The organism is Paraglaciecola sp. QJM3NY_14 (genome assembly GCF_056173245.1).
Genome location: NZ_CM149664.1, coordinates 2,076,173 through 2,133,843 on the forward strand (window position 1 = coordinate 2,076,173; position 57,671 = coordinate 2,133,843).

The following is a 57,671-nucleotide window of genomic DNA, read 5'->3' on the forward strand; positions in this document are numbered from 1 at the left end:
TGTGTCAGTGATTGGGGCAGAGAAAAAGCCGATTGCTGTAAAAGTGTTTATAGCCGGCATGTTTGAAATCGGTGCAAATCAAGGGGATAAAGCGGGAGAATTTCAACATTGGTATGAGCGTTATTTTGCCGAGGCCCAACCAATCACGATCCCGGGGGCGTTGACGCCGGTATTTTGTAATAAAAATGGCGTGTGTGGGTCGGTGTTAGGCATGGGCAAAGTGGCGTCTTCATCCTCAATGCTCGCGATAGTTTTAAATAGCCAGTTTGATTTCTCTCATAGTTATTTCATGATCAGTGGCGTGGGCGGAATTCCTCCCTCGCAGGGCACCATCGCGGATGTTAATTGGGGCAGTTGGTTAATCGATTACGATTTGGGTCACCGCTGGATGCCAGAAGAAGGCGAGGCAGGAGCGCCTGTATTTATGCCCAGGAAAGGCTATGAAGATATTCGTCGCTATCAGCTTAACCCTGCGTTAGTCAATTTCGCGGTTTCTTTATCAAAAAATGCTCAGCTAAAAGACTCACCTTCGGCTCAGGCGTATCGTATGCGTTACCCAGAACCGCAAGCGCGACGTAAACCAGCAGTGACTGTGGGCACGCATATCGCCGGTGATACTTTCTTTCATGGCCCAGGTCTGTCAGCTGAAGCACAATACATGAGTGAGCTATATGGCGCAGATGACTACATGATCGCAGAAATGGAAGGAGTGGCGATTGCCCAAGTACTCGCGCGGACAGTGGGTACTGACAGAATGCTCAGTTTACGAGGTGCGGTGAATTTTGACCAAGGAAATCCTAATGAATCTACGTTAGCGCACCTTGACCCTGCACCGGGTGAAACCGCCGGAGGATTTGCCGAAACCGTGGAAAATATTGTCATAGTCGGTGGTAGTGTGGTTGATCACATCGTCACGCATTGGTCTGACTTTAAAGACGGTTACTCAGCAAAATAGTCTTATTTTTTTCACTTCAGCCCAAGTGTTATGTGAGTGTTGATAGTTGTCGGCACTCACCTAACCTTAATCCATAGGATCTGTCAGTGTAAAATCTCGGGGAGCCTGTTGGTCACACTTTTTGCATTCAAGGTCCATGTTCAGATGCTGCTCACGGCCTTGTTTTGTTATCACCCAAGGCCTGTTTGTCCACGGAGGATCGTGCCGTACATGTTGATGGTGACCACAGCCGAGTTTCGCTATCCAATGGTCTTCGTCATCTTTTACGTAACCAATAATTGGCTGCTTCATGATTGATTCTTCCTCTATATGCTACTGATGGCGCCCATGTAGCTTACCTCTTACGTTTACTTAAAATGAATAGTTGATCGTGTTTGTGGCAATAACAGTCAGTTTTGGTTGTAATGAAGAAAAACAATCATTTTTGGTTGTTATTTAACTTAACAATCTAATTTGGTTGTTTTAATTGCATGAACCGTCAGATTTATCGTAAACTGATTGCCTAATCGATAAAGGCTACGACCTGAGGTACACGTATGATCGCTGTTTTAACCGGAGACTTAGTAGACTCGACGGCCATGCCTGCGAAAGATTACCAGTGTGCGGTCAGTATCATGGATGATTATCTCGCCAAATGCCAAACACGATTTGCTGCAAAAGGCGAAATCTATCGTGGTGATAGTTTGCAGCTTATTTTCAAGCAGCCACAACATGCTATGCGCGCAGCAATTGAGCTTAAAAGCCTACTCTTTAGTACTGATGCAACTCAACGACCTTTGGGAATTACGCTGTCTGTAGGCTTGGGGGAGCAGCTTATTGACGGTAACAAACCCAGTGTTTCACAAGGTAGCGCATTTACTTTATCAGGTAGAGGGCTGGACAGTACACCTAGTGGGCACATTAGCTTACATCATGAGGGGGGCGCATTTTTTGATGCACTTGTGCTAGCAACGCAGTTTTTAGATAACGTGTTGTATTCGCACACGCAAAAACAAGCGAGAGTGCTTTTTCATTATTTAAGTATGGATTTTCCCACTCACACCCAGTTAGCTAATGCATTGTCAACCAGTCAACAGAACGTGACTAAGCATCTAGCGCGTATTAGCGCGGACTTGATTAAAGCCTATGTTGTTTTTTTTGAGGAAAAATTAAGCAAGGAAAGTGACTAATGGTATTATTTTTATTGATGATTGCAGCGCACATACTGGGTGATTTTTATATTCAGAAAGATAGCTGGGTAACCTGTCGAAATAATCATCATTTTGCCTCATGGGGGCTAGGTAAACATGTGCTGTCTCATGTTGTTCTGCTCACTACTGCCATATGGTTGGCCGGCTTCTTAACTGCACAAGGCTGGATAGCCAGTGTCGTGATAGGCTTTTCACATCTGCTTATCGATGTATGGAAGTCTTATCAACCAAACAAACTAAGCTACTTCTTATTAGACCAATTCTTTCATATCGTGATCATCGCTTTGGCTGCACTAGCGCTTAGTGGTATTGGCTTGGCCGAGATAAAAACACAGCTATATTTGCTCCTAAAAGTGAAATATGTAGCCATAACGTGTGCCTATGTGATTGCGTGTCGGCCGGTATCGATAGCCATAACAATCGCTTTGGATAATTACACCGTACAATTAGCGAATAAACAAACAGGTCTTGCATCTGCAGGGCGCTGGATCGGCTATATAGAAAGGTGCTTAATTATCTCGTTTGTGTTGATTGGCCAATTTTCGGGTGTAGGCTTTTTGCTAGCAGCCAAAACGATTTTTCGATTTGGCGACTTAACAAAAGAAAAAGACATGAAGCTAACTGAGTACATGATGCTGGGCACCTTATTAAGCTTCTCATGTGCGTTATTACTGGGTTGGTGGGTCAATAGACTCTGATACTTAAGTGGCTACACGGTCAGCGTGTTGTTACAACCATGATTAAATCGTCACAGCGAAGCTGAGAAGTTTACGCTCACCTTGTTCAATACGAGTAACGCTGTGTTCGTATTTATCCGGTCTGAAAAGATAAACCCGGCCGAACAAATTGATAATGCACTTTTGACAATGAAACACACCACCCACTTTGGGCTGTCTTAACACGATATTGAATTTGTAGTATTTACCCTTGGCAATTGGGTCAATATGAGCCATGACCTTATGTTGATTAGGGTAGGTGACTAAATAGGCTGAAAGGCGTTTAGAGCTAAACAATACCTTGTTGCGAACACGAGCGAGCACAATATCTCCGAGCTGACTTAATTAAAAATTGATTATAACACGGGGTAGTAATCGTTTTTTAATATCATTAATGCTTAGCTAGACCTATTCTGACTAATTCATTTTATGAACACGTACGCAATTTTTACCAGCGTGCTTAGCCTCATATAATGCGTCATCTGCGACTTTTACCATTCTCTCTAATGAACGTGCTTTCACGGCATAGGTAACGCCAAAGCTGGCTGAAATCGCTAAATCAGCTTCATCCTGAAGTGCAATCGGTTGAGCAGCAATTAGCGTGCAGGTGCGCTGGGCAATCGCTTTGGCTGTCTCAAGTTTCGTTGCGGGTAATAAAATAACAAACTCTTCGCCGCCCCAGCGGGCTATCGCATCGTGCTCACGTAATTCACTTTGCAGTAACACCGCAAATTCTACCAACACTTTATCGCCTACATTATGCCCGCGTGAATCATTAATACGTTTAAAATTGTCCACATCGACCATAATTAAACTGGCTTCTTGATTGGCTCTGACTATTTTGTCAAAACGCCATTGCACATATTCACGATTATGTAATTGAGTAAGAGGATCAAGCTGATGTTTTTTAGCCGACTCGCGCTCAAAAAAACGAATAATGACGTGAGCTGTCACAAAAACCACAAAAATAATCAACAAAACAAACGAGGTATGACTGGTGTATGCATCGGTGCTGGCGGTTTTACGTGATGATAGCGGAGTAAGAAGGTAAAGCTTCCAGTGCAAAGCCTTAAGGTCTATCTGTGCGATGAGGTTGATATAATCAGGGGTCTTAACGATGATATTATTCAAGCTTGGTAATAATTTTTGTTCTGCGGTCAATGCTTGAAACCAAGATAGCTGCTCAACTGACAGAATACGTTTCCCATCAGCCAATAGGTCAGGATCTGATGCCAGTACAACATCTTGCTTATTATCCACAAACACGAAATCGTAACCGAAAGCATCTTTGTAGCTATCAAATGCGTCCAAGAACGTTTTTAAGCGTTTACCCACCCCAATAAACCCGAGAAATGCACCCTGATCATTGAATACTTTCACGTCAAAATAAATGTGAATATCTTGTCTGTTACCTAACGCTGCTGCCACATTGTGAGTTTGTTCCTTAACGCGAAAATACCATTCAACTTCGCCTTCTTTTAAGTCTAATGTGCTGCCATTGGCGTTATATTGTTTGCGACTGTTTTCACTGGCAACAAAAAAGTCCATATTGTAGTCCATGGACATACGCTTGACTAAATCGAGAATCGCCTTGTCATCGATGATTTGAGCATTCATCAATCGGCGCAAGGTTTGGGTATTGGCAAGTATTTGTGCAGTGTGCAGCGGCTTAACCAACTCCTGCGTGACTAAATCAAAAGCTGGAGACATGGATTGCTGCTGTAGTCGGCTTTGTTCTTCTACCGAGTCGGACAACGTTAAGTAACCGCTAATCGCTACCGCAATCGCCATAACAAGCAACATAATGGGCACTTTGAACCCGATACTGAGTAAGTTACTACGCTGGGAAGTGCTCAACACAAAATTCCGATATGTTTAAAAACGGGTAATATTACTTAGTTTAGTGAATGAAATATATACCATTTTAGTGTTAGTTTTTGTATGAAAAATAATCGATAGTGTCATGTGAGATTGCATTATTTATCGCCCTCTGAATTATCAATTGAACGATTTTTGGCTTCAATCCATTGGGCCATATATTGGGTACTTTTATGATGATGGTGTTGCAACATGCTACCAGTGAAGTTCTTCAACCTATGTGCTGATAACGTGCACTTGGTTTCAATAATATGCGAAATCAAAGCCGGCCCAATGGTGCGTTTATCGAACTGAAGTAGTGCCTGTTCAATGTGCTGTTGGCACCTTAGCCATAGCCCTTCGTCTTGATACAAAGTCACCGCTTTTTGTGCGAACTCTTCCGCGATATTAGCAATGGCACCTGGCCATAATGCTTCATCACACATACCTTCAGCCCCGATGGATGTGGTTACGCTAGGCGTATTACACAGCATCGCTTCTGCCAATTTGCCCTTGATGCCGGCGCCAAACCTTAAGGGGGCTAAGCACACCTTGGCATTAGCCATCACCGCTTTAGCATCTTGTGCCCAACCTTTAATATAAAACCCTTGTTTCGGGTTATGTAGTTGGGTTGCTTTAGGGGGCGGATAAGCCCCGTAAATATGCAGCTCAGCAGTGGGTAACGCTTGTCGTATCAAGGGCCAAATTTCGGATTTTAGCCACAGTACGGCGTTCCAATTTGGCTCGTGGCGAAAATTACCAATGCTGACAAAGTGCTGGCGCTGCGAAAAAGACAGGGTGGGATATCGTTGCGTTATGTCTTCAATATCAAGCATAAACGGGCAGTGATATAGCAGGTTTACTGGCACACCAAAGGTATTTTGCAGCAGGGTATATTCAAAACTCGATATAATTAAACTGAGATCGCAGCGGTATATAGATGCGATTTCACGTAACGCCAAATCGCTTTTAAGATCGCTTTCAGTGATGTCTCTGCCTTGCTTGAATGCACGGTGACGAGCATCACGTAAACTGTGCATATCTTCCGTATCAAGTACGCGAAGTGCATTTGGGCAGTGCTTAGCAACACGCCAACCGAACTGTTCTTCCAACATAAAACGGTCGAACACCACGACATCTGGTGCTTGATTCAAAATAAAGTCATCAAAACTGCTGCAGTTAAGGGCAATGCTGTGTTCGCTTATACCAAACTCAGTGAGATTAATTTTATGCTCACCTTGAACCGCCGGACTCGCAAAACTAACAGACCAACCTTGCTGCATGAAAAGTGTCAGCAAGCTCATCATATGTTGGCCTGCAGCTGAAGAGTTAGGCTCTGGCCAAACATAGCCTATAACTAAAATATGTTGAATTGACATAAGGCTACTCAGGTTGTTTTGCCAATTGAACGCAATTACGTCCTGCTTTTTTGGCGGCATAGAGGGCAATATCTGCTTGTTTCATGATATCGCTAAATTGGCTGAACTGACTGCTTCGCTTTGCAACACCAAAGCTAGCAGTGATTTTAACCGTTTTTCCTTGACTATTTTTTGACGTAGAGCCTTTCCCTGCAGCGGCTTTAGGGCGTTTCTTTGGCCGAGGCTTATCCCGTAAGGCGATAGGGTAATCTGCGATCATTTGGCGTATTTGTTCTACAAAGGGCAACGCTTGTTGTGGTGATTTACGAGGGAAAATCAAAATGAATTCTTCGCCGCCAAAGCGAAACGCTTTTCCGCCACCGCCCACTTTGTTTAAGCGACTGGCGACTAATCTAAGGACTTCGTCGCCGACGTCATGGCCGTAGGTATCGTTAAATTTTTTGAAGTGGTCGATATCCGCCATCACCACCACATATTTTCGTCCCAGCGTATTGACGTATTGCATTAAGGCTCGTCGTGAAGGGATAGACGTAAGCTCATCCTTGAAAGCCATATTAAAGCTGTCTTTTAGCATGGCGTACAAAAAGCTGGTGGCTAAGACCAACGCCAATACATTGTGTAATTCAAACGTTGCATAAGCGGGCATCATTGCGATAAGCACCACCGCGAGAAGTAAAGCGCCATGGTTATTATCTGAGATCAAAATAAAACGCCCAAAGCATAATGCGAGGATAAATATCACGACTAACCACTCAAATGGCGAATACAAGGCGTTTAAACGTGGGTCAATGTGATTGGCGAACGTATAAATTGGACTTAGGCTATTTTGGGTAACCGCAGGAATGTACTCCAGCACCAAATAGCTGACGATGGCGACGACAAAAATCTTCGCCAAGGTGATAACCAAGTTGTAAGCAGAAAACCCACTGTCTTTAGCGCAACTCAAATAACCGAGTATGACCAAGAATATTAGCGGTAGATAGCGGTTAAACGCCGATGAAAGGGCTATTTCTCCATGGGTAAAAAACAGTAATATAGCCAGTAAAACGCAGACCCAAAACAATCTGCTACGACCAAATTGAAGCGCGATCACCGCTGAAATTGAAAGAGATAAATAACCAATCCAAGGCAGGGGAGAAAACCAGTCCAGTAATAAGGCAGGTTGTGCCTCAACAAAATAAACAACGAGTATTAATAGCGCTGCGTATACGAATAGGCGTTTAAAAATGTTGTACAAATAGGTCAAAGTGTTCGGCTCGAACTTGGCATAAAGGAGTATTGTATGAAATTTTTGTTTGTTCTATAAGTGTATGTGTTAATTTGCTGCAAATTAAATGAATATTATCAATCTGTTAAAAGGAGCCGTATGTCGTCTCACGTAGTTTTTGGAGCCGGATTAATAGGCAGTTACCTAGGCGCAAGTATGCATCATTTAGGGCTAAATGTAGCACTTGTTTGCCGTGCAGCTGTGAAGCGCAATTTAGCTGAGGGCGTTGTGCTAACGGATTATCAAGAGCATTATGCACAAGTAGAAAATCTCAATTTTCTCGATAGTGAAATTCTCGCAAAGCTCAAGCCTGAGCAAATATCCTGTGATTTTTTATGGTTGACCGTTAAATGCCATGGCGTTGAACGCGCTTTGCTCGAAATTGCGCCGCTAGTCAATAAAAACACGGTCATTTTGTGCTGCCAAAATGGCCTAGGCTCAGACAAACCAGTCAAGAATGCTTATCCACACAATACTGTACTTCGAGTGATGGTGCCGTTTAACGTCGTTGAGCTTGAAAAAGGCCATTTGCATCGCGGCTCAGAGGGCTACTTAACAATAGAGCAAGCGAATAGACCTGTTATTAGTGAGGATTTGCACGCTACGTTGGACAGCGAACTTCTGCCGGTCAGCATCACCAAAGACATGCAGTCATTGCTATGGGCCAAGTTACAATTGAATTTAGGCAATAGCATCAATGCCTTGGCAGACATCCCAGTGAAAAGCATGTTAGAGCAACGAGGCTATCGGATTGTCATTGCTGCTATGATGCAAGAGTTGTTGGCTGTCTCAAAAGAACTAGGACTTGAGTTACCAAAAGTCACTGCGCTACCCGCTAACCTTGTACCCCATGTCCTTAAGTTGCCCAACGTTTTGTTTAAGTTAGTGGCGAATAAAATGCTTGCCGTCGACCCTAACGTGCGTACATCTATGTGGTGGGACATGTCTCAAAATAAGCCAACAGAAATCCAGTATTTAAACGGAGCGGTAGTAGACGAGGGGGCAAGAGTGGGAGTACCCACCCCAGCAAACACACGTATTGTGGCGTTAGTCGAAGCGTTATCTGCGCCTAACAGCAAACATGAGCAAGGGGCTAAGCGAGTAAAAACCGCACTTACCCGCCCAGTGAGCGCATCCCAGTTACAACGGCTAATTCGCCAGCACTAACTCGCTAGCACTGACGAATTAGTGCTGATGGTCGTTGAGTAATTTGGGTTTCAGGTTGTCTACCCACATGGCGGTTGCACCGCATATGGCTACGGGCATAACTAAAAAGTTGACGATGGGGATCATCGAAAAAACGCTGACCCCAATTCCAAAGCTAAAACAGTTTCCACGGCTTTGATTTAGGGTACGTCGCATATCTTTAAACGATACTTTGTGATTATCAAATGGGTAATCACAATATTGGATTGCCATCATCCAAGCGGTGAACAAAAACCACAGCACTTGGCCGAAGACCGGCAAGATAAAAAACAACAACAAGAAACCCAATGCGCGGGGTATATAATAAGCGAGTTTTGAAAATTCGCGGCCTAATGTGCGGGGAATGTCTTTCACAACATCTAATACGCCTGTGTCGCCTAAGTCTTGTCCTGTCAGATGTTTCTCAACCTTTTCGGCTAGTAAACCGTTGAAGGGGGCTGCAATCCAGTTGGCAAGCGTGCCAAAGATAAGGGCGAAAACCAGCAAGATAGTGACAACAGCAAGAGGCCAGATAATATAACTCAAAGCCGATTTGAGCCAGCCTAGCCAATCGGGTATTAAATCAACGAGCCAAATAATAGCCCCGTCTATTTGCCCAAAAAGAGCGTACAGAGCCACTGAAAATAGGATCAAGTTTACTGCCAGCGGAATAAAAACGAAACGTTTTAAGCCTTTCGTTTGAATAAGGGAAAAGCCCTGTAAGAAGTAATTCAATGTGTTGCCTCTTTTGTATACTGTTTATCGGTTTGTCTATAGCTTAATTGTGCGTTTATCGTTGGTTCGCCAAAAAATGTCTAATACCTTGAATTAATTAGCAAATATTGTTGCTATCTTAGGGTATTATACTGGCGAACATGGTCGCGACAAAACGTCAATTGTTACATGGGGTGAGTTTTGCTACATTTCCACTGTTTCCCATAATAACGATAAAACCGGAATCCTCTTTTTATTCATGCGTTTAAAGAAAATAAAGCTCGCGGGGTTTAAGTCTTTTGTAGACCCTACCAGCATCCCCTTTGTTAATGATATGACCGCCATAGTCGGGCCGAACGGCTGCGGAAAATCCAATGTGATTGATGCTGTGCGCTGGGTATTAGGTGAGAGCTCTGCGAAAAACTTACGTGGCGATGCCATGATCGACGTTATTTTCAATGGCTCCACGGCAAGAAAACCGGTATCTCAATGTACCGTTGAGCTCGTGTTTGATAACACCTCTGGGCGTATTCAAAGGGAATTTTCCAGTTACAATGAGATCTCCGTTAAGCGCTTAGTCACCAAAGATGGCCAGTCGAGTTATTTTTTAAACAACAGTAAGTGTCGTCGCAGAGATGTCACCGATTTGTTCCTCGGCACAGGGCTTGGCCCGCGTAGTTACGCGATCATTGAACAGGGCACTATTTCAAGGCTGATCGAATCAAAACCCCAAGAGCTGCGAGTCTTTATTGAAGAAGCGGCAGGTATTTCCAAGTACAAAGAGCGTCGCAGAGAAACTGAAAACCGAATTCGCCACACCAAAGAAAACTTAGAGCGCCTAGAAGACGTCCGCGGTGAGTTAGGTGCGCAATTACAAAAATTGGAAAAACAAGCATCAGCTGCAAAGAAATATAAAGAACTAAAACAGCAGGAGCGACAATATCGAAATGAATTGGCGGCCATGCGTTGGTCTAACTTTAACGCCAAAATAGTTAGCCTAGAGCAACAAACGCAGCAGCAAGAGGCAGACCTAGAAGCCTTTATTGCCCGCCAACGAGGAGATGAAAAAGAAATAACAGTTTATCGTACACGCCAGCAAGAACTCAAACAGCAACTGCAAGATACACAACAAGCGTATTTTCGTCTTGGCACCGACATCACTCGCCTAGAACAAAACCAACTGCATAGTAAACAACGCATTGGCCAAATTAAGCAAGAATTGAGCACTCTAAATGAGGCAGTAAAAGACAGTGAGGTTGAGCTGCAGGCTAGTGTCACTCGGTTGGCTGAGTTAACCGACGTGATTGAACAACATGGGCCAGAACATGAATTAGCACAACAAGCACTAGAAGATGCTATTTGGCAATTGCAAAATACAGAAGAGCGCACCTCAGCCGAGCAAAATCAATGGCGAGAGCAAGAACAAACCTTTCAAAAATATAAGCAACAAGCGCAACGTTATCATAGCCAAATCCAATCAATTTTAGCCATGCAAATGCGCAGTGAAGAGCGCATAAGTGAAATTACCAGTGAGATCAATAGTCTAAAAACGGACGAGTTTGCAACGCAAATAGATGAGGCCAAAACGGCGCAACAACTCATCCAAGAGCAATATGATGAGGCGCAGTTACAATACCAGCTTCGAAACGAGGCTTTGCATCAAGCTCAGTTAGATTGGCGAAAATTCAGCGACGCACAAACAAAAGTACAGGGTGAATTGCAAACCATAGAGGCGCAAATAAAAGCTTTGCAAGGCGTACAAAATTTAGCAAGAGGTCATGAAGATTATCAACAATATTTACTGGAAAAGGGCATTGATAGCCAACCATGGCAGGCTGCGTTAATCGTAAACTCAGGATGGGAAAAGGCTGTCGAAGCAGTTACAGAACAGTGGAAAAATGCACTTATTGTGAATAACGTTGACGATATCAGCGTGTTTGAAGAAGCGCAGTGCCAAGGCATTGCCTTAGTCGTCAATAATAACAACGACCAAAGCGGCGATTTAGCGCCTAAAGAAGGGACTTTGGCAACCGTGCTCGGTAACAGTGTCATTCCCCAGTGGATGGCGGATATTCGTATCGCTCGTACCCGGCAAGAGGCTTTGGCTGCGCGTAACGCATTAACCAGCGAGCAAAGTATTGTCAGCGCAGATGGCTTATGGCTTGGTAAGGATTGGGCGCTCGATGGTTGCAGTGAAGATGCCGGCGGCAGTATACAGCGCGCTAACGCTATCGCCGCTCTTGAATCTGCGCTGCCGGCTATACAACAACAGTGCGAAGAAGCACAGGGCACTAACGAGCAAGCGCAAGAAAACGTTGAGCATTTAAGTACACTTAAAGAGCAAGCACAGGGCAATTTATCTCGTTGCAGTGAAGCACTAAGCGAGCATAAAAATCACCACCAATGGTTGGTTCAGCAACAGCAAACGAACGCTCAGCGCGTAACAAAGCTGCAAGCGGAACTTAAGCGCCAACAAGACATATTGCTTAAAGAGCAAGCCGAACTGAGCGAAACTACTGCGCAGACCGAAGAGTTGGCTGAAACACTGTTAGGGCTAGAAGAGCAGCAAAGCGATATAGAGCGGCAGCGTGAAGCGTTTAACAATCAACTTCGAGAGCAGCGCCATCAAGTTGATAATCTAAAAAATCAACAACATCAACACGCCTTAACCTTAAAAGGTCAACAAGCGGAAGTACAAAATGTACAGACCATTCAAGCGCGCGAGCGTGCTCAATTGCAAAATATGTTGTATAAAAAAGAACAGTTGAACAACGAGTTATCGCTATTGTCTACTCCACTCGATGAGCAAGCTGGGGCTCTACAGGCGATGTTAATAGAGCATAAGCAACTAGATGATAAGCAGCAAACGCTAAACACAGCCTTGGGTGAAATTGAGCACCAACTCGCGGTGATTGAAAAAGGTCAGCAAAGCATTAATGCGCAGATTCAACAGATGCAGCAAGATGTACAAACTAGCCAATTAGCGTGTGAAGGTTACCGCGTTCGTGCCAAAAGCGTTATCGAACAGCTCAGCGAAGCTAAAGTGCAGTTACAGCCTTTACTTGAGGCAATAGGCGAAAATAGCAACGAAAAGCGCTGGCAAGAATATTTAGAGCGCACCGTTGCTGCAGTCGCTAGGCTTGGGGCTGTTAACTTAGCTGCCGTTGAAGAATACGATATTCAAGCTCAGCGCAAACAACATTTAGATGAACAAAATCAAGATCTTGAATCCGCTCTAGACACGTTAGAGCAAGCAATACGTAAAATTGACAAAGAGACCAGAAGTCGCTTTAAAACGACTTTTGATCAAGTCAATAATGGCTTACAAACTTTGTTTCCTAAGGTCTTTGGGGGCGGCTCTGCCTACTTAGCCTTGACCGATGACGATTTACTGGAAACAGGGGTGAGTATTATGGCGCGACCACCGGGCAAGAAAAATAGCACAATTCATCTGCTTTCTGGTGGAGAAAAAGCGCTGACCGCTTTATCATTGGTTTTCGCAATTTTTCAACTGAATCCAGCACCTTTTTGTTTGTTGGATGAAGTCGATGCACCGTTGGATGATGCCAATGTGGGGCGTTTTTGTAAGCTGGTAAGCGAAATGTCTACCAGTGTGCAATTTATTTATATCACCCATAACAAAATTGCGATGGAAATGGCTAGTCACTTAACGGGGGTCACCATGGCTGAGCCGGGTGTATCACGTATGGTCGCTGTTGATGTGGAACAAGCTTTAGCTATCGCGCAAGCATAATAAAAAAGGGTATGAGTTAATTCGATGGAAGATGTATTACGCTGGACGTTATTTATAGTAGGTACCGTGGCAATTGCTGGGGTATTGATTCATGGCTTATGGGTATCTCGCAAGTCCTCGGGCAAGGCAAAATCGAAGGCGAAATTTGCAGCCGGACATCACCGCAGTATCAAGGATGACGGGGGATCTGAACCTCAGTTTTCACTGGATGATGACATCACCGGTGCCGAGGGTGACGCCCAAGGAGCGGGTAAATTTCAAAGTGACTTTGACGATCTCGGTGTGGGCCCAGTGCGTGTGGTCAGTCGTAACGCTAAAGCCCCTGATGTGCAAAGCAACACTCATCACGCTAAAGATGATTTAGGCGAAATTGCTGACGATACGTTGGCGAGTTATGCCGATGATGATTTGGCGTTTGACAGTGAAACTCAGCAAGCGAAAGCAGACGAAAAGGGGGCAAAAAATGATGAAAACGGCGTTGAAAACCCAGACTTAGCCCCTAAAACCGAAGCACCCACGTCAGAGCCAAAGACACCGGTTACGCCTGGCAAAGTGTATGCTTCGGTAGTAACGCAACCAAAGCCTGAATATACCCCACAAAATAATCACTACACCAGTGCCAGCACTAAGCAAGCGAGCGATATCCCTGAACCACCTACTTTTTTGCTGAAGGCCAATGATGCTGCTCAAGCGCAAACTTCTGCCGATTCGCCCGCCGTGAGCAGACAAAACCAGGAGCCGCAGCTTGATTCACAAGTAACACAAAAAGTCATGCATACGCGAAAAAATGAAGGTGCGAGTCGTAAGCGCAAAGAGCCCAAGTTCGCTGAGGATCAATTGAACATTGATTTTGACGAGCAGCAACAAAGCAACGACCATCATGTTGGCGAGCCGCAGAAAAGTGACATTGAGAAGAAAGCGCAAGAGCAGCCGCAAGAAGTGTTGGTATTAAATGTAAAAACAGCAGAAGACGCGCCCATTCAAGGTGCTACGTTGTTGCCTATGTTACTAACATTAGGCTTTAAATTTGGTGATCAGGATATTTTTCATCGCCATGTTAATGCCAACGGTAAAGGCCCCGTATTGTTTAGCTTGGCTAATATGTTCAAGCCCGGGGTGTTTGACATCGACAATTTAGAGAACTTTACCACGCAGGGGATCACGTTGTTTATGATCTTGCCCATTGAGGGTGACCCTCATCAAGTTTTTAATATGATGCACAATGCCACGCGTAAAATTGCCGATGAATTTAATGGCCAAATACTGGATGGCCGCCGCAGTATGTTAACCAAACAAGGGTTACAACAATACGTCGAACGCATCCGTGAATTTGAACGTAAGAGAATGATACACCGTTAATTTTGGGGAGCGCCTGCTCCCTGTTTTCTTTGAATATCTTGGAACATTATATGTCTAATGCTTTGTCGCCTGCTCAAAGGCTGACGCAAATTATTAACACCATCAACGAGTACAATTACCAATACTACGTGCAGGACAACCCATCCGTGCCTGATGCCGAATATGATCGCTTAATGCGTGAATTGCTGGACATTGAAAATAACCACCCTGATCTACGCAGCCCGGATTCTCCCTCGCAAAAAGTGGGCGGAGCAGCTCTTAGCGCGTTCGAACAGGTTGAGCACGAAGTACCCATGTTGTCTCTTGATAATGCGTTCGATGAAGATGACATGCAGGCATTTGAAAAGCGCATCAAAGACCGTTTAAAGATAAGCAGTGAAATTAGTTTTAGCTGCGAGCCTAAACTTGATGGCCTAGCGGTGAGTATTTTGTACGAAAACGGGCAGTTAGTGCGCGCTGCCACACGGGGCGATGGTCGAGTAGGTGAAAACATCACGACTAACGTACGTACCATTGCTAACGTGCCTTTGCGCTTGCGAGGAGAGAACTTTCCGAGCCGATTAGAAGTGCGCGGTGAAGTCATCATGACCCGAGCAGGCTTCGTTACTTTAAATGAAGCACAGATTAAAAAGGGTAAAAAACCGTTTGTTAACCCGAGAAATGCCGCTGCCGGGAGTTTGCGTCAGCTTGACCCGAAGATCACCTCAGCACGACCTTTGCTCTTTTACAGTTACTCGCTGGGCTTGGTTGAAAACGAACAACAACCTTTGGGCGAAACGCATTCATCGCGCTTAGCTCAGTTAAGCGAATGGGGCCTACCTTTGAGCAAAGAGCTTGAGGTGGCGCAGGGCGCAACACAGTGCTTAACCTACTTTCATAAGATTGGAGAGCTGAGAAGCCAGTTAAGCTATGACATAGACGGCGTAGTATTCAAAGTCGATAATATTGCCATGCAGCAAGAGCTGGGTTTTGTAGCTCGAGCGCCGCGCTGGGCGATAGCCCATAAGTTTCCTGCGCAAGAAGAGATGAGCATCTTGCTCGACGTTGAGTTTCAAGTCGGCAGAACCGGTGCAATTACGCCAGTAGCAAGGCTCGAACCGACGTTTGTTGGAGGCGTGACGGTTTCTAACGCTACGCTGCATAATCAAGATGAAATCAATCGTTTGGGTATCAAGATTGGTGACAGCGTCATTATTCGCCGAGCAGGAGATGTTATTCCGCAGATAGTCGCGATAGTGGCAGATAAGCGCCCAGATGACGCTAAAGACATTGTATTCCCTGAAAGTTGCCCGGTCTGTGATTCAGCGATTGAAAAACTAGAAGGCGAAGCCGTGGCTCGCTGCACGGGAGGCTTGTACTGCAAGGCTCAGCGTAAAGAAGCCATGAAGCATTTTGCATCACGCAAAGCGCTTGACGTGGATGGCCTCGGGGATAAATTAATTGAGCAATTAGTCGACGCTGAAATGGTTAAAAGCCCGGCTGATTTTTTTGCTCTGGATATCGCTCCTTTATCAAGTATGGAGCGAATGGGCGAAAAATCGGCGGTAAATTTAGTTAACGCCTTAGAAAAAAGCAAAAAAACCACATTAGCCAAATTCTTATATTCTTTAGGCATTCGTGAAGTGGGCGAGGCGACAGCGCAGAATTTAGCACAACACTTTTTAACGTTGGAGGCTATTGAGCAAGCAGATCTGGACGCGCTACAAGCAGTATCGGATGTCGGTGTTATTGTGGCTCAGCACGTGTTTAACTTTTTCAAGGAAGAGCACAACCTCGAAGTGATTAGTGCACTGTTAGAGGCCGGCGTACATTGGCCAAAAATCGAAAAGGTAGCATTAGATGAGTTGCCGCTTGCAGGGCAGGTATACGTGCTCACCGGGACGTTAAATGTGATGGACCGAAACTCGGCTAAAGCGAAGTTGCAAAGCTTGGGAGCAAAAGTATCGGGCAGTGTATCGGCTAAAACCGATTGCTTAGTGGCCGGTGAAAAGGCCGGCTCTAAGTTAACTAAAGCTCAGGATTTGGGGGTAAAGGTCATGAACGAAGATGACATGTTAGCCATGTTCGCCGACCTTGAGGGTTAAGGCATGGATACATCATTTATCTTCGATGCGTTAGCGACCTTAACCCGTTGGACAAGTCCATATTATACTGAAATTTCGATGACGATCGTGGCGACAGTATTGGTAATCTATGGGGATATACTGAATAAAAAAGTTAAACATATATTGTCGCCATACCACTTTATTATTCGCACATCTGTATTCGTGCTTATTTGTGCGTTTGGCTATGGGGCGTTGGTGATTTTTACCACGCCACACGTAAAATTAATCTTGATGATGATACCCAGTATGTATCGCGGATTGTGTATTGTGAGCCTATTTTTACTTCTGGGTTATTTAGCTGAGCACAGACGTTACATATAGTGCTGCCTGTGCCAGTCTCTTGAATTAAAGCCAGCCTACTAAGGCTGGTTTTTTTGCTTTATTAAGGTTGCTTCAATTTAGCTTGCTTGGCAGCGTATTTTGCTTGGCGAACCTGCCATGCTTTCACCACAGACCAGCGCCAGATGTAATTTAAACCAAGGAAGCCCGCTAAACCAAAAACGATTGAGCACACGCCACAGCCAAGTAAGAATGCCGGCCCTATGGTCTCTAGGCTTTGTACTACCCAATCCCAACTTAATTGGAAGTGAAACGCTTGCGTGTCAGTGCCTAGGATCGTTGCGCCGACTAAGTACGCCCCATAAAAAATTGGCGGCATAGTGAAAGGGTTGGTGATCCATACTGTGGCGACCGAAAGTGGCAGGTTGACCCTAAGGGGAATGGCTGCCCCGGCGGATAGCCACATCTGAAATGGCACCGGCCAGAATGCGAAAAAAAGACCTAGACCAAACGCGCCAGATGCTGAACGACGATTAAGATGCCAAAGATTTGGGTCGTGCAACAAGGAGCCGAATATCTTCAATGCTTTTTGCTTTTTAATTTTATGATGGTCCGGTAAAAAGCGTTTAATGAACTTTTTCAGCATGATTCCCTATAATGTGTTGAGAAGTGATCTACAGGATGTGCTTAGCACTATGGACGGAAGACTTTTCAGTTTTATTGCAGCAAGCATATCTGCGCTTTTCTGGTTGTCTCTGCCTGCGCTCGCCATTCTACCAATAATTCTAACGCTTGCCATACTGCTTTGGCGTTTACCTACGGGTAATTCAACCCTTTTGAGTATTAAATCTTTAAGTTGCAGCTTTCTACTCGGCATTTTTTGGATGGCAAGTGTAGGGCATTGGCAGCAAACTTGGCAACTACCATCAAGCGATTTTACCCAAGGTGTGTGGGTTAAAGGGCAGGTGAAAAGTTTAATCGATGACGAAAATAGCGCACGATTTAACCTCAAGATATCCAGTATTGATGACAGGACGTTAGCCAAGGATGTGTTAATCCGCCTCAGTTGGACGCAGCCAACATGGCGTTTAAAGCAAGGGCAGTTGGCTCAATTGTGGGTTAAGTTAAAGCCTCCTCATGGGCTGGCGAATCAAGGTGGTTTTCATTATCAGCAGTGGCTGTTTAGTCAAAGTGTTGTGGCGACGGGTTACGTAAAAACTAATGAAAACAATAATCTAGTTGGATCTGATAGTTCTGTTCGCCAGCGTCTGCTCGACGATATTATGGCTTTAAAGCTGGATACAACGCCCTGGATTGCAGCGCTTTCTTTGGGGCACAGAGGGCTACTGACACCTGATGATTGGTCTTTGGTACAACGGACTGGTATCGCCCATTTGATAGCAATATCTGGCCTACATTTGGCCCTTGTAGGCAGTATTTGTTATTTGCTTATCGCCAGTGTCTTACTTTTTTGTTACCGAGTGTTAATCAAGGGGCAAAACGCTAACTTCTATTTTATCAGCGTCTTCATCACGCTTATTACCACGCTAGGGTATGCCTATTTAGCAGGCTTCGGTTTACCAGCGCTACGGGCATGGCTTATGTTGGCGCTAACGGGCTTGCTTGTTTTTAGTTGCACCCATTGGGGGTTTAAACGAATTTTTTTGGTAGGAGTGAGCGCATTTATTGTACTTTTTCCTTTGAGTCTATTTGGTCAAAGCTTCTGGCTGAGTTTTGGAGCGGTCTCAATTATCGGCTTTGTATTTTGGCGCTGGCCGGTGCGCCATCAAGGATTTTCGATTAAAACCTGGTTTGCCAGTATGTGCCGTTTACAGCTGGCCCTAAGCCTCTTAATGCTGCCTTTGGTGGCGTGGCAGTTCTCATTTGTATCAGTCGTGGCGCCTGTCATCAATTTAGTGGCGGTTCCTATTGTAACACTCGTCATTGTGCCCATGTGTTTGCTAGGAGTGATAATGATGTTGCTATCCATACCGTACTGGAAACATGTATTTACCTTGGTTGATGTAGGGTTACAGTTTTTACTGGATAAACTTAGTCTAATGGAGAGTTGGTCCGGAGCCGCTTTTAGCATTCAAGCCATACCTGGGATTGTGTGGGTTTGCTTTACTATTGCAGCGCTAACTTTTTTGTTGCCAAGGGGGCTAATACCGCGCTTGCTAGCGCTGGTGCTTTGTATACCATTACTTACGTTTGGACTCACCCCTGCTAAACGCGACTGGCAAATCAATGTGCTGGACGTGGGGCAGGGCTTATCGGTTGTGGTGCTCAAAGCTGACAAAGCTTTGGTTTACGATGTAGGAGCGGCGTATCCCAGTGGGTTTAATATGGCCGATAGCGTGTTGTTGCCTTTTCTGAGAAGCAAAGGCTTGCGTGAAGTGAGTGCGCTCGTTGTGAGTCATTTTGATAATGACCACAGCGGCAGTTTGCTGGCGCTACGTCAGAAAATGGCGATAGAGGCCCTGTTCACCACACAAGACCTGTGTAGGCAAAATTGGCAGCTCACGTGGCAAGGGCTAAGCGTCGAGGCCTTGTGGCCAGACGACCCGAATTTGTATAACGATAACAATAGTTCTTGCGTACTGCGAATTAGCGACGGTGATTTTAGTCTGTTGTTAACTGGGGATATAGACGCCTCTGTAGAGGCAAAGTTAATAGCCCGTTACGGCACAGCTTTACGATCGGATGTGCTAATTGCCCCTCATCATGGCAGTAATACCTCTTCCTCTATGGCATTTATTGATACGGTAGAGCCCGACTTTGTTGTGTTCAGTCAAGGGTTCATGAATCGGTGGGGGTTTCCAAAAACGGCCGTGGTAGAGCGGTATCAACAAACAGATGCACAGCTGTATCGCACATCAAAGCATGGGCAGGTTCAAATAAGTATTAACGACAGTGGCGCTCAAGTGAGTACATTTCGCCAGAATATCTACCCATACTGGTATGCAAAGCAGACAATTGATTGAAAACTGAGCATTAAATAATTGATAGTTGGGGATTTTCACCTCAACAGTTACAATATCCCTGTGTAACCTTAACTAAGTCGAATTCTAACGCCTTCATGACTCATACTTTACCCACGCAAAATGTGTTCAAACGCTTCGCCGTTTACCTAAGAGACTTCAAGCTTGCCTTTGGTGTAGCGATTATTGGCATGGTCGGGTACTCCCTGATCGATGCTTATGTTATCTCCTTGCTGCAACCTATTATTGATGGCAATGGGGGCAAGTGGGATTACGATTATCTGCGCATAGCTGCTTATTTTGTTATCCCCGTTTTTATCGCCCGTGGCATATTTAATTTTATGGGTACCTATACTTTGTCTTGGATATCAAGCCAGGTGGTGATGAAGATGCGCGAGCAATTGTTTCATCAGTACATGCATTTGCCCGTTGAGTTTCACGATCATCATCCCTCTGGGCAGCTTATCTCAAAAGTTATTTACGATACCGAGCAAGTCGCGGGCGCAGCAGGTAAAGCGTTCTTAACCTTGGTCAGAGAAGGCGCGTTGGTCTTTGGCTTATTATTTTGGATGTTCTATCATTCTTGGCAGTTGTCGTTAGTCTTTATTTTGATTGGCCCGCTTGTGGCCATGATTGTATCTGTTGTGAGCAAGCGATTTCGTCTGGTGAGTAAAAATATTCAGCAAGCCATGGGTAACTTAACATCCTCTGCAGAGCAAATTATTAAAGGCCACAAAGTGGTATTGATGTTTGGCGGGCAAGATTTAGAAGCCTCGCGTTTCGCTAAAAAGAACAACAATAATCGTCAGCAGAATATGAAGCTGGTAATTGCGCAAATTCTCAGTGTGTCATCGATTCAAGTGATTGCCTCTGTTGCACTGGCCGTCGTGTTATACATCTCTAGTAAACCAAATTTCATCACTGATTTAACTCCTGGAACATTTGTAACCGTCGTGGTGGCTATGACCATGCTACTTAAACCGTTGAAACAGCTCACCACGGTAAACAGTGAGTTTCAAAAGGGCATGGCTGCATGTGTGAGTATCTTCTCAGTGCTAGACAATGCCATAGAAAAAGATACCGGCAGCAAAGTGCTAGACAAAGCCAAGGGCAAATTAGAGTTCAGAGACGTGACCTTCCATTACCCTAATAAGGAAGAGGCCGCGTTATCGGATATGTCATTCACGGTAGAGCCAGGGAAAACCTTTGCTCTGGTAGGGCGTTCAGGCAGTGGTAAATCAACCATATCGAGCCTATTAACTCGCTTTTATGATGCGCAGCAAGGGACTATCTTACTCGACGATGTGCCATTGCAAGATTTCAAACTGAAGGATTTACGTCGCCAGTTTGCGCTAGTGTCTCAGCACGTCACACTTTTTAACGATACGATTGCTAATAACATTGCTTACGGCTCAGAAGGGCGCGTTACCCCCGAGCAAGTGTTGGCTGCGGCAAAAACTGCCCACGCTTTAGAATTTATAGAGCAGTTACCCAACGGCATGGAAACACTCATCGGCGAAAATGGCTTGATGCTGTCTGGCGGACAACGTCAACGTTTGGCCATTGCCCGAGCTGTGCTGCTTGATGCACCTGTGCTTATTCTTGATGAGGCAACATCGGCGCTTGATACGGAGTCAGAGCGATTGATCCAGGATGCGCTCGAAACGCTGCAGCAAGATCGTACCAGCATTGTTGTGGCTCATCGCTTATCTACCATTGAAAGTGCCGATCAGATATTGGTTATTGAGAGAGGGCGTATTTTAGAGCAGGGGGATCATGCTTCGTTATTATCCGAGGACGGCGCGTATGCTCAGCTACATAAATTACAATTCGGCGACGGGCAAACTGACGCGTGAGATGGATAGAGCGTGTTTGGTATCAGCAACCCTGGTACAAATGGCCGAGCATTCTGTTATTAATGCCATTGACTGTGCTCTTCTGGCTGATATCTAAGGCCAGAAGATGGGCGTTTTTGACTGGCTTGAAAAGCTCAGTCAAGGTGTCTGCGCCAGTGATTATCGTGGGTAATATTAGCGTGGGGGGCAACGGTAAAACACCTCTTGTTGTGCATTTAGCCCAGTTTCTACAGGCAAATGGGTATCGGCCTGGGGTCCTTAGCAGAGGGTACGGCGGTAATAGCAGTGATTATCCTTGCGCGGTGACACGCAATAGTCAACCAAGCGAAGTTGGCGACGAACCCGTATTGATGCGCCAGCGCATTCATTGTCCTATGGTGGTTGATCCCCATCGCGGACGCGGCGCCCGGTGTTTAGTTGAAGAGCACGATTGTGACGTCATAATTTGTGATGACGGCTTGCAGCATTATGCGCTGCAACGAGATATTGAAATCGTGGTGATGGACGCCAAACGGCGTACCGGAAACCATTTTTTGCTGCCATCTGGGCCGCTGAGAGAATCTACCGCTCGCTTAGGGCAAGTAGACTTTGTTGTGGTCAATGGCCAAGACACACAAAGTGGTGAATGGCTAATGTCATTAGCGCCGAGTGAGTTGGTCAACCTGAATAACCCAACTTTGCACTTAGCGCTAAGTGAGTTGGATGCTCCGGTTATTGCAGCGGCCGGTATTGGTCACCCTGAACGATTTTATAAATTATTAGAGCGGCACAAGGTAAAGCTTAAAAGCTGTATGAGCTTTGTGGATCACCACGCGTTTCAAGCAAGTGATTTGCCTAAAGAGCGGGTGCTAATGACAGAGAAAGATGCGGTTAAATGCCGAGCATTCGCCCACGATGATTGGTGGTATTTACCGGTGGATGCCAATCTTGATAGCGAGTTTGAACAACAATTATTAATGAAATTACGCAACGTAAAGTGAGATAAAAGATGGCGTTTGATAAAAAACTACTGGAAATCGTAGCCTGTCCTGTGTGCAAAGGTACGCTTATTTTAAACAAAGACAGCAATGGTAATGAACGCTTAGTATGTCGTTTCGATCGTTTAGCTTATCCAATCGAGCAAAATATCCCAGTCTTGCTTGAAACAGAAGCACTGGTGCTGTCAAGCGAAGAACTAGAAAAAATTAAATAGTAAGGTTGCCATATGAACTTCAACGTTATCATTCCTGCACGTTACGCCTCCACTCGATTTCCGGGCAAACCCCTAGTCGAAATCAATGGTAAGCCTATGGTGCAACATGTATATGATCGCGCTATTGAATCAGGTGCGTCAAATGTGATTGTAGCCACTGACGATGCCCGCATCGCCAAAGCGGTGAGTGATTTTGGGGGAAAATATTGCATGACTGGGGCTCATCATGAGTCTGGTACTGAGAGATTGGCTGAAGTGGTGGAAATGCAGGACATGCTGTCTCAGGAAATTGTGGTTAACGTTCAAGGTGATGAGCCGTTTATTCCTGCTGAGAACATTCAACAAGTGGCAGAAAACCTACATCATCATCAACAAGCCGAAATGGCCACTTTGGCGGTTAAAATAGTCGATGTAGAAGAAGCATTTAATCCTAATGCCGTCAAAGTCGTGTTAGACAAGCAAGGTTATGCCATGTATTTCACGCGGGCAACAATACCTTATGATCGGGCGCGCTTTTTGGATGAAGATATCATTGATGAAATCGGTGATTATTACCTGCGCCATGTGGGAATTTATGCCTATCGTGCGGGTTTTATAAAACAATATGTGAACATGTCACCGTCAGGATTAGAGCAAATCGAGTCATTAGAGCAATTGCGTGTGTTGTGGCACGGTGAGAAAATTCATGTTGATATCGCGCGTAAAACGCCGCCCGCAGGCATTGATACTCCTGAAGACTTGAAGCGTATTCTCGCCGACCCTTCCCTTAAATTTTAACGCACAAACACAGTATCGTGTGTTGGTGTATTTTATTCACAATGGTAGAGAGCCAAAATGCCCTTAAGCGCCCTTAAAAAAATAGAATTGGGCGTTTTCCCTACGCCCATTCATAAATTAGCCCGTTTATCAGCTCACCTTGGTGGCCCGCAGATTTATATCAAGCGAGATGACCTTACCGGTTTAGCGCTTGGGGGCAACAAAACCCGTAAACTCGAATACTTATTAGCTGATGGGCTAGCCAAAGGCTGTGATTGTATCGTTACTGCAGGTGCGGCTCAGTCAAATCATTGCAGGCAGACTGCCGCAGCAGCCGCTACCTTGGGGGTAGAATGCCATTTGGTCTTGGGCGGGCAGGCCCCAATTAGCGCGAACGGAAACCTACTTCTTGACCAGCTATTTGGAGCACGTATACATTGGGCTGGTCAGAAGCGCAAAGGTGAAGATATTCCTGATATTGTCAGCACTTTGCAAAAGCAAGGTAAGAGACCTTATGTTGTACCGTATGGGGGCTCTAATACCATAGGTTCAGCCGGGTTTATCGACGCCTTTAAAGAGCTACAACAGCAGTGTCACGCTAGTAGTCAAGTAATTGAATTTTCAGATATTGTCTTCGCGTCTAGCTCGGGAGCAACCCATTGCGGATTAGTGCTTGGAAAAGCGCTGTGTGATGCCGCCAGTAATATTATTGGAATTAATATTGATAAAGATGAGCAAGGCAAAGATACCTTTAAATCTCAGCTGCAAACGCTGATCGAGGATACCGCTCGAACATTCTCGATTGACTACGATGGTACCGTGGATGACGTGCAGTTAATCGATGATTATATCGGCCAAGGATATGGCGTGGTGGGCAATTTAGAGCGTGAAGCGATATCTTTGTGCGCCCAACTTGAAGGAATATTGTTAGACCCTGTATACACTGGGCGGGCGATGGGCGGTTTAATTGACATGATCCGTCAAGGTCGTTTTTCTTCAAACAGTAATGTGCTTTTTTGGCACACTGGTGGGGCGCCTGCTATCTTTGCATATGCCGATGCATTACAACCAAGTTGATTGATTTTTCAACGATTTTTTTGGTTAAACGTGACTTAAGGCAAGTTTATCCCCCAATTGCACGATTTCTGTGCAGTGGCGGGCATTTAATGCTGGATAAAATTTTTCTGAAACACTATGGTTTACCCCCTCCTTTAGTATAAGAGTATGGTGATGTTGTGAAAGCGTTGTTGGCGATAAACGTCTTGTTTTGGCTGTGTGCGTCTTACGCTTATGGGGATCATAGTGAAGAAGTAGAAAAATTCATTATTGCTGGGCAAGCAGCGACTTATGATTGTCCTAAAAGCAACATTACCCCAACCTTGAATAGTTACTTAGCCAACGATGATTTGGCCAAGGCGCAAAAAGATCGACTGAGTTTGATAAAGTCCCATTCATTGATTTGTGTCGGTCAATACAGTCAGGCACAAGATATTTTGGACGCCTTGCTTGAAGATGAAGCGGTTAATCAAAGCAGTGCTTTGTATGCCGGGGCAGTATATCAGGCCGGTTTCATTCTTGATGTACAGGAAAACCCCCAACGCTGTGACTATTATGCTGAAGCACAAGAGCTCGCTCGAGACCGATTCTCTGATATTTATTTGAGCGCACAATTAGGTTTAATTACTGTATGTAACCAACATAACACTGACATCTCGGTCAAGCTGGGTAAATTGTATGCGTTGCTAGAACAGTTTTTAGAAATTGGCGACGTGGCCGCTATCGCTCATATCCATAATAATATTGGGTTGCTTTACGGCAGCATAGGGCAGAACGAATTAGCCGCTGAACAATATTTAAAGTCTTACCACATGGGGCTTGAAGTTTATGAAACTAGCAACCAATTAGCGACGCTGATTAGCGCAATCAGTGCTAATATGGCCAGTGGAGATTTTGTCGCGGCGAAAGAAAACATCGAAACATTTAGAAAGGCAAATTTGGGCGTGAATACGCCGTTAACGAATACTTGGTTACACTACGCAGAGAGTCGCTATTACTTTCGAATAGAAGAGTATGAGAATTTGCGTAATAGCCTACTAAAGTTAAATTTCTACCTACCTAAAGTGAGTAGCAAAATCATTCATCGTAACGCGAAGTTATACGCGGTTGCCCTGTGTATCCACGATGACGATGCACAATGTGTGCAGAGCTTTTTAGCTGAACAAGAAGCATTAAGCAGCAGTGAGCATAAAAAATTCTTGGCAAAAAGAGACTACCTTTGGGTCATGACGCATGCGTATTTCTACACCGGTAATCTAATACAGGCGCAAAGAACCTTTAGGCACTACGCCGAGGTGAGTAATCAGCAAATATTGGATCAACAACACTCGGGACGCGTATTAGGTGTAGCGAACCTTCACGGACAAATCACCTCATTAGAAAGCGAACTGGAACAGCAAGAGGCGCAAAAATACCGCTCGATTGTGTTGTTGAGTTTAGCGTTTATTATGCTGTTAGCGGGTGTGTATTTCTTTGTGGTAAAACGCTACATAAAGCGAGTGAGTACTGATGCGTTGACCGGTTTGTTGAATGAAAGAGCGGTGATTGCACTCATGCGCCGTTTACCGACAGCACAAGATGGACGTACCAATGCGCTCGCGCTTATCGATATTAGTAATGCTCGAACGGTAAAACAAAAGTACGGCCATATTGCTGAAGAAAGAGCGCTGACTGCTGTTTCAGAATGCTTACATAAAGTGACAAGAGAAGAAGACATTGTCGGGCGGGTTGGCAGTGAGCAGTTTGTTGTTTGTTTACGCAGTATTAATGAGTCTTTGGCGCGGGAGTTCTTCGAGCGGGTACAAAACGGACTTGCGGACACCCAGTTTATTGCAACGGTAGGAGAAAAGGTGTCCATTGAGAGTCAAATGAGCGTGTACTTATCCGTCGAGGGACTGTCTGACATTGAAGATGTGCTGTCAGATATGCGTGATTCCTTTGTTGCCCCAAAGGAATAGCCCTATGGTAGACATGACACTTAGCCTTATGACTACGAAAACGCAGTTAAGCGAGTGTTTTTCGCTTATGCGTCAGCTTCGACCACATCTGAGTAAAGCGCAGTTTATTGAGCAAGTTAAGGTGCAAAAGGGCGAAGGATTCCAATTATTACAAGCCAAATGCAGCAATGGCGTCGCTGGTCTTGCTGGTTTTCGCATAAGCCAAAATCTTGCTTGGGGTAAGCATTTGTACATTGACGATTTAGTCACTGATGAAGATACGCGTTCCAAAGGTATTGGGTTTGCGATGCTTAACTGGTTAGAAGAGCACGCTAAAACAATGAACTGCGCGCAAATCCATCTTGACTCCGGTGTCCAGCGCTTTCAAGCCCACAAGTTTTACTTACGCTCAGGATTTGTTATCTCCAGCCATCACTTTGCTAAAACACTTTAACCTGTAAACGGTTCGATTTATGCGATTACTGTTACCCTTAAAATATTACGACGACGCTGGGCGTGTTAAGCCATCAAAATCTATTTTATGGTGTTTATTTTATATTTGTCGCCCTATGTGGGTGTTTGTCGCTTCATTGACATTTCGTCAAGATAGCGGGGCCTTATTAGCGCTGTTTTATCCGCACAATAGCTATTTCTATTCTAGTTTGTTGATTGCTTTGCCTGGATTTCTGGTTGTTTTGCTGATTAGTTTTCGCACAAAGTTATGGGACACCCGAGCACGTTTCTCCTTTCGTTTAATCAAGCCCTTTATTCTCTTTAGTTTGCTTGTTGATATCGGCTTTCACGTTTTTATCGCCGCTAAACAAAACTGGGGCTTTTCGTGGCTTATTGCGTTAACCCTATTGCTAGATTGTATTTATCTCTACTGGGTCAAAAAAAATCTGCATTTAACCTTGTTGACGCGTGACTGGATGAAGGCAGAAGAAGGAATGGGTCCTAAAGAGCAATCAAGATAATCGAGCTATTAGTATTCTCTCGCAGGTTGCGCTTCAATAAATACCTAGACAGAGAAAAGGTAAACCAACGAGAAACTTGATTTTATCACTTCTATTCCTTTTCTTCCTTTCATTTGAATGATTAAACTGCTTCGGCGGGGAGGGCGCCGAAGCAGTGTATTAACACATTACTGAACGTTATTGGCGACCGCTTGCTCGAAATAGTTTTTCACGCTGACCTGACTGTCATTGACTAGGCGTTGATAACAGATCCCTGCGAATGCGTAGGTGTTTCCAGCGTATTCCAGCACGACATAGGGTGCGCGTTTATCGGATTCATCGTACTTCCAAAATCCGCCGACTTTGTGGCGAAATAACTCGCCGACATAAGCCCCGTATATATTACAAATAGTGAATACGGCGTTATCTTCTAACGCTTGGGATTCATACTTGCCAAGCCAACTCAAAATAACATCATCTACTAAAGAAAGACTTTGTTCTGTTTCATCTAAGATGATGCCGAACTCTTGCTCGGTCGTTTCAATAGCATTTTGCGCGCTATCTATCATAAGTTGGGTGAGTTCTTCTTGGGTCATTTGCATCTTGGTCTCCAATATTGACGTTATTATTCTTTATACGAGTTAGTGTACGAGTCACTGAGCGAGCTATTGTAAAAGCTATTAAAGGTGCTTTGTTGAATCAGTGTTTGATAAAGCAAATGTGTGCCAGGCCCACAAGAGTCCGGTTTAGGTTTAACCACGTAACAAATCAGCGGGCGTAAGCTACTGCCTTTTATGGGCAAACGGTGAAGCGAATTCGAAGCAATTAAATCTTCGATGATAAAATCTGGTAGCCAGCAAAAGCCAATATTTTGCAACAATAAATCAATTGCCGTTTCAAAGGTGCTGACTGTCCAACGCTGTTCTGATTTTAACCAGCCTTGTTTTTCGCTTGGGGTGTTGGATGTATCTTTAATGACGAGTTGAAGGTGTTGCTGTAAGTCATTTAATTCGACGGGGCCATCTAGTGCTGCAAGTTGATGTTCGGGGTGACAAACGGGATGTAATGAACATTCCGCAATCGGCTCACCTAAAAAACCTCTGGGCATTAGTGGGGATATCACTATGTCAGCCCAGCCCTCGGTAATCGCTTCCTCTGTACCGGTTAATACTGTTTCGATAATGCGTAACCGGCTGCCTCGGCTTTCAGGATAAAATGTTTTCAATGCCGGATAAAGGAGCTTCTTTGGGTAGGCTAAGTCAACAGCAATGGTAATTTCGGGCTCCCAATCTTGGTTGATGTTCGCGGCTAATTCTTCTAAATCTTGCACGTTCTGCGTTAGATGGCGAGAGCGACGCAGCATGACTTCACCGGCTTCGGTGAGGAATGCTTTTCGCCCTTTAACCTCAAGCAGCTTTACATCAAGTTGGTCTTGAAGCTTAGCAACCGCATGATTCAAGGACGACTGGCTTTTATTTAAATGAGCCGCCGCGTGAGCATAACCACCGTGATCGACAACGGCTTGCAGTATTCGCCATTGCTCTAGAGTCGTTTTTGCACGATACATTAGGTTTCTATTTTATCGAAAGGATAGGGCTATGCTAGGGGCTGTTGCTTTCAAAAACAACTTAAGTTGATCTCAAATCTCTGATTTAGCGTAAATTACTCATTATTTACTCAACTGCAATCTTATGCGCTATCACTCTTTGTTACCGCTTTCTGCTTTACTTTCGATCGGTGTTTTTTCGTTACTCATCCATCTAGACATTGTTCCCTCTGGCATAACGATACTTGAAGAGCTCAAAGTCGCTTTTGCTGGATACTTATACGCGTTGATTCTGATTATTATTTTGGCTGAGTCGATAGTGTATGTGGGGTTCTATTTTCCTGGCCAGTTTTTCGCGGTGCTGCTCGTGGTGTTAGCCAAGCCGCAGTGGCAGGATATAGTGTATTTGACTTTGTGTATGGTCGTCGCGGCAACACTGGGGTCATGCATTAATTACTGTCTTGGACATCGACTCGCGAAACCCAATACTGAAAAAAAGAGCCCAGAAACAGACGGCGTATATCATGGCACTATTCAAGTACCTGATCACAGTAAGTCTGAAGCCACGTCGGGCGTCCAACATGAAGATGACAAAGCAACCGAAGGGCTTTCCATCAAATACTTATTGATTGCTATGATCCATATTAATTCGTTAGCTTTTTACATGTTCAAACAAGGTGAGCAAAATAGATCGTTCAACGTGGTTTGGTTTGCAGGCTTACTGAATTTACCTTATTACTTGCTATTGATTTTTGCCACATCTGTTCTCAGTGAGGAGGTACTGCAACTTGCTGAAAATACGATATTTTTACTATCCGCCATTTCAGTTTGGTTATTGATAAGTGGGTACCTTGACTATAAGAAATATAGAGCAAATATATAAAATTTTTGCGCGGTAGAAGGAGCGCTAGACGGTCTGACTCGCTTTATCTAGGATTTTTTTCATCACTCGGGCCGCTGCAACAAAGCCAAATGAAGCCGTGACTGCTACTGATGCACCAAAACCATTATTGCAGTCAAGTTTGACGCTGCCATCGGTTAAGTTTTTTGTTTGGCAAACGGAGCCATCCTCCTGAGGATAACGCAGCTGTTCGGTAGAGAAGACGCAATCGATGGCAAAACGCCGTTTTGAATTGGTAGTAAAACCGTATTCTTTTCGCAATACGTAGCGCAGCTTAGCGGCTAATGGGTCTTGAATGGTTTTAGCCAGGTCAGCTACCGCTATTTGCGTAGGATCAATTTGACCACCGGCTCCACCTATTGTGATGATAGGGATTTTATTGCGCTTGCAGTGAGCAATCATTGCGGCTTTCGCTTTTACGCTATCCGTGGCCTCGACTACGTAGTCCATATGTTTGTTAAGGAGTTCCTTGGCATTATCTGGGGTAACGAAATCCTCGATAACATCGACCTTACAGTCAGGATTAATTTGTAAAATACGCTCACGCATGGCATGGACTTTTGCCTCGCCAATAGTACTTTGCAAAGCGTGAATTTGCCGATTGGTGTTGGTAACGCAAATGTCATCCAGGTCGATTAACGTGATATGGCCTATGGCGCTGCGTGCTAACGCTTCTGCTACCCAAGAGCCGACACCACCAATGCCAACAATACATACATGGGATGCACGTAGAGTGTCTGTTTCATTTATGCCGTATAAACGCTGCGTGCCGCCGAAGCGTTGTGAAAATTGACTCATGCTATTGGACCCATGCTAATTGACAGAGAGTATAAAAACGTAATCGTACCTTAATATCTAATAGTTATTATATCAGGGTAAGGTACGCTTTTTGCAAGTAGTCAGCTTCGTTCTTAGCCCGATATTTTGATAATTGCTGAGTACAACGCTTAATAAACGTTAAAAAGCGTGGTTTTTTAAGCATATAAACGCCCACTACATTGAATTAATCGCGGGCTTTTAATAGTATTCCAGCACAAAATATTAGCCGTAAAATAGTAAAGATAATTAAAAAGGAAAGTGAAATGAAACCAGTCGTTTTAGCCGGTGGTAGCGGAAGCCGTTTATGGCCAAAATCTCGTGCGGCATTGCCTAAGCAGTTTTTACGCTTAACGTCGAATTTGACGATGTTGCAAGATACTGTTGCACGCTTAGAGGGGACTCAAGCAGAACAACCTATCGTCATTTGTAACGATTCTCATCGCTTTCTTGTCGCAGAGCAGTTACGCCAGCAAAACATAGAGCACGGTGGCATTTTATTAGAGCCTATGGGGCGCAACACCGCTCCTGCGATTGCGCTCGCTGCTTTACATGCCTCACTAAACGGTGAAGACCCAACCTTGTTGGTACTTGCTGCGGATCATTTAATCAATGATAACAAAGCGTTTCATAAAGCCATTGCCCAAGCCGAAGTGCTGGCAGAGCAGGGTAAGTTAGTCACATTCGGCATAGTGCCAGACAGCGCGCATACAGGTTACGGCTATATTCGTAGCGGTGCAAAAGTAGCGCAAGCTGAAGTGGGCTTTGATGTGGCTGAGTTTGTTGAGAAACCTGACTTGGCTACGGCGCAGCAATATGTAGACTCAGGGAACTATTTCTGGAACAGCGGTATGTTTTTATTCAAAGCGAGCCGTTATTTAGAAGAACTCGAAAAGTACGCCCCCGACATGTTGGATATCTGTAAACGTGCGATTGCGACAGAAGCCCCAGATTTAGAATTCGTGCGGGTTGATGCAGATATATTTGCTACATGCCCTGATGATTCTATCGATTACGCTGTAATGGAAAAGACTGATTCAGCCGCTGTTGTGCCATTAGATGCAGGTTGGAGCGATGTGGGCAGTTGGTCTTCCTTATGGGAAACAGCAAAAGAAAAAGATGAAAATCAAAACGTGATCATCGGTGATGCGATATTAGACGACGTTCACAACAGTTATATTAACGCTGAGCAGCGCCTTATTTCGGTGGTTGGCTTAGATGATGTCGTTGTGGTTGAGACCAAAGATGCGGTTTTGGTTGCCCACAAAGATAAAGTACAAAATATCAAAAATGTAGTGAACAAACTTAAAGCGGAAAAACGACCAGAGTTTGAATTTCACCGTGAAGTATTCCGTCCTTGGGGTAGCTACGACTCAATCGATAACGGTGAACGTTTTCAAGTGAAGCGTATTACGGTTAAACCGGGAGAAAAGCTTTCCGTGCAAATGCATCATCACAGAGCAGAGCACTGGATCGTAGTTGCAGGCACGGCCAAAGTCACCAACGGTGAAGAAACCTTACTGTTATGCGAAAACCAATCAACTTATATCCCGGTTGGCGTTATTCACGCATTAGAAAACCCAGGAAAAATTCCTTTAGAGCTTATTGAAGTGCAATCAGGTACTTACTTGGGCGAAGACGACATTGTGCGTTTTTCTGATCGCTATGGTCGCGTTGAGTCTAAATAAGAATAATGAGTGACAAGGATTTGATGAAATGAAGATTACCTGTTTTAAAGCCTACGACATTCGCGGCAAGCTGATTGAACAGTTGGACGAGCGCATTGCTTATCGTATAGGACGGGCGTTTGCTCAGCACTTTAGTGCGAAAACGGTAGTAGTGGGGGGGGACGTGCGTCTTACTTCCGAGCCATTGAAGCTCGCATTGTCTGCCGGCTTGATTGATGGCGGAGCCTCGGTCAGCGATTTAGGCATGACGGGCACCGAGGAAATTTATTTTGCCACCAAACATCTTGGTGTTGATGGCGGCGTAGAAGTGACAGCGAGTCACAACCCCATAGATTATAACGGAATGAAGCTTGTAAAAGAGGGCTCACGTCCAGTTAGCGGAGATACTGGGTTGTTCGCAGTACAAGCCTTAGCTGAAAGTTTCAGTGAAAGCGAAGTAGAGACTGGTCTTAAGCAATATTCAACAGCGTTTGTTACTGACGATGAATTCATTCAGGGAAAATGTAGTGTTGCGCCTGAAAAGTTACAAGCAAGTGGTCAATATAACGTCATCTCTATCATGGATGCTTATGTTGAACATATGCAAAGCTATGTAAACGTTAATAATTTCTCACCCCTTAAATTGGTGGTAAATGCGGGCAATGGGGCAGCAGGTAAAGCCTTGGATGCAATAGAATCTGCCTTTTTACAAAATGGTGTGCCCATCAAATTTATAAAAATTCATCACCAACCTGATGGACATTTTCCAAACGGTATACCTAATCCTTTGTTACCAGAGAGCCGCGCGGATACTGCAAATGCAGTTATCCAGAATAAGGCAAATATGGGAATAGCATGGGATGGTGACTTTGACCGTTGTTTTTTATTCGATGAAAAAGGTGAGTTCGTCGAAGGGTATTACATCGTTGGTTTGTTAGCGCAAGCCTTTTTAGAAAAAGACCCTGGGGCCAAAATTATTTATGATCCCCGGGTGTATTGGAATACCGAAGACATCGTGAAAAATGCAGGTGGTGTGCCGATTAAGAGTAAAACAGGCCACGCATTTATCAAAGAGCGTATGCGTGCAGACGATGCAGTATATGGCGGAGAGATGAGTGCTCATCACTATTTCCGTGATTTCGCTTACTGTGACTCAGGTATGATCCCTTGGTTATTGGTCGCTGAACTACTGTGTTTACAAAATAAACCTTTATCAGAAATGGTCGCCCAACGGATTGCTGCGTTCCCATCATCAGGTGAAATTAATTCTACGTTAGAAAATCCAGATGCATCTATCGCGAAAATTTTGCAGGCTTACGAAAGTAAAGCGACTGTAGTGGATTACACCGATGGCATTGGTTTAGAGTTTGATAAATGGCGTTTTAATCTGCGTAAGTCTAATACGGAACCCGTTGTAAGACTTAATGTGGAGTCACGAGGTGACATACCACTTATGCAAGCTAAAACAAAAGAGTTATTAGACATATTGAAATAGCATTAAAAATAATAGGCAGTGACGACGTTATTGCCTAAAGCCACATAAAAAAATAGCGCCAATTGGCGCTATTTTTTATTCAATTATCAACATTATTTGTCGATTTTGTTGTATTTACGTTGTGCTTCGCCAGTGTATAGTTGACGAGGACGGCCGATTTTCTGACCTGGCTGGCTTAACATTTCATGCCAGTGAGATACCCAACCTACCGTTCTTGCTAAAGCAAAAATACAGGTAAACATATTCGTTGGAATACCAATTGCCTTAAGAATAATGCCAGAGTAAAAATCTACGTTCGGGAACAATTTTTTCTCAGCGAAGTATGGGTCGCTAAGGGCAATACGCTCTAGCTCCATGGCAACATTCAACAACGGATCGTCAATGTTTAATTCAGCCAATACTTCGTGACAGCTTTCACGCATAACGGTTGCACGAGGGTCAAAGTTTTTGTAAACACGATGACCAAAGCCCATTAAGCGGAAAGGATCGTTCTTATCTTTCGCGCGGTCGATAAATTCAGGAATGCGATCCACTGAACCAATTTCTTGCAACATGTTCAAGCAAGCTTCGTTGGCACCACCGTGAGCAGGGCCCCATAATGATGCAACACCAGCGGCAATACATGCATAAGGATTAGCGCCAGATGAACCCGCTAAACGTACGGTAGACGTAGACGCGTTTTGCTCATGGTCTGCGTGCAATGTAAAGATTCTGTCTACTGCGCGAGCTACCACAGGGCTAATTTTGTAATCTTCAGCCGGTACAGAGAACATCATATTTAAGAAGTTTTCAGCGTATGACAAATCGTTACGTGGATAGACAAATGGTTGACCAATATTGTACTTGTAACACATGGCGACCAAAGTCGGCATTTTAGCGACTAAACGATACGCACTGCGTAGTCGTTGATCTGCGTCTGAAATGTCTAAATCATCGTGATAGAACGAAGCCATTGCGCCAACTGTACCGCACAACATCGCCATAGGGTGGGCATCACGGCGGAATCCACGGAAGAAGTTATTAACCTGATCGTGAACCAAGGTATGACGCGTGATGGTGTCTTTAAATTCGCGATACTCTTCAGTCGTTGGCGTCTTGTCATGTAACAACATGTAACATACTTCAATGTAGTCAGCGTCGCGTGCTAAATCTTCAATTGAGTAGCCGCGATGGAGCAAAATACCTTTCGCGCCGTCTATGTATGTGATTGACGACTCACATGAGCCTGTCGCCATAAAGCCCGGATCGAAAGTGAAATAACCGCTGGCTCCCAACGTACGTACATCGATTACATCATGCCCTGCAGTACCAGATAGAATCGGAAGTTCGACCTCTACATCACCTGCTTTCAAAGTGGCTTTATTGTCTGCCATGTATTGCTCTCCTCAGAAATGTTCTGTTTGCGATAAACCGCATTTTATGATGATTATCGGGAAAAATTGGCGCTATTTGTACTCAGGTTGACGCCATAAGTCAATTTAAAACCATTTTCGCTTAATAATTATTCACCCTTATTCTACCCTGAATATTCATTCTAATTATGCATATAATTTATGCTTGATTATAAACCGTTAATAACGAACAACAATTGTATTTATTGGCGTCGCTGGATATACTCGTGCCTGTCGTCTAGCTCTTGTTAACATGAATAATAAAAGCAACAACTTGTTTACAATGTGGTAACAATCTAGGCGGTAGGACACATGTATCTTTAAGCGATTGGTAAGGTGCAACACATTACCAAACAATGACTAGACAACCTACGGGTAAAACAGGCATCAAAACGTGAAAAAGCAGAGACCAGTTAATTTACAATTAAACACAATCAGTTTTCCCCCTGCAGCTATAACTTCTATCCTTCATCGCATTACCGGCGTCGCAATGTTTTTTGCGTTGTTGTTTGTGATCTGGGCTTGGGCGGAATCTGTATCTTCTCCAGACGGTTTTGCATTTGTGCAAGAGCAGATGTCGGGAGTTATCGGTAAAATAATCGCTATCGGTACCATTTCAGCGCTCACCTACCACATTCTTGGCGGTCTGCGCCATTTAGTGATGGACATGGGTTACTGGGAAGAACTTGAGTCAGGGAATATTAGTGCGAAAATCGTTATCGGTTTATGGATTGTTCTGACTGTCGTTGTAGGAGTTTTATTATGCTAACTAACCAAGCTAACTTTAAGCGTGACGGCGTTCAGGATTACGTTACTGTGCGTGCCACTGCCATCATCATGACTGCGTTTACTTTATACATGCTGTGGTTTTTCCTTAGCACCCCAACAGTGACCTATGAGATCTGGCACGAGTTGTTTTCTTCTTTAGGCATGAAAGTATTCACTTTTGCAGCGTTAGTGTCTGTGATGCTGCACATTAGAATTGGTTTTTGGCAAGTGCTAACCGATTACGTCAAATCAACAGCCCTTCGCGCTGTTGTGCAATTTTTTATTAACCTAGTGGCGTTTGTCTATGTTGCTGTAGGTTTATTTGTTTTGTGGGGTCTATAAATGAGTATTCCAGTTCACGAGTTCGATGCGGTAGTAATTGGTGCCGGTGGTGCAGGCATGCGCGCAGCATTGCAGATTTCTGAATCAGGAAAATCTTGCGCATTACTATCTAAAGTATTTCCAACACGTTCACACACAGTATCTGCCCAAGGTGGTATTACGGTAGCACTGGGTAACTCCCACGAAGATAACTGGGAATGGCACATGTACGACACCGTAAAAGGGTCAGACTATATTGGCGATCAAGATGCCATTGAATACATGTGTAAAACAGGCCCTGAAGCCATTATCGAAATGGAAAACATGGGTTTGCCTTTTTCCCGTTTCGAAAACGGTAAAATTTACCAACGTCCTTTCGGCGGTCAATCTCAGAACTTTGGTGGCGAACAGGGTGCACGCACTGCAGCCGCAGCTGACCGAACTGGCCATGCGCTTTTGCATTTGTTGTATCAACAAAACGTAAAAAACAAAACCAAAGTGTTCAGTGAATGGTATGCCCTTGATTTAGTTAAAAACCAAGATGGTGACGTTGTTGGATGTACCGCAATTGATATCGAAAGCGGTGAAGTGGTTTTCTTTAAATCAAAAGCGGTTGTGTTAGCAACCGGTGGAGCAGGGCGTATATTCGCTTCTACTACCAATGCCCACATTAACACGGGTGACGGTGTTGGTATGGCTATCCGCGCTGGTGTACCTATGCAAGACATGGAAATGTGGCAGTTCCATCCTACGGGTATCGCTGGTGCAGGAACACTGGTAACTGAAGGGTGTCGCGGTGAAGGCGGTTACCTACTTAACAAAGATGGCGAGCGCTTCATGGAGCGTTATGCGCCAAATGCAAAAGATTTGGCCGGTCGTGACGTTGTTGCCCGCTCGATGATGACTGAAATACGCGAAGGCCGTGGCTGTGAAGGCCCTTGGGGTACGCACCTCAAGTTAAAACTTGATCATCTAGGTAAAGACGTACTTGAGTCTCGTTTGCCTGGTATTCTTGAATTGTCACGTACGTTTGCCCACGTTGACCCTGTAAAAGAACCTATTCCAGTGATCCCTACCTGTCATTACATGATGGGGGGGATTCCAACCAACGTGAACGGTCAAGCGTTAAGCATTGATGCACAAGGCAACGAAAAGCCAATTCAAGGTTTATTCGCTTGTGGTGAAATTGCATGTGTATCTGTACACGGTGCAAACCGTCTTGGCGGTAACTCGTTACTTGATTTGGTGGTATTTGGTCGTGCGACTGGACTACACCTTGGTAAAGCTATCGACGAAATTGAAAGCCGCGAAGCGTCTTCAGATGACATCGACGCTGCACTCGTGCGCTTTAATCGCTGGGAAAACTCAGAATCTGGTAAAGGTGAAGACCCTGTACAGATTAAGAAAGACTTACAAAAATGCATGCAGCTTAACTTCTCGGTGTTCCGTGAAGGCGATGCAATGGCTGAAGGTCTTAAAGAGCTCGGCGAAATTCGTGAGCGTTTGAAATCAGCTCGTCTTGATGACAAGAGCAGCGATTTCAACACAGCGCGTATCGAGTGTCTTGAACTAGACAACTTGATGGAAACCGCATACAGCACAGCTGTAGCCGCTAATTTCCGTACAGAAAGCCGTGGCGCGCACAGTCGTTTCGATTTCCCTGACCGTGATGACGACAATTGGTTGTGTCACTCTGTTTACTTGCCTGAAGGTGACAAAATGTTAAAACGTGACGTAAACATGACACCTAAACTACGTGAAGCTTTCCCACCGAAAGCTAGAACTTACTAAGAGGAGTTAAGCATATGCAATTATCATTTTCTGTTTATCGCTATAACCCAGATGTAGACAATGCTCCTCGTATGCAAGACTACAAACTTGAGGTTGAAGAAGGTCAAGACATGATGGTGCTTGATGCACTTATCGCGTTGAAAGAACAAGATCCAACGTTGTCATTCCGTCGCTCATGCCGTGAAGGTGTTTGTGGCTCTGACGGTGTAAACATGAACGGTAAAAACGGTTTGGCGTGCATCACGCCTTTGTCTGCCCTTGGTAGCAAGAAAATAGTTGTTCGCCCTTTGCCTGGTTTACCTGTGGTACGTGACTTAGTCGTTGATATGACTCAGTTCTATACCCAGTACGAAAAAATCAAGCCGTTCTTGATTAACGACAACAATCAACCGCCAGCACGTGAGTTTTTACAATCACCTGAAGAGCGCGAGAAGTTAGATGGTTTGTACGAGTGTATCTTATGTGCTTGCTGTTCAACCTCTTGTCCTTCATTTTGGTGGAACCCTGACAAGTTCATCGGTCCTGCGGGCTTATTGCACGCTTACCGCTTCTTGGCTGATAGCCGTGATACCGCGACCGAACAACGCTTGGGCGATCTAGATGACGCATTTAGTGTGTTCCGTTGTCATGGGATTATGAACTGCGTTAGCGTTTGTCCGAAAGGGTTAAACCCGACCAAAGCAATCGGACACATCAAGTCCATGCTGTTACAGCGGGCTGTTTAGTTTTTAATTCTGTAAGTTATCTCTGCAGAATGATAATGTCTAAATAGCCATCCCAAATCGGGTGGCTATTTTTTTAGTTTACAAACTGTAAGTTAAGGTGAGCATCAGCAAACCTTTAAAAGGTCGTGTGCATCTGCACATTTAATTGTGAGTCTTAATAAAATTCAAGGGACAACAATGCAACAAAGCGTGATGAAAGCATGGTGGGATTCTTCTCACATGGCTGGTGGCAACGCTGCTTATGTAGAAGAACTATACGAAGCATATCTTGAAGACGCGAAAAGCGTATCTGACGAATGGCGTGCTATTTTCGACAAATTACCTAAGGTCGAAGGAGCTGAACTTGAGACTAAGCACAGTGAAATTCGTGACCAATTTCGAGCATTAGCTGCACTGGGTCCTGTTGCTCGAGCAGGGACTGTTTCTACTGGTACATCTCATGCCAGCGATGAGAAACAAGTTAAAGTTTTACAGCTTATTAATGCATACCGTTTTCGCGGTCACCAGCACGCAAATCTTGATCCATTAGAACTTTGGAAACAACCCAGAGTTCGCGACCTGGAATTGTCGCATCACTCGTTATCAGAAAAAGATTTCGACACTGTATATAATGTCGGCTCTTACGCCATAGGCCAAGACAGTATGAAATTAGGTGATTTGTTCAAGTCACTTAACCGTACTTATTGTGGTTCTATTGGTACTGAGTACATGCACATTACCGATACAGAACAAAAGCGCTGGTTACAAGATAGAATTGAATCTGTACAAGCTAAACCCGAAATTTCTCGAGATGAGAAGGTCGCCATTCTTAAAGGTCTAATTTCTGCTGATGGCATGGAGAAATACCTAGGGGCTAAATTCCCAGGGGCTAAACGTTTCTCTCTTGAAGGCGGTGATGCATTGGTGCCTATGCTCAAAGGCTTGATTAGTCATGCTGGCGAATGTGGCACGAAAGAAGTGGTTGTCGGTATGGCTCACCGAGGACGTATTAACGTTCTTGTTAACGTATTAGGCAAAAATCCGTCGGTTTTATTTGATGAATTCTCTGGTAAACACGACAACACTTTAGGTGCTGGCGATGTTAAATACCATGCTGGCTACTCGTCAGATTACGCTACCCCAGGCGGCAACGTGCATTTAGCACTTGCTTTCAACCCGTCTCACCTAGAAATTGTTAATCCAGTGGTTATCGGCTCGGTGCGCGCGCGCCTAGATCGCAGAAATTGTGAAGATGGCTCTGTGGTATTACCGATTACGATTCATGGTGATTCCGCTATTGCTGGTCAGGGTGTAGTGCAAGAAACATTTAACATGTCTCAAACACGTGGTTTCAAAGTGGGCGGTACGGTTCGCATCGTTATCAACAACCAAGTTGGTTTCACCACATCCAATACGGAAGATACGCGTTCAACTCAATACTGTACTGATATTGCTAAAATGGTACAGGCGCCTATCTTCCACGTAAATTCAGATGATCCTGAAGCCGTTATGTTTGTGACTAAGCTAGCCCTTGATTATCGTAATAAATTTAAACGAGACGTGGTAATTGATTTAGTCTGTTACCGCCGTCACGGACACAACGAAGCCGATGAGCCGAGTGCGACTCAGCCGTTGATGTACAAGAAGATTAAAAAGCATGCTGTTCCTCGTCAGCTTTATGCAGAGCAATTGCTAGCCGAAGGCTCTATTGAATCTCATGAAATAGACAAGCTAGTATCTGATTATCGCGCAGCACTTGATCACGGTGCTTGTGTGGTAGAAGAGTGGCGCCCAATGACTGAGCATTCAGTGGATTGGACTCCGTATCTTGGCCACGACTGGACTGCACCTTATGAGGGGCAAATCAGTGTAGAGAAGCTTAAAGATCTCGGCGATAAGTTATGTACTTATCCAGAAGACCACAAGTTACAATCTCGCGTAGCCAAGCTATATCAAGACCGTCGCGCTATGGTTGCTGGTGAAAAATTACTTGACTGGGGAATGGCCGAAAATCTAGCTTACGCCTCTATCGTTGACCGTGGCTCAAACATACGTATGACAGGTCAAGATTCTGGTCGTGGTACCTTCTTCCACCGTCATGCTGTATTGCATGGTCAAGGTGATGGCGAAGCGTATATGCCACTTGCGCATTTACACCCAGAACAGGGGACCATGGAAATATACGATTCTGTATTATCAGAAGCGGCTGTGCTGGCCTTTGAATTCGGGTATGCCACGGCAGAACCAGGTACACTGACCATTTGGGAAGCTCAATTTGGTGATTTCGCCAACGGTGCTCAGGTGGTTATTGACCAATTCCTAAGTTCAGGTGAAGCCAAATGGGGCCGACTATGTGGTCTTACTATGCTGCTTCCTCATGGTTACGAAGGTCAAGGCCCAGAGCATAGCTCGGCACGTTTAGAGCGTTTCTTACAAATGTGTGCTGACCATAACTGGCAGGTGTGCGTACCATCAACGCCAGCTCAGGTTTTCAACATGTTGCGTCGTCAGGCTATTCGCCCGATGCGTAAGCCACTCATTGTTATGTCACCTAAATCATTGTTACGTCATCCATTGGCCGTTTCTTCTCTTGAGGAGTTGTCGACTGGCGTATTCCAAAACGTGATTGATGAAATTGACGAAATGGATGCCTCGAAGGTGAAGCGCGTCGTTATGTGTTCAGGCAAAGTATATTATGACTTACTTGATCAGCGCCGTAAGAGTGAGCAGGATGATGTTGCTATTATTCGTATTGAGCAACTCTATCCGTTCCCGCACGCTGAAATTGAGCCTATCGTTAATAAGTTCAAACACGTTACTGATTGGGTTTGGTGTCAAGAAGAGCCACAAAACCAAGGTGCTTGGTATTGTAGTCAACACCACTTTTGGTCAGCTATTCCTAACGGCGCAAAATTAAGCTATGCCGGTCGTAACGCATCTGCGTCACCAGCGGTAGGGTATATTTCTGTTCACAACCAGCAACAAAAAGAGTTGGTTGATGATGCATTAACTATTAAATAAGGATCCAGTATGTCAATAGATATTAAAGTACCGGTATTGCCAGAATCTGTGGCCGATGCATCAATTGCCACTTGGCATGTGAAGGTAGGTGAACAGGTTACTCGCGATCAAAACTTGGTCGATATCGAAACCGATAAAGTGGTACTTGAAGTGGTTGCTCCTGCAGATGGCGTATTAAGCGACATCCTAGATGAAGAAGGTGCAACAGTACTAGGCGAGCAGATCATCGCAAAATTTGAAGAAGGGGCTGGCGCATCTCAAGCAAAAGAGCAAAGTGCACCAGCAGCAGAGAAAACATCCAGTAATAAAGGTGAGTCAGTGGAGATTAAAGTACCTGTTCTGCCCGAATCAGTGGCAGATGCAACCGTAGCAACATGGCATGTTCAACCAGGCGAATCGGTCTCTCGTGACCAAAACTTGGTAGATATTGAAACCGATAAAGTGGTTTTAGAAGTGGTTGCTCCAGCCGATGGCACCTTGAGTGACATTCTCGCTCAAGAAGGCGAAACGGTAATGGGTGAGCAAGTGATTGCTAATTTTGCTGCAGGCGCTGCGCCCGCTAAAGCTGAAGCCACTGCTGCCGCTAGTAGTGATACAGGCGGTTCAGACAATGACGCCTTAAGCCCTTCAGTACGCCGTCTATTAGCTGAAAAAGGCATTGATGCTGCGAGCATCAAAGGTACAGGTAAAGGCGGTCGTGTGACTAAAGAAGACGTTGAGAAATCATTGTCTGCGCCAGCTAAGAGTGCAGCACCAGCAAAAGCTGACGCACCGGCGACGCCTTCACTAGGCGGTGAGCGTTCTGAAAAACGTGTACCTATGACACGTCTTCGTAAGACAATCGCGAGTCGTTTGCTTGAAGCGAAAAACTCTACGGCTATGTTGACAACGTTCAACGAAGTTAATATGAAGCCTATCATGGAATTACGTAAGCAATATCAAGAGTCGTTCGAGAAACGTCACGGTATTCGTTTAGGTTTCATGTCTTTCTACGTCAAAGCAGTAACAGAAGCGCTTAAACGCTTCCCGGAAGTGAATGCGTCTCTTGACGGTGATGATATTTGTTACCATAACTACTTCGATGTATCGATTGCAGTGTCTACTCCTCGCGGTTTGGTTACACCTGTATTGCGCGATTGCGATACACTGGGTATGGCTGGTATCGAAGGTGGCATCAAAGCACTTGCACTTAAAGGGCGTGACGGTAAATTGTCAATGGCTGATATGCAAGGTGGTAACTTCACTATCACTAACGGTGGTGTGTTTGGATCATTGCTTTCAACCCCTATTATTAACCCACCACAGAGCGCTATCTTGGGAATGCATAAAATCCAAGATCGTCCTATGGCGGTGAATGGCAAAGTAGAAATTTTGCCTATGATGTATTTAGCACTTTCTTATGATCATAGAATCATCGACGGTAAAGAGTCTGTTGGTTTCTTAGTTACGATCAAGGAAATGTTAGAAGATCCAACGCGTCTGCTACTGGATGTTTAATAGGATCTAAGCGAGTAAATCATTGATTTACTCGTTTCTTGCCGTTGTTGTTTCTATAATATCGGCTAACAAAATCAAGCTGCCAAGCGCGGCTTTTTTCTTAAACAAAACGGATAGAAAACCATGAATTTGCATGAATATCAGGGTAAACAATTATTCGCTGAATACGGTTTACCTGTATCTGAAGGATATGCTGCGGAAACTCCGCAGGCGGCAGTTGAAGCTGCAGATCGTATTGGCGGTACTGAATGGGTTGTGAAATGTCAGGTTCACGCTGGTGGTCGCGGTAAAGCAGGTGGCGTTAAGCTTGTTAAAAACAAAGATGAAATCAAGGCATTTGCTCAAAAATGGCTTGGTCAAAATTTGGTGACTTATCAGACAGATGAAGCTGGGCAACCAGTAAGCAAAATCTTGGTTGAAAGCTGTACAGATATTGCTCAAGAATTGTACCTAGGTGCAGTTGTTGACCGTGCTTCTCGTCGCGTAGTTTTCATGGCATCTACCGAAGGTGGTGTTGAAATTGAGACCGTTGCTGAAGAAACACCTGAAAAAATTCTTAAGGCTGAGATCGATCCTCTAGTAGGCGCTCAACCTTACCAAGCTCGCGAAATCGCGTTTAAACTTGGTCTTAAAGGCGTTCAAATCAAACAGTTTACTCAAATCTTCATGGGTTTGGCTAAATTGTTCGAAGAAAAAGACATTGCACTAATCGAAGTAAACCCGCTTGTTATTAAAGACGACGGTAACCTTCATTGTCTTGACGCGAAAGTAGCGATGGACAGCAACGCTGCATATCGTCAGCCTAAGCTTCAAGAAATGCACGATCCTTCACAGGAAGATGCACGTGAAGCACAAGCGGCTAAGTGGGAACTTAACTACGTAGCACTTGATGGCAACATCGGTTGTATGGTTAATGGTGCAGGCCTAGCAATGGGCACTATGGACATCGTTAACTTGCACGGTGGCTCACCAGCTAACTTCCTAGATGTTGGCGGCGGTGCAACCAAAGAGCGTGTTGCTGAAGCATTCAAAATCATTCTTTCTGATTCAAATGTTGCAGCCGTTTTGGTTAACATTTTCGGTGGTATCGTGCGTTGTGACATGATCGCTGAAGGTATTATCGGTGCAGTTAAAGAAGTGGGTGTAACCATTCCTGTTGTTGTACGTTTAGAAGGTACAAACGCAGAGCTTGGCCGTGATGTATTGGCTAACTCAGGTTTAGATATCATCGCCGCTTCTAGCTTAACGGATGCTGCGAAACAAGTTGTTAAAGCTGCCGGAGGTGCTGCATGAGCGTACTAATCGACAAAAACACCAAGGTAATCTGTCAAGGTTTCACTGGTGGACAAGGTACTTTCCACTCAGAACAAGCTATCGAATACGGTACGCAAATGGTCGGTGGTGTTACGCCTGGTAAAGGCGGCACAACTCATCTTGGTTTGCCTGTTTTCAATACGGTACGTGAAGCGGTTCAAGAAACAGGCGCTACTGCGACTGTTATCTATGTACCAGCGCCTTTCTGTAAAGACTCTATCGTTGAAGCTGCAGATGCAGGTATCGAATTGATCGTTTGTATCACTGAAGGTATCCCTACGCTAGATATGCTTTACGTTAAAGAATACGTAAATCGTAAAGGCGTGCGTATGATCGGTCCTAACTGCCCAGGTGTTATCACCCCAGGTGAATGTAAGATTGGCATCATGCCTGGTCACATTCACAAGCCAGGTAAAGTCGGTATCGTTTCTCGCTCTGGTACGTTGACGTATGAAGCTGTTAAGCAAACAACAGATGAAGGTTTCGGCCAGTCTACGTGTGTTGGTATCGGTGGCGACCCTATCCCAGGCTCTAACTTCATTGACATCCTACAGATGTTCCAAGACGATCCTAAGACTGAAGCAATCGTAATGATTGGTGAAATCGGCGGAACGGCTGAAGAAGAAGCAGCTGCATTCATCAAAGCTAACATCTCTAAACCTGTTGTTTCTTACATTGCTGGTGTAACTGCTCCTGCTGGTAAGCGCATGGGTCATGCTGGTGCGATTATCTCTGGTGGTAAAGGTACTGCTGACGACAAATTTAAAGCACTTGAAGATGCAGGCGTTAAGACTGTTCGCTCACTTGCTGACATTGGTCAAGGTCTTCGCGAAATTACCGGTTGGTAAGCTTGCTTAGTATTATTAAAAACCCGCTTTTGTAGCGGGTTTTTTTATGACTAAAACGGCATGAATCTAGCACTTATACCAACCCCATTAAATAATTGGCCTCTCAGAATTCATCCAGCGGGTTTTGAACAAGGCGTCGGTGTGCAGTCATGGTTGTTCCCTTTCAAATACCGAGAACGTAGTGCAAAACGCGCTGGGGAATTCCCTACGGGCGAATTTTAAAAGGACCTACTCTGTGTTGCTCGAACTCGAAAGAGAACCACTATTACTTCATTCAAGCGCCTTGATTAAGTCCTTTAAATTTTCGCTGAGTGGTTAATTATTTAAAGGAATTGGTATTAAATATCTATTATTCGTGTGGCTTAAACTCGCTAGAATAGGATACTCAACAGCAGACTTACGCCAAGAATAATGTGTAAAAAGGAATTATCAATCGAGTGATGAACAAAACCATCAGACCGTTTCTTCTGCTAATGACTTCACTTTATGCTAACCCAGCACTTTATGTAGCCATCAGCAGTGGTTGCTACAATGAATGCCGAGAACTTTTTAGAGATATCTCTTTCAATAGCCCCCTTGTAGGGCTGGGTTATCTTATTGCTCCTATCATTTGCTTCGTACTATTCGCTGGTAAGGAGACTTCGGTCAAAAATACCGAGTCCGAAAATCTAAATAAGCATATAGGTAGACTCTTTGTCCCTGTGTTTAGCAATATGAATATAGCCCATAACGCGAGGTATATAGTGTTGTTTTGAAAGGAAGAACATCGCGAGGCGCTGCACATACTTAGACAGATACGTGCATGCAGCGCTTTTGAAAGCGTTAGCGGTCTATTTAGGCTTTGGGCTGAATGTTAATATTACTGCGAAACAGGTTTAGTTTATCAACACGACTTTTAATTTCTTCTAATTTTGGCCTGTTAGCACCATAAGGGCCAATTGAGCGCTTTTCGTCATATTCGGGCACAAAATTAACGTATACGCTACCCGTTGAGAACGTCTCAAGTTGATTAAACAGTTCTCTAACCCAGGCTTTACCTGCGTCGTCCCCATCAGCGGTTTGCCAACGCCCATGAATATTTACCGTGTACGCTGTTGAGCGATGGGGAAAGGCCATGGCATCAGGCACCACTCGAGATGCAGCGCCGCCTAGCTGAGCCGTAAAAATTTCACATTCATCTGATGGTAACTGTTCAGCTGCGTTGACTAACGTATCGATAAGCTCGTCAGTCATTTCGGTAAAGTCGCTAGATTTCCAATAATTTCGCGCACCTGGTGCAAGCAGTGGATCGAATGCTGCTTGCCATGCAGCATAAGGGACTGGGCCAACCGCATCTGCTAAAGGCTTTGCAATATTGCGAAGTGGGGCGAGTGCCTCTTCACCTTTTGCTATATCTCCCACGTATATCATCGGCAGAATAATGACGGGCTCACCGTGATGTTCGGGGGCTAGAAAGGGAAAGGGCGGTGCTTTGCGCATGACAGGCCAGCAACTTGCTTCATCCGGCATTGATTTGGCGATTTCGCGATATGTGCGTAGAATTGATTTCGCTTCGGTAAGAGGAAATACAACCGGGCCGCCAAATACCATCGGCCCAACAGGATGCAATTTCAATTCAAATTGTGTAACTACCCCAAAATTACCGCTGCCGCCACGTATAGCCCAAAATAGTTCGCTGTTTTCCTGCTCTGATACATGCAGAAAATCGCCCTGAGCATCAACTAGATCAACGCTAATAATATTATCAACGGTATGCCCAAAAGCTCGGCTTAACCAACCATATCCGCCACCCAACGCCAGACCTGCAATCCCCGTTGTTGAATTAATACCAGTCGGGACTGCCAGACCGAAGCGTTGAGTCTCGTGATCAATATCTCCCAAGCAAACGCCGCTTTGCACTCTTGCTATGCGCGCCGCAGGATCAACGGAGATGCCTTTCATACGGCTCATATCTATCGTTAGGCCGCCATCACATAACGCGCTGCCCGCAATATTGTGGCCACCGCCTTTCAATGAGATTAACAGTTCATTCTTTCGAGCGAATTGTATTGTTGTTACCACATCTGCGGTTCCACTGCAGCGGACGATAAGGGCGGGGCAGATGTCTATCATGCCGTTCCATAGTGCACGAGCCTCTGCGTAACCGGCAGTGTCAGGTAGTAACACCTCACCGCGAATAGAGGAAGTGTACTGTTCAAACTGTCGTGTATTTATATCCTTTTTTTGGCCATCAAGGCCCATAATATGAATGTTCATATTGTCACTCCTTTGGTTGATTTCTAACCAAGGGTAGGCGTTAGTAAAAATGCAGTCTAGTGAACATTTTGCACTAGGGGGTACAAGTTGTTTACTGGCTAGGGTGCTAAATACACGTTTAGGGCGTATGCTAAATTGACCTTTGACTGAGGAATACCACTGTGAATACAACCCCCTATGGGCAGTATTGCCCACTAGCAATGTCTGCAGCTTTTCTATGCAATAAATGGACATTATTGATCTTTAGAGAGTTACTGTTTGGTTCAACAAACTTTAATGACATAAGCCGAGGAGTGCCGCGAATGTCGCGCACATTGCTGTCGAACCGCTTGAAAGAGCTGGTCAATATTGGCTTGATAACACGCCAAGAAAAGCAGGCAACAGGACAAGTCGATTATGTGTTGACTGAATCAGGTAAAGCCCTTGAGTCAGTGGTTTTCTCGATGGCTAGCTGGGGGCAGGAGTGGTTAGAAACCGAGCCATCATTGGATAATATTGATGGTAGCTTCTTGATGTGGGACATTCGACGTAATGTGAGAATACATGAAGATTTGCCTAACCTTTTTATTGTCCATTTTTTGCTGACTGACATGCCTGAGAATAAAAGCGAGTATTGGTTGATATTCGAAAATGGGCAAGTGGATTTATGTTACGTGGACAGAGGGTTTAATGTAGATGTAAACATTGAAGTGGCTGCGCGCGAACTTACCAAAATTTGGATGGGCTGGGAGGATTTTTCCGCTGCAGTCAAAGACCACACATTGAAATTCAGAGGACCTAAAAAATACACCGAAATTGCCGAGTATTGGCTAGGTTGTAGCACGCTTGCGCATATCAAAAAACGCGAAAGGCACTTACTCGTGTCTGAGTAAGTGCTGGGTTCTATCTTACTCGCTAGAACTTAGATTATGAGTAACATTGCTATCACTAGGTGATACCCGCCATATTATATTGCCTACATCATCTGCCACTAATAAATTGCCGCTCTTATCAAACTCAACCCCGACAGGGCGGCCTCGGGCTTCATCTTCTTGGTTTAAAAATCCTGTCAAAATATCAATAGGTTTCCCCGCAGGTTGTTGATTTCTAAAAGGTACAAAAATGACTTTATAACCAGCTTTAGGTTCACGGTTCCAAGAGCCATGCTGGCCGATGAACATGCCTTCGCTTACATCGTTTAGTGCATGCCCACCTCGAGAGTACATTAACCCTAGCGATGCGGTGTGAGCGCCTAATGCATAATCGGGTTTAATGGCGCGCGCTACTAACTCAGGCTCTCGCTGCTCGACTCGGGTATCAATATTTTGCCCGTAGTAACTATAGGGCCAACCGTAAAACCCGTTTTCTTGAACTGACGTCATATAATCAGGCACTAAATCGTTACCCAACTCATCTCGCTCATTAACTGCTGTCCATAACGTATCCTCGACCCAAGTCATGCCTACGGGGTTGCGTAATCCAGAAGCGAAAACACGATGCTCACCTGTTGCAATGTCGATTTCCCAAATTGCGGCCCGGCCAATTTCGGCTTCAAATCCATTTTCTGCAATATTACTGTTGGAGCCAATAGAGGCATAAAGTTTAGTACCGTCCTTATTGGCGATAAGGTTTTTGGTCCAATGATGATTGAGTTCCCCCCCAGGCAGTTTTATTAACTCAGTGCCTGTGGCTGTGATCTCAGTTTGGCCTTGCTGATAAGGAAAACTCACCACGGCATCCGTATTGGCAACATACAAGGTATTGCCGATGAGTGTCATGCCAAAGGGAGAGTGAAGGTTTTGCAAAAATCGGGTTTTCGTTTCCGCCACGCCGTCCTTGTCAGCATCTCTTAATAAAGTGATACGATCAGCACTTGGAGTGCCCGCACCAGCCTTTGCCATAATTTTGCCGGCAATCCAGTCCTTAATCCCGCTATCGTCTTGGTCTTTCTGCGGCTTGTTACTCTCAGCCACCAAAACATCACCGTTTGGCAAAGTGTAAAGCCATCTTGGATGATCTAAATCCGTTGCGAAGCGATTCACTTGGATTGAATCCAAAGGGGTCGTAGGTTTCTCGCCCTCAGGCCAGCCTACAGCACTGGCAATGTTCACATTAGGGATAAGTGTGCTGTTAGGCTCAACCAAAGTGGGCTCTTCGCCAAAGGTCACAGCAGGGTCTATTTTAGAACTTTCGCTGCAACCGCTTAAGCCAGTGAGTGAAACGATCAGCGCTGTGCTCCCAATGGCAGGTATAAAGTGTTTAAAGTTAGATAAAGAGGGGCCAAAAAAAGTACGTAGAGGGTACATGAAATCTCCTGAAGTTCACTAAACCAGATGAATCTAGCGCCGTATAGTTGATGATATAGAATGGACACGATAGTACACATGAAGCAATTTTTTTGCCGCTTATTGTTAACGAAATAATTCATCGCAAACGTTTATGTTTTGCCGTCATTACGCCTGTATACGTTAATAGCGTGAATCTGCCTAACGAATTAAGTTAAGTAAAATTTGCATTTTGTATAGCCGTTTTACGCGCTGGAATGCTAAGGGGAAACTACCCTACTGGACGTTGAGGCGCACGTTAATCAGTGGTGAAAGAATGGGCGTAGCTTAGTTCAATTCGGCATCATCTCGGTACATGCTGTACTTTTGCACAAGTTCTTCAAATGCCTCAGATTCTTGTACTTCGAGTAACGCTTGGTTGAATCTATCTCTAAGCGGCTGGTTTGAGAAACCCACTCTGTAACGATTTGGCGCAAAAAGGTTATGCACAGTCACCGGGGTCAGTTGATGACTGGGCTCTAGCAGGGCCTGCAGGTGAGTAAAAATGTTTACGTCCATGATCACCACCGACACATTGCCATTTAACAGCATCGCGACTTGCTTCTGCTGGTCCGGCAGTTCAACGTAAAGAGGTGCTTTGTGGGCGGCAAGTGTAAACTCTTCGCCGAGATTCTTAGAAGCGGTTTGATAAGCTGACATGACATACTGTTGTAAATCTTTCGGCTGTTTTAACTTAATATCTCTGGCCTGTAGTGTCACCGCCACATTTTGGTATTCGATGTAAACATCACTTAAAGAAATACCGGATACATCCGCTTTTTCACTGACTGTTAGCGCAGCCTGAACGTTCTGGTTTTTTAACATGCTGAGGCTACGTCCATAGGGGACATAGATTGGTTTAAAGGTATAACCCATTTTAGTAAAAACGTGGCGAGCGAGATCAAGCTCAAACCCACTGTTATCCGCCGAGTTAACATAGGGTGGTTTTGACCAGCCCACGGCTACCTCGATAATGTTCGTTTTCGGTCCAGCCAACGCATTAACAGACAAAAGGAAGAAAACAAGCGTCATCCACCTTGTGTTTACTGTTAGAGCGCCTCGAAAATTCATTATCTACCTTTCGCGTTAATAAAGCCGATTTGTGGTGGGTTGTCTAAATCATATTGGTTGAACCTATTTTTAGAGCAATTTCACACAAAGTCATCTATTAATCCTGAAAACAGGGCAAAGTTATCCTAATTTACTAGGCTTTCGCCATATTTTGACTCTCTGCTAACAATTTCATACTGTGCAAACGAGCGTCTTGATCATGTATGGGAAAGGAAAAAATCACCTCATCTACCCTAGTGTTCTCAATGAATCGTGCTAATTGGGAATGTGCAGTCTCGGCAGAGCCAACAATGGCATACTGTAATGTGTGAGCAATCATTGACAGTTCCGCCGGGCTGCACACGGCAGTGATGTCATCAACTGGCCTTGCGAATGGCTTGTTCGCCCCTCGGCGCAAATTAGCAAATTGTTGTTGTAATGAGGTATATAAGTATTGTGCTTCTTCATCTGTGTCAGCAATAACAGCCATCACACCTGCCATCGTGTAAGGCTGATCTAATTGCGCTGACGGTTTGAATTGGCCGCGATATATATTCAATGCATCAAATAGTGCATCTGGTGCGAAATGGGACGCAAATGAATAAGGCAAACCAAATTGTGCTGCTAATTGGGCACTGTATAAACTCGAACCAAGTAACCACAGTGGCACGTGACTGTCACAACCTGGAATAGCGAGGATCGCTTGCTCAGCACTTGGTGTTCCTAAATAAGCTTGCAGCGCGCGAATATCATTAGGGTAGTCTTCCACACTAGCTTGCATATTACGTCTCAACGCTCTTGCTGTTGCCATGTCCGTGCCTGGTGCACGTCCCAAGCCTAAGTCAACCCTGTCAGGGAAAAGTGCAGCCAAGGTACCAAATTGTTCGGCAATGATAAGCGGGGAATGGTTAGGTAACATGACGCCACCGGATCCTATCCGAATCTTGCGGGTGGCAGCGCCGATGTGACCAAGCACCACCGAAGTAGCTGAACTGCCGACACCGCGCATACCATGATGCTCGGCTAACCAAACTCGGTTGTAACCCAATTGCTCTGCTTGCACCGCCATCTGACGACTGTTTTCGAGTGTCTGAGAAATGTTTTGCCCTTGCACAATGGGGGCTAAATCTAAAATTGAAAACGCAGTGGTACCTGTCATATTGCTTGTCCTAAAGGCCGGCTAATCAATGACAGGTGGGGATGTTATTAAACGAAAACAAGCGCCAGTTGTGAATTGTCACTATTTGATTTATCTATGCTTATCTATTCAGCGCCCACGATTAAATACGAAGAACAATCTTGCAAAGGTTGGATCACGCTTTGGTGCTCACCTTTAAACACAACCCCAGCGTGAGGTCCTTGTAGCGTCAACGTGTCACCTTGTCGAACCAATGCCGTGCCTTCTTTAATACCCAACACCGGCATCGCTGGGTTTAAAACACAAAACTCGGCTATTCGCTGGGCGCGTGTTTCACCGTTGTGGCCAGGCGGTTGATAATCGCTGTAATGAGGGTTAAGTTGAAAAGGTACTAAATTAAGCGCCTCAAACGAAGGGGGGTAGACTATTGGCATGTCATTGGTCGTGCGAATTGAATTCCCACAAATATTTGAGCCCGCGCTCCAGCCAACATAGGGCATACCGTTTTTCGCTCGTTCACGAATAGGGTTTATGAGGCCTTTTACATAAAGCTGGTTTAATAAATGAAATGTGTTGCCGCCTCCCACCATAACAGCATCGGCCTGAGCTATGGCAGTCACGGGGTCATCAAAAGACTCGATGCCAACAATATTGAGCTTTGGCAAAGCGGCTTGTACTTTTTGGGTGTAGTTCGGCCAATCAATGGTGACGCCAGCGTAGGGAATAAACACGATACGCTCACACCGAGCTAAATGCCGAGCAATCATTTGACTGGCATGGGTTAAATATTCTTCATCACCTGCACGTGAGCTGCTTAACATTAATAAATTCAAAAGTGTTCCTAGGTATGCGCGTTGAACCAAAATGATATCAATTCAACCAACAAATTTCAGGCAATAAAAAACCGGCTACTTGATGAAATACAACTATTTCTCAGGTGCCGGTTTTATTTAAGTTTCTACATTAAAAACGTTTTTTCACCGTAATTCCATAAGTGGCAGGCTCGGCCATATAGGCGTTTAACTTACCCTCTTGCAATGGTGTGTTGAAGTTGGTGCGGTTAATGTACTCTTCATCCAATATATTACGGCCCCACAAAATCACGTCCATATCGTATTCAGTGAAGTTCATGAACAAACGTAAGTTCAATATATTGTAGGAATCTTGGACCGCGTACGGATCGTTACTGCCATCTAGTATCACATCACCGGTGTAACTGTATTCACCTTGAATATAGGCATAAATGCTATCACTCAATTCAAAGTCTTTCTTGACACTTAACACCGCGTAGTTTTCAGGCTCGCCTCCAGGGCGGTCTCCCGAGCGGTCACAAAATCCATCAGTTGGATTAACACGACCTGGGTCGTCAATACCTGTATGCCATGAATAAGCCGTCCAGCAGTTGCCAGCTTCGAAGGTTTTATATTCAGCATTTACTAACGCATAACCGAAGTTCACTTCCACGGTGTCCATGGGGATCCACGTTGCTTCTAACTCCATGCCTGATATTTCATAGTCACCGGCGTTTTGTAAGTTGAAACCATTTCCTGTAAAGGTGTTCGCTTGAAAGTCATCAACCGTGGTGTAATGGGCAGCGGCATTTACCCGCAAATTTTGCTCGCGGAAATCTTTCTTGATCCCCACTTCAAAGGACTGAGACGTTTCGGCGTCAAAGATTGGGTTAAAGCTGGCCGCGATCCGATCGGTATTAGTACCGCCTGATTTATAGCCGTTACCGTATGAGGCATACAATAACGTGTCGGCGTTAGGTTGGTAGCTCAGTTTCAACGTACCACTGATTTGGTCGTCACTTAAACTTTCTTCAATATTGCTGCGCGGGCGAGTGGTATCTCCTAACAGTGGAAATGCCCAACCTGCTTCACTGAAACCTTGGAATGTGCCCAATGTGGCTTGGCCTTCTGCCGTGGTCAAATCAATTGCCCCCGCGGCAATACCGCCGGCAACGGTTAACGCCGATACTAAATCCACAGGAGTGTTGTCAGCCAAACCATTGATGCCTGGCCCGACTTCAGTGAAAACAGTGAGTAAGTCTTTTTTCTCTTTGGTGAAACGTAATCCTGCGGTTAGGGTGAATTCGTCAGTGAGTTTGTAATCAAATTGCCCAAAAATGGCATAGCTTTTATGTTCCTGCTCGGCCATGTGATCAAAGCCTGTACCAGCAGGAGCTGCAGCCGCTCTTGGGGCAATTAACCCTGCGGAGGCAAGGCCATCAATACCACCTAATAACGCGTCAAACGTGCCAGGAGCACCGGTTAACCCATCAACTGTTTGGCCCAACACGCTCAGCGCGAAGCCTTCGAATATGTTGTCAGTGTAAAGGCTATAGTTTAGGTCTAAGTCTTGAGTAAAATAATAAGCGCCTAAAATAAAGTTCAAATCTTCGCTGGTATAATCTAGGCGAAATTCCTGAGAAAAAGAGCTTTGCTCAGAGTCGTTCAAAGTACCAAATAAATCTGCGTCCGTGAAATCACTGTCAATATTGTCGTAGGAGTCAAACGCGCGTATCGCCGAAATTGATACAAAAGTGTAATTTTCGTCTAATTCCCAATCGAGTTCAGCAGAAAGCCCGCGGTCTTTCATGGTCGCTACAGGTAAAAATGAAACGGCTACTTCTCTATCAAAAAAGGCCTCTCCACCTTCAAAGCGTGTTCCGCCTAATTGGTCTATCGCCGCATCGGTGCCAAACTTTCCTGGAATTTCATTTGCTTGAAAGTTGCTTAGTTGCACTGGGGCGCCACAGCAAATTTCGTCTATTTCTGCATAGTCAGCAATCACACGAAGAGACACATCTTCGCTTGGGGTATACAGTGCTTGTAAGCGACCACCAAAACGATTTCTGTCATTGAGTACATCTTCGCCAAAATTTACATCATCTATGGTACCGTCACGATCACTTGAAAAACCTGTTACGCGAAAGGCTAAAACGTCTTCTATCGCGGATAGAGACACAGCACCCGACAAATTCACTAGTCCGTAATTACCCACCGTGGCTTCAACAAATCCATCTCCGCCGCCGTGGCTAGGGGCTACTGTGGATAACAAAATCGCACCGGAAGGAGTGTTTTTACCAAATAATGTACCTTGAGGGCCTCGCAGTACTTCTACAGCAGCGACATCAACTAAGTTGTTGATCATGGAATTTTGACGAGCGCGATAAACTCCATCAACGTATAGGCCAACCGAGGACTCCAAACCGAAGTTTTGCGAAGAGGTGCCAACACCACGAATGGAGAAACTAGAATTTGTCGCACTTTGGCTTTGAAAGGCCCCTAGACCGGGCACGTTTGTTTGCAAGTCATACATATCTTTGATAACCGCCTCTGCCATTGCTTCGCCGTTGAAAGCGGTAACAGAAACGGGGACTTCTTGCAGATTTTGCGCGCGTTTTTGCGCAGTGACGGTAATGGTCTCGAGCCCTTTGTCATCAGGAGCGACGTCTTGGGCGATAGAGAGCCCAGCGTTTAGCGCAAGTGCTAAACCAATAAATGAGGCGGCGGGGGTACGTTTTAAGCGATTAGGTAAAATGGGCATTTTATACTTCTCTCAATGTGTTAGCTCTGAGCCCTCACGGCTTATTATTCGAATTTTTGCTGTGAGGAGCGACGATATCCAACACATTGCCTGAGCAGCAACTAGTCAGATGAGCATAAGAGTGCAAGTTTTTCACACTAAAGTAAATAATACGTTAGTAAAATGTTAAAGGTGGATTTAAACCCCTCATATCAACCAGTCGGATTGTACGCCGCACCGTTGCTGCGATAGGGATTCAGCATAATGTAAATCAATACAAAACCATTAAAAGAATCAATTAAACTAATAATAGCTTTGTCTCTACTATCATTTCAGTTTCATATTGAGGTGGTTAAATGTCAGAGTTTTATATCGTGCGACACGGTCAGGCGTCTTTTGGTGCTGCCAATTACGACAAACTTAGCGAGTTAGGTCATCAGCAGTCAGTTTGGTTAGGTGAGTATTTCGCCCAACGGAATATGACGTTCGGTCAGCTTTGGTTAGGGGAGATGGTCCGTCATCAAGAAACGGCGGCCGGTATCTGTAAGGGTTTACGCACCGAAATTGAGACTTCGACACATACGGGGTTAAATGAGTTCGATTTTCAAAATATCGCAGCCGCTTATTTAGCCCAGCACCCAAATGATGCGGTGCAAAATGGCGCTCCTCCAGCAGAGTTTTATCGGTTGCTGAAAAAAGCCATGGGCGCTTGGTCTGCTGAGCAGCTCGACCCCAGTATGCTCAATGAAACCTGGGTGCAATTTCGCCAACGTGTATTTGATGTACTCGATGTATTAGGGCAAAAAAGTCACGATAAACCTGTCCTACTGGTGAGCTCGGGTGGGGCTATCTCTATGCTAATGAGCATTGTTCTTGAGCTTGAGGCGAAGCATGTTATCGAGCTGAACATGCAAGTGCGCAACGCCAGTTACAGTCATTTCTTTTTTAATCGCGACACCGTGCGGTTAAGCAGCTTCAATAATGTACCTCACCTTGATATACCCGAGCGTGTTGGTGCCGTCACGTTTAGTTAAATGGAATAAAATACTATGAATTTCGATTACTCAGAAAAAACACAAGATCTTATCGCCCGTTTAGAAGCCTTTATGGACGAGCACATTTACCCTAACGAAAAGCAATATCTTGCAGATGTTCAGGCTGCTTCTGCTAATCCAGAAACTCGCTGGAAAACCTTGCCTTTGATTGAAGAGTTAAAGGAAAAAGCCAAAGCAGCAGGCTTGTGGAATCTATTTTTACCCGAAGAGTATTTGCCCTATGGTGCCGGTTTAAACAACCTTGAGTACGCTCCTTTATGTGAAATCATGGGGCGTGTCATGTTCAGTTCAGAGGTATTCAACTGCAGCGCACCTGATACAGGCAATATGGAAGTGCTTGCCCGTTATGGCTCACAAGAAGATAAAAAACGCTGGTTAGAGCCTCTTCTTGAAGGCAAAGTGCGCTCTGGTTTTGCGATGACCGAGCCTGCAGTAGCCTCGTCTGATGCCACCAATATTGAAACATCCATTGTGCGTGACGGTGACGAGTACGTCATCAATGGACGAAAGTGGTATACCAGTGGTGCCATGAATGAAGACTGTAAAATTTTAGTGGTAATGGGTAAAACGGACCCCAATGCCGCCCGTCATGAACAACAGTCACAAGTATTGGTGCCTATCGATACGAAAGGTGTAACCGTCTTACGCCCGCTGAGCGCCATGGGATTCTATGATGAGCCGGTAGGTCACGCTGAAGTATTGTTCGAGGACGTACGCGTGCCTGCTTCCAGTTTATTGATGGGGGAAGGTAGAGGGTTTGAAATCGC

At 44.8% G+C, this 57,671-nt stretch carries 48 protein-coding genes (2 of these 48 running past the window's edge); 31 read left to right on the forward strand and 17 right to left on the reverse strand.

Going from position 1 to position 57,671, the window contains the following annotated elements:
• A protein-coding gene (locus AC0VYA_RS08800) for a purine-nucleoside phosphorylase (protein WP_011574586.1) crosses the window boundary here: on the forward strand, nt 1–955 show its 3' portion. The gene continues 80 nt to the left of window position 1, outside the view; the window shows 955 of its 1,035 coding nt (coding positions 81–1,035); its start codon lies beyond the left edge, outside the window; its stop codon occupies nt 953–955.
• A gap of 66 nt (nt 956–1,021) precedes the next feature.
• On the opposite strand, the gene AC0VYA_RS08805 is transcribed toward AC0VYA_RS08800, so the two are convergent.
• Nucleotides 1,022–1,246: a DUF3565 domain-containing protein gene (locus AC0VYA_RS08805; RefSeq protein WP_475490748.1), complete on the reverse strand. Its 225-nt coding sequence runs from the start codon at nt 1,244–1,246 to the stop codon at nt 1,022–1,024.
• 245 nt (nt 1,247–1,491) lie between these two features.
• Here AC0VYA_RS08805 and AC0VYA_RS08810 point away from each other — a divergent pair, with 245 nt between their 5' ends.
• Complete coding sequence (locus AC0VYA_RS08810; RefSeq protein ID WP_011574588.1) at nt 1,492–2,124, forward strand: hypothetical protein; 633 nt, start codon at nt 1,492–1,494, stop codon at nt 2,122–2,124.
• Nucleotides 2,124–2,843: a DUF3307 domain-containing protein gene (locus tag AC0VYA_RS08815; RefSeq protein ID WP_475490749.1), complete on the forward strand. Its 720-nt coding sequence runs from the start codon at nt 2,124–2,126 to the stop codon at nt 2,841–2,843. Before AC0VYA_RS08810 ends, AC0VYA_RS08815 begins: the two co-directional genes overlap by 1 nt.
• A 42-nt stretch (nt 2,844–2,885) precedes the next feature.
• On the opposite strand, the gene AC0VYA_RS08820 is transcribed toward AC0VYA_RS08815, so the two are convergent.
• The 4 genes from AC0VYA_RS08820 to AC0VYA_RS08835 all read right to left on the reverse strand — a co-directional run bounded on the left by AC0VYA_RS08820 (nt 2,886) and on the right by AC0VYA_RS08835 (nt 7,190).
• Complete coding sequence (locus AC0VYA_RS08820) at nt 2,886–3,185, reverse strand: hypothetical protein (RefSeq protein ID WP_011574590.1); 300 nt, start codon at nt 3,183–3,185, stop codon at nt 2,886–2,888.
• A 93-nt stretch (nt 3,186–3,278) separates the two neighbouring features.
• Nucleotides 3,279–4,664, reverse strand: coding sequence for a diguanylate cyclase (locus AC0VYA_RS08825; protein ID WP_473481277.1), 1,386 nt, complete (start codon nt 4,662–4,664; stop codon nt 3,279–3,281).
• Nucleotides 4,665–4,837: 173 nt separating this feature from the next.
• Nucleotides 4,838–6,097, reverse strand: a complete 1,260-nt coding sequence (locus AC0VYA_RS08830) for a glycosyltransferase (protein ID WP_475490750.1) — start codon at nt 6,095–6,097, stop codon at nt 4,838–4,840.
• Between the two features lie 4 nt (nt 6,098–6,101).
• Nucleotides 6,102–7,190 (reverse strand): GGDEF domain-containing protein, encoded by a 1,089-nt coding sequence (locus AC0VYA_RS08835; protein ID WP_475491051.1) that lies wholly within the window; start codon nt 7,188–7,190, stop codon nt 6,102–6,104.
• 273 nt (nt 7,191–7,463) lie between these two features.
• Between AC0VYA_RS08835 and AC0VYA_RS08840 the strand changes: the two genes are divergently transcribed.
• A complete protein-coding gene (locus AC0VYA_RS08840; RefSeq protein ID WP_475490751.1) occupies nt 7,464–8,531 on the forward strand; it encodes a 2-dehydropantoate 2-reductase in 1,068 nt (355 codons plus the stop codon).
• 18 nt (nt 8,532–8,549) lie between these two features.
• On the opposite strand, the gene cysZ is transcribed toward AC0VYA_RS08840, so the two are convergent.
• The gene (gene cysZ, locus AC0VYA_RS08845; RefSeq protein ID WP_475490752.1) at nt 8,550–9,284 is read right to left on the reverse strand and encodes a sulfate transporter CysZ; all 735 of its coding nucleotides are present in this window, start codon (nt 9,282–9,284) and stop codon (nt 8,550–8,552) included.
• Between the two features lie 238 nt (nt 9,285–9,522).
• On the opposite strand from cysZ, the gene smc reads away from it, so the two are divergent.
• Genes smc through AC0VYA_RS08865 form a run of 4 tightly spaced genes read left to right on the forward strand, consistent with a single transcriptional unit; the run spans nt 9,523 to nt 16,802 of the window.
• A complete protein-coding gene (gene smc, locus AC0VYA_RS08850; RefSeq protein ID WP_475490753.1) occupies nt 9,523–13,017 on the forward strand; it encodes a chromosome segregation protein SMC in 3,495 nt (1,164 codons plus the stop codon).
• A gap of 24 nt (nt 13,018–13,041) precedes the next feature.
• Nucleotides 13,042–14,376: a cell division protein ZipA gene (zipA, locus tag AC0VYA_RS08855; RefSeq protein WP_475490754.1), complete on the forward strand. Its 1,335-nt coding sequence runs from the start codon at nt 13,042–13,044 to the stop codon at nt 14,374–14,376.
• 50 nt (nt 14,377–14,426) lie between these two features.
• Nucleotides 14,427–16,460, forward strand: a complete 2,034-nt coding sequence (gene ligA / locus AC0VYA_RS08860) for an NAD-dependent DNA ligase LigA (RefSeq protein WP_475490755.1) — start codon at nt 14,427–14,429, stop codon at nt 16,458–16,460.
• Between the two features lie 3 nt (nt 16,461–16,463).
• On the forward strand, nt 16,464–16,802 hold the full coding sequence (locus AC0VYA_RS08865) for a DUF3392 domain-containing protein (RefSeq protein WP_011574599.1): 339 nt from the start codon (nt 16,464–16,466) through the stop codon (nt 16,800–16,802).
• Nucleotides 16,803–16,863: 61 nt separating this feature from the next.
• Here AC0VYA_RS08865 and AC0VYA_RS08870 read toward each other — a convergent pair whose 3' ends face one another.
• Entirely contained in the window at nt 16,864–17,406 is a 543-nt protein-coding gene (locus AC0VYA_RS08870) for a DUF2062 domain-containing protein (RefSeq protein WP_011574600.1), read from the reverse strand.
• A gap of 49 nt (nt 17,407–17,455) precedes the next feature.
• On the opposite strand from AC0VYA_RS08870, the gene AC0VYA_RS08875 reads away from it, so the two are divergent.
• The 9 genes from AC0VYA_RS08875 to AC0VYA_RS08915 all read left to right on the forward strand — a co-directional run bounded on the left by AC0VYA_RS08875 (nt 17,456) and on the right by AC0VYA_RS08915 (nt 27,512).
• Complete coding sequence (locus AC0VYA_RS08875; protein ID WP_475490756.1) at nt 17,456–19,744, forward strand: DNA internalization-related competence protein ComEC/Rec2; 2,289 nt, start codon at nt 17,456–17,458, stop codon at nt 19,742–19,744.
• A gap of 95 nt (nt 19,745–19,839) precedes the next feature.
• Nucleotides 19,840–21,597 (forward strand): lipid A export permease/ATP-binding protein MsbA, encoded by a 1,758-nt coding sequence (gene msbA, locus AC0VYA_RS08880; RefSeq protein WP_475490757.1) that lies wholly within the window; start codon nt 19,840–19,842, stop codon nt 21,595–21,597.
• Nucleotides 21,594–22,577, forward strand: a complete 984-nt coding sequence (gene lpxK, locus AC0VYA_RS08885; RefSeq protein WP_475490758.1) for a tetraacyldisaccharide 4'-kinase — start codon at nt 21,594–21,596, stop codon at nt 22,575–22,577. Before msbA ends, lpxK begins: the two co-directional genes overlap by 4 nt.
• A gap of 8 nt (nt 22,578–22,585) precedes the next feature.
• On the forward strand, nt 22,586–22,789 hold the full coding sequence (locus AC0VYA_RS08890; protein WP_006992455.1) for a Trm112 family protein: 204 nt from the start codon (nt 22,586–22,588) through the stop codon (nt 22,787–22,789).
• Between the two features lie 12 nt (nt 22,790–22,801).
• Entirely contained in the window at nt 22,802–23,566 is a 765-nt protein-coding gene (kdsB, locus tag AC0VYA_RS08895) for a 3-deoxy-manno-octulosonate cytidylyltransferase (protein WP_011574604.1), read from the forward strand.
• A gap of 57 nt (nt 23,567–23,623) precedes the next feature.
• On the forward strand, nt 23,624–24,622 hold the full coding sequence (locus AC0VYA_RS08900; protein WP_475490759.1) for a D-cysteine desulfhydrase family protein: 999 nt from the start codon (nt 23,624–23,626) through the stop codon (nt 24,620–24,622).
• Between the two features lie 158 nt (nt 24,623–24,780).
• Entirely contained in the window at nt 24,781–26,559 is a 1,779-nt protein-coding gene (locus tag AC0VYA_RS08905) for a GGDEF domain-containing protein (protein ID WP_475490760.1), read from the forward strand.
• A gap of 4 nt (nt 26,560–26,563) precedes the next feature.
• On the forward strand, nt 26,564–26,992 hold the full coding sequence (locus AC0VYA_RS08910) for a GNAT family N-acetyltransferase (protein ID WP_475490761.1): 429 nt from the start codon (nt 26,564–26,566) through the stop codon (nt 26,990–26,992).
• 19 nt (nt 26,993–27,011) lie between these two features.
• The gene (locus AC0VYA_RS08915) at nt 27,012–27,512 is read left to right on the forward strand and encodes a DUF2919 family protein (protein WP_475490762.1); all 501 of its coding nucleotides are present in this window, start codon (nt 27,012–27,014) and stop codon (nt 27,510–27,512) included.
• Between the two features lie 167 nt (nt 27,513–27,679).
• Here the strand turns inward: AC0VYA_RS08915 and AC0VYA_RS08920 are convergent, their stop codons facing one another.
• Nucleotides 27,680–28,093 carry a hypothetical protein gene (locus AC0VYA_RS08920; protein ID WP_011574609.1) on the reverse strand — a complete coding sequence of 138 codons (414 nt, stop codon included), beginning with the start codon at nt 28,091–28,093 and terminating at the stop codon, nt 27,680–27,682.
• Between the two features lie 23 nt (nt 28,094–28,116).
• Nucleotides 28,117–29,058, reverse strand: a complete 942-nt coding sequence (locus AC0VYA_RS08925) for a LysR family transcriptional regulator (protein ID WP_475490763.1) — start codon at nt 29,056–29,058, stop codon at nt 28,117–28,119.
• A gap of 124 nt (nt 29,059–29,182) precedes the next feature.
• Between AC0VYA_RS08925 and AC0VYA_RS08930 the strand changes: the two genes are divergently transcribed.
• Nucleotides 29,183–29,920 (forward strand): hypothetical protein, encoded by a 738-nt coding sequence (locus AC0VYA_RS08930; protein ID WP_475490764.1) that lies wholly within the window; start codon nt 29,183–29,185, stop codon nt 29,918–29,920.
• Between the two features lie 24 nt (nt 29,921–29,944).
• On the opposite strand, the gene tcdA is transcribed toward AC0VYA_RS08930, so the two are convergent.
• Complete coding sequence (gene tcdA / locus AC0VYA_RS08935) at nt 29,945–30,736, reverse strand: tRNA cyclic N6-threonylcarbamoyladenosine(37) synthase TcdA (RefSeq protein WP_475490765.1); 792 nt, start codon at nt 30,734–30,736, stop codon at nt 29,945–29,947.
• 284 nt (nt 30,737–31,020) lie between these two features.
• Between tcdA and AC0VYA_RS08940 the strand changes: the two genes are divergently transcribed.
• Nucleotides 31,021–32,442, forward strand: a complete 1,422-nt coding sequence (locus AC0VYA_RS08940; RefSeq protein WP_475490766.1) for a mannose-1-phosphate guanylyltransferase/mannose-6-phosphate isomerase — start codon at nt 31,021–31,023, stop codon at nt 32,440–32,442.
• Between the two features lie 28 nt (nt 32,443–32,470).
• Nucleotides 32,471–33,916 carry a phosphohexomutase domain-containing protein gene (locus AC0VYA_RS08945; RefSeq protein ID WP_475490767.1) on the forward strand — a complete coding sequence of 482 codons (1,446 nt, stop codon included), beginning with the start codon at nt 32,471–32,473 and terminating at the stop codon, nt 33,914–33,916.
• A gap of 92 nt (nt 33,917–34,008) precedes the next feature.
• Here the strand turns inward: AC0VYA_RS08945 and gltA are convergent, their stop codons facing one another.
• The gene (gene gltA, locus AC0VYA_RS08950) at nt 34,009–35,289 is read right to left on the reverse strand and encodes a citrate synthase (protein ID WP_473480080.1); all 1,281 of its coding nucleotides are present in this window, start codon (nt 35,287–35,289) and stop codon (nt 34,009–34,011) included.
• Nucleotides 35,290–35,701: 412 nt separating this feature from the next.
• On the opposite strand from gltA, the gene sdhC reads away from it, so the two are divergent.
• The 8 genes from sdhC to sucD all read left to right on the forward strand — a co-directional run bounded on the left by sdhC (nt 35,702) and on the right by sucD (nt 45,571).
• Nucleotides 35,702–36,076, forward strand: coding sequence for a succinate dehydrogenase, cytochrome b556 subunit (sdhC, locus tag AC0VYA_RS08955; RefSeq protein WP_033187562.1), 375 nt, complete (start codon nt 35,702–35,704; stop codon nt 36,074–36,076).
• Nucleotides 36,070–36,417 (forward strand): succinate dehydrogenase, hydrophobic membrane anchor protein, encoded by a 348-nt coding sequence (gene sdhD / locus AC0VYA_RS08960; protein WP_011574617.1) that lies wholly within the window; start codon nt 36,070–36,072, stop codon nt 36,415–36,417. The genes sdhC and sdhD overlap by 7 nt, the downstream gene beginning before the upstream one ends.
• The gene (gene sdhA, locus AC0VYA_RS08965; RefSeq protein ID WP_011574618.1) at nt 36,418–38,187 is read left to right on the forward strand and encodes a succinate dehydrogenase flavoprotein subunit; all 1,770 of its coding nucleotides are present in this window, start codon (nt 36,418–36,420) and stop codon (nt 38,185–38,187) included. It begins immediately after the preceding gene.
• Between the two features lie 14 nt (nt 38,188–38,201).
• On the forward strand, nt 38,202–38,912 hold the full coding sequence (locus AC0VYA_RS08970) for a succinate dehydrogenase iron-sulfur subunit (protein WP_006993808.1): 711 nt from the start codon (nt 38,202–38,204) through the stop codon (nt 38,910–38,912).
• Nucleotides 38,913–39,089: 177 nt separating this feature from the next.
• On the forward strand, nt 39,090–41,912 hold the full coding sequence (gene sucA / locus AC0VYA_RS08975; RefSeq protein WP_011574619.1) for a 2-oxoglutarate dehydrogenase E1 component: 2,823 nt from the start codon (nt 39,090–39,092) through the stop codon (nt 41,910–41,912).
• Nucleotides 41,913–41,921: 9 nt separating this feature from the next.
• The gene (gene odhB, locus AC0VYA_RS08980; protein WP_011574620.1) at nt 41,922–43,409 is read left to right on the forward strand and encodes a 2-oxoglutarate dehydrogenase complex dihydrolipoyllysine-residue succinyltransferase; all 1,488 of its coding nucleotides are present in this window, start codon (nt 41,922–41,924) and stop codon (nt 43,407–43,409) included.
• A gap of 123 nt (nt 43,410–43,532) precedes the next feature.
• The gene (sucC, locus tag AC0VYA_RS08985; RefSeq protein ID WP_011574621.1) at nt 43,533–44,702 is read left to right on the forward strand and encodes an ADP-forming succinate--CoA ligase subunit beta; all 1,170 of its coding nucleotides are present in this window, start codon (nt 43,533–43,535) and stop codon (nt 44,700–44,702) included.
• Nucleotides 44,699–45,571: a succinate--CoA ligase subunit alpha gene (gene sucD / locus AC0VYA_RS08990; protein ID WP_475490768.1), complete on the forward strand. Its 873-nt coding sequence runs from the start codon at nt 44,699–44,701 to the stop codon at nt 45,569–45,571. The genes sucC and sucD overlap by 4 nt, the downstream gene beginning before the upstream one ends.
• A gap of 834 nt (nt 45,572–46,405) precedes the next feature.
• Here the strand turns inward: sucD and AC0VYA_RS08995 are convergent.
• A complete protein-coding gene (locus tag AC0VYA_RS08995; protein ID WP_475490769.1) occupies nt 46,406–47,827 on the reverse strand; it encodes an FAD-binding oxidoreductase in 1,422 nt (473 codons plus the stop codon).
• A gap of 161 nt (nt 47,828–47,988) precedes the next feature.
• Between AC0VYA_RS08995 and AC0VYA_RS09000 the strand changes: the two genes are divergently transcribed.
• Complete coding sequence (locus AC0VYA_RS09000) at nt 47,989–48,699, forward strand: winged helix-turn-helix transcriptional regulator (protein ID WP_475490770.1); 711 nt, start codon at nt 47,989–47,991, stop codon at nt 48,697–48,699.
• Between the two features lie 15 nt (nt 48,700–48,714).
• On the opposite strand, the gene AC0VYA_RS09005 is transcribed toward AC0VYA_RS09000, so the two are convergent.
• The 5 genes from AC0VYA_RS09005 to AC0VYA_RS09025 form a co-directional block, all read right to left on the reverse strand.
• Nucleotides 48,715–50,112 (reverse strand): PQQ-dependent sugar dehydrogenase, encoded by a 1,398-nt coding sequence (locus tag AC0VYA_RS09005; protein ID WP_475490771.1) that lies wholly within the window; start codon nt 50,110–50,112, stop codon nt 48,715–48,717.
• Nucleotides 50,113–50,418: 306 nt separating this feature from the next.
• Nucleotides 50,419–51,201 carry a substrate-binding periplasmic protein gene (locus AC0VYA_RS09010; protein ID WP_475490772.1) on the reverse strand — a complete coding sequence of 261 codons (783 nt, stop codon included), beginning with the start codon at nt 51,199–51,201 and terminating at the stop codon, nt 50,419–50,421.
• A gap of 133 nt (nt 51,202–51,334) precedes the next feature.
• Nucleotides 51,335–52,339: an LLM class flavin-dependent oxidoreductase gene (locus tag AC0VYA_RS09015; RefSeq protein ID WP_475490773.1), complete on the reverse strand. Its 1,005-nt coding sequence runs from the start codon at nt 52,337–52,339 to the stop codon at nt 51,335–51,337.
• A 104-nt stretch (nt 52,340–52,443) separates the two neighbouring features.
• A complete protein-coding gene (gene pepE / locus AC0VYA_RS09020) occupies nt 52,444–53,151 on the reverse strand; it encodes a dipeptidase PepE (protein WP_475490774.1) in 708 nt (235 codons plus the stop codon).
• A gap of 130 nt (nt 53,152–53,281) precedes the next feature.
• On the reverse strand, nt 53,282–55,870 hold the full coding sequence (locus AC0VYA_RS09025; RefSeq protein ID WP_011574630.1) for a TonB-dependent receptor: 2,589 nt from the start codon (nt 55,868–55,870) through the stop codon (nt 53,282–53,284).
• Nucleotides 55,871–56,205: 335 nt separating this feature from the next.
• Between AC0VYA_RS09025 and AC0VYA_RS09030 the strand changes: the two genes are divergently transcribed.
• Both AC0VYA_RS09030 and AC0VYA_RS09035 read left to right on the forward strand, forming a co-directional pair.
• Nucleotides 56,206–56,883: a histidine phosphatase family protein gene (locus tag AC0VYA_RS09030; RefSeq protein ID WP_475490775.1), complete on the forward strand. Its 678-nt coding sequence runs from the start codon at nt 56,206–56,208 to the stop codon at nt 56,881–56,883.
• Nucleotides 56,884–56,898: 15 nt separating this feature from the next.
• Nucleotides 56,899–57,671, forward strand: partial view of an acyl-CoA dehydrogenase family protein gene (locus AC0VYA_RS09035; RefSeq protein WP_473480095.1) — the 5' portion only. 454 nt of this gene lie beyond the right edge of the window; only the first 773 of its 1,227 coding nucleotides appear in the window; its start codon is at nt 56,899–56,901; the stop codon falls past the right edge of the window.

Coding starts and splice junctions, on each gene's coding strand:
- AC0VYA_RS08805 (WP_475490748.1), bottom strand. CDS start 1,246: ATGAAGCAGCCAATTATTGGTTACGTAAAAGATGACGAAGACCATTGG.
- AC0VYA_RS08810 (WP_011574588.1), top strand. CDS start 1,492: ATGATCGCTGTTTTAACCGGAGACTTAGTAGACTCGACGGCCATGCCT.
- AC0VYA_RS08815 (WP_475490749.1), top strand. CDS start 2,124: ATGGTATTATTTTTATTGATGATTGCAGCGCACATACTGGGTGATTTT.
- AC0VYA_RS08825 (WP_473481277.1), bottom strand. CDS start 4,664: ATGTTGCTTGTTATGGCGATTGCGGTAGCGATTAGCGGTTACTTAACG.
- AC0VYA_RS08830 (WP_475490750.1), bottom strand. CDS start 6,097: ATGTCAATTCAACATATTTTAGTTATAGGCTATGTTTGGCCAGAGCCT.
- AC0VYA_RS08840 (WP_475490751.1), top strand. CDS start 7,464: ATGTCGTCTCACGTAGTTTTTGGAGCCGGATTAATAGGCAGTTACCTA.
- smc (WP_475490753.1), top strand. CDS start 9,523: ATGCGTTTAAAGAAAATAAAGCTCGCGGGGTTTAAGTCTTTTGTAGAC.
- zipA (WP_475490754.1), top strand. CDS start 13,042: ATGGAAGATGTATTACGCTGGACGTTATTTATAGTAGGTACCGTGGCA.
- ligA (WP_475490755.1), top strand. CDS start 14,427: ATGTCTAATGCTTTGTCGCCTGCTCAAAGGCTGACGCAAATTATTAAC.
- AC0VYA_RS08865 (WP_011574599.1), top strand. CDS start 16,464: ATGGATACATCATTTATCTTCGATGCGTTAGCGACCTTAACCCGTTGG.
- AC0VYA_RS08870 (WP_011574600.1), bottom strand. CDS start 17,406: ATGCTGAAAAAGTTCATTAAACGCTTTTTACCGGACCATCATAAAATT.
- AC0VYA_RS08875 (WP_475490756.1), top strand. CDS start 17,456: ATGGACGGAAGACTTTTCAGTTTTATTGCAGCAAGCATATCTGCGCTT.
- msbA (WP_475490757.1), top strand. CDS start 19,840: ATGACTCATACTTTACCCACGCAAAATGTGTTCAAACGCTTCGCCGTT.
- AC0VYA_RS08890 (WP_006992455.1), top strand. CDS start 22,586: ATGGCGTTTGATAAAAAACTACTGGAAATCGTAGCCTGTCCTGTGTGC.
- kdsB (WP_011574604.1), top strand. CDS start 22,802: ATGAACTTCAACGTTATCATTCCTGCACGTTACGCCTCCACTCGATTT.
- AC0VYA_RS08900 (WP_475490759.1), top strand. CDS start 23,624: ATGCCCTTAAGCGCCCTTAAAAAAATAGAATTGGGCGTTTTCCCTACG.
- AC0VYA_RS08910 (WP_475490761.1), top strand. CDS start 26,564: ATGGTAGACATGACACTTAGCCTTATGACTACGAAAACGCAGTTAAGC.
- AC0VYA_RS08915 (WP_475490762.1), top strand. CDS start 27,012: ATGCGATTACTGTTACCCTTAAAATATTACGACGACGCTGGGCGTGTT.
- AC0VYA_RS08920 (WP_011574609.1), bottom strand. CDS start 28,093: ATGCAAATGACCCAAGAAGAACTCACCCAACTTATGATAGATAGCGCG.
- AC0VYA_RS08925 (WP_475490763.1), bottom strand. CDS start 29,058: ATGTATCGTGCAAAAACGACTCTAGAGCAATGGCGAATACTGCAAGCC.
- AC0VYA_RS08930 (WP_475490764.1), top strand. CDS start 29,183: ATGCGCTATCACTCTTTGTTACCGCTTTCTGCTTTACTTTCGATCGGT.
- tcdA (WP_475490765.1), bottom strand. CDS start 30,736: ATGAGTCAATTTTCACAACGCTTCGGCGGCACGCAGCGTTTATACGGC.
- AC0VYA_RS08940 (WP_475490766.1), top strand. CDS start 31,021: ATGAAACCAGTCGTTTTAGCCGGTGGTAGCGGAAGCCGTTTATGGCCA.
- AC0VYA_RS08945 (WP_475490767.1), top strand. CDS start 32,471: ATGAAGATTACCTGTTTTAAAGCCTACGACATTCGCGGCAAGCTGATT.
- gltA (WP_473480080.1), bottom strand. CDS start 35,289: ATGGCAGACAATAAAGCCACTTTGAAAGCAGGTGATGTAGAGGTCGAA.
- sdhD (WP_011574617.1), top strand. CDS start 36,070: ATGCTAACTAACCAAGCTAACTTTAAGCGTGACGGCGTTCAGGATTAC.
- sdhA (WP_011574618.1), top strand. CDS start 36,418: ATGAGTATTCCAGTTCACGAGTTCGATGCGGTAGTAATTGGTGCCGGT.
- AC0VYA_RS08970 (WP_006993808.1), top strand. CDS start 38,202: ATGCAATTATCATTTTCTGTTTATCGCTATAACCCAGATGTAGACAAT.
- sucA (WP_011574619.1), top strand. CDS start 39,090: ATGCAACAAAGCGTGATGAAAGCATGGTGGGATTCTTCTCACATGGCT.
- odhB (WP_011574620.1), top strand. CDS start 41,922: ATGTCAATAGATATTAAAGTACCGGTATTGCCAGAATCTGTGGCCGAT.
- sucC (WP_011574621.1), top strand. CDS start 43,533: ATGAATTTGCATGAATATCAGGGTAAACAATTATTCGCTGAATACGGT.
- sucD (WP_475490768.1), top strand. CDS start 44,699: ATGAGCGTACTAATCGACAAAAACACCAAGGTAATCTGTCAAGGTTTC.
- AC0VYA_RS08995 (WP_475490769.1), bottom strand. CDS start 47,827: ATGAACATTCATATTATGGGCCTTGATGGCCAAAAAAAGGATATAAAT.
- AC0VYA_RS09005 (WP_475490771.1), bottom strand. CDS start 50,112: ATGTACCCTCTACGTACTTTTTTTGGCCCCTCTTTATCTAACTTTAAA.
- AC0VYA_RS09010 (WP_475490772.1), bottom strand. CDS start 51,201: ATGAATTTTCGAGGCGCTCTAACAGTAAACACAAGGTGGATGACGCTT.
- AC0VYA_RS09015 (WP_475490773.1), bottom strand. CDS start 52,339: ATGACAGGTACCACTGCGTTTTCAATTTTAGATTTAGCCCCCATTGTG.
- AC0VYA_RS09025 (WP_011574630.1), bottom strand. CDS start 55,870: ATGCCCATTTTACCTAATCGCTTAAAACGTACCCCCGCCGCCTCATTT.
- AC0VYA_RS09030 (WP_475490775.1), top strand. CDS start 56,206: ATGTCAGAGTTTTATATCGTGCGACACGGTCAGGCGTCTTTTGGTGCT.